General features: G+C 57.3%; 52 protein-coding genes. 26 read left to right on the forward strand and 26 right to left on the reverse strand.

Going from position 1 to position 57,671, the window contains the following annotated elements:
• Positions 1-171: 171 nt before the first annotated feature.
• The 6 genes from AC2FIZ_RS12490 to AC2FIZ_RS12515 all read right to left on the reverse strand — a co-directional run bounded on the left by AC2FIZ_RS12490 (position 172) and on the right by AC2FIZ_RS12515 (position 3,683).
• Complete coding sequence (locus tag AC2FIZ_RS12490; protein ID WP_281973861.1) at positions 172-834, reverse strand: DUF2461 domain-containing protein; 663 nt, start codon at positions 832-834, stop codon at positions 172-174.
• A 16-nt stretch (positions 835-850) separates the two neighbouring features.
• Complete coding sequence (locus tag AC2FIZ_RS12495; RefSeq protein ID WP_142638450.1) at positions 851-1,195, reverse strand: TfoX/Sxy family protein; 345 nt, start codon at positions 1,193-1,195, stop codon at positions 851-853.
• Positions 1,195-1,593, reverse strand: coding sequence for an MAPEG family protein (locus AC2FIZ_RS12500; protein ID WP_142638448.1), 399 nt, complete (start codon positions 1,591-1,593; stop codon positions 1,195-1,197). The genes AC2FIZ_RS12495 and AC2FIZ_RS12500 overlap by 1 nt, the downstream gene beginning before the upstream one ends.
• 24 nt (positions 1,594-1,617) lie before the next feature.
• Positions 1,618-2,004: a VOC family protein gene (locus AC2FIZ_RS12505; RefSeq protein ID WP_142638446.1), complete on the reverse strand. Its 387-nt coding sequence runs from the start codon at positions 2,002-2,004 to the stop codon at positions 1,618-1,620.
• A 67-nt stretch (positions 2,005-2,071) separates the two neighbouring features.
• The gene (locus AC2FIZ_RS12510; RefSeq protein ID WP_185956713.1) at positions 2,072-3,307 is read right to left on the reverse strand and encodes an RNA polymerase sigma factor; all 1,236 of its coding nucleotides are present in this window, start codon (positions 3,305-3,307) and stop codon (positions 2,072-2,074) included.
• Positions 3,308-3,311: 4 nt separating this feature from the next.
• Entirely contained in the window at positions 3,312-3,683 is a 372-nt protein-coding gene (locus tag AC2FIZ_RS12515) for a YciI family protein (protein WP_142638441.1), read from the reverse strand.
• A gap of 158 nt (positions 3,684-3,841) precedes the next feature.
• Between AC2FIZ_RS12515 and AC2FIZ_RS12520 the strand changes: the two genes are divergently transcribed.
• Genes AC2FIZ_RS12520 through AC2FIZ_RS12530 form a run of 3 tightly spaced genes read left to right on the forward strand, consistent with a single transcriptional unit; the run spans position 3,842 to position 6,953 of the window.
• Positions 3,842-5,323: a DUF4153 domain-containing protein gene (locus AC2FIZ_RS12520; RefSeq protein ID WP_281973859.1), complete on the forward strand. Its 1,482-nt coding sequence runs from the start codon at positions 3,842-3,844 to the stop codon at positions 5,321-5,323.
• Complete coding sequence (locus AC2FIZ_RS12525) at positions 5,320-5,997, forward strand: response regulator transcription factor (protein WP_142638437.1); 678 nt, start codon at positions 5,320-5,322, stop codon at positions 5,995-5,997. The genes AC2FIZ_RS12520 and AC2FIZ_RS12525 overlap by 4 nt, the downstream gene beginning before the upstream one ends.
• A complete protein-coding gene (locus tag AC2FIZ_RS12530; protein ID WP_496791094.1) occupies positions 5,994-6,953 on the forward strand; it encodes a sensor histidine kinase in 960 nt (319 codons plus the stop codon). The genes AC2FIZ_RS12525 and AC2FIZ_RS12530 overlap by 4 nt, the downstream gene beginning before the upstream one ends.
• A gap of 51 nt (positions 6,954-7,004) precedes the next feature.
• On the opposite strand, the gene AC2FIZ_RS12535 is transcribed toward AC2FIZ_RS12530, so the two are convergent.
• From AC2FIZ_RS12535 to AC2FIZ_RS12550, 4 genes are read right to left on the reverse strand one after another with little or no spacing between them, the layout of a single operon-like run.
• A complete protein-coding gene (locus AC2FIZ_RS12535; protein WP_142638434.1) occupies positions 7,005-7,298 on the reverse strand; it encodes a hypothetical protein in 294 nt (97 codons plus the stop codon).
• Positions 7,288-8,340: a hypothetical protein gene (locus AC2FIZ_RS12540; RefSeq protein ID WP_496751173.1), complete on the reverse strand. Its 1,053-nt coding sequence runs from the start codon at positions 8,338-8,340 to the stop codon at positions 7,288-7,290. Before AC2FIZ_RS12540 ends, AC2FIZ_RS12535 begins: the two co-directional genes overlap by 11 nt.
• A complete protein-coding gene (locus AC2FIZ_RS12545) occupies positions 8,337-8,747 on the reverse strand; it encodes a hypothetical protein (RefSeq protein ID WP_142638430.1) in 411 nt (136 codons plus the stop codon). Before AC2FIZ_RS12545 ends, AC2FIZ_RS12540 begins: the two co-directional genes overlap by 4 nt.
• Complete coding sequence (locus AC2FIZ_RS12550; protein ID WP_282027286.1) at positions 8,744-10,231, reverse strand: FAD-binding oxidoreductase; 1,488 nt, start codon at positions 10,229-10,231, stop codon at positions 8,744-8,746. The genes AC2FIZ_RS12545 and AC2FIZ_RS12550 overlap by 4 nt, the downstream gene beginning before the upstream one ends.
• A 567-nt stretch (positions 10,232-10,798) precedes the next feature.
• On the opposite strand from AC2FIZ_RS12550, the gene AC2FIZ_RS12555 reads away from it, so the two are divergent.
• From AC2FIZ_RS12555 to amaB, 7 genes are all read left to right on the forward strand, one after another.
• Positions 10,799-12,379, forward strand: a complete 1,581-nt coding sequence (locus tag AC2FIZ_RS12555) for an ABC transporter substrate-binding protein (protein WP_185956712.1) — start codon at positions 10,799-10,801, stop codon at positions 12,377-12,379.
• 104 nt (positions 12,380-12,483) lie between these two features.
• Entirely contained in the window at positions 12,484-14,049 is a 1,566-nt protein-coding gene (locus tag AC2FIZ_RS12560; protein ID WP_496791096.1) for an ABC transporter substrate-binding protein, read from the forward strand.
• 96 nt (positions 14,050-14,145) lie between these two features.
• Entirely contained in the window at positions 14,146-15,123 is a 978-nt protein-coding gene (locus AC2FIZ_RS12565; RefSeq protein WP_142638424.1) for an ABC transporter permease, read from the forward strand.
• Positions 15,120-16,070 carry an ABC transporter permease gene (locus AC2FIZ_RS12570; protein WP_271950952.1) on the forward strand — a complete coding sequence of 317 codons (951 nt, stop codon included), beginning with the start codon at positions 15,120-15,122 and terminating at the stop codon, positions 16,068-16,070. The genes AC2FIZ_RS12565 and AC2FIZ_RS12570 overlap by 4 nt, the downstream gene beginning before the upstream one ends.
• A 4-nt stretch (positions 16,071-16,074) precedes the next feature.
• On the forward strand, positions 16,075-17,784 hold the full coding sequence (locus tag AC2FIZ_RS12575) for an ABC transporter ATP-binding protein (RefSeq protein ID WP_271950949.1): 1,710 nt from the start codon (positions 16,075-16,077) through the stop codon (positions 17,782-17,784).
• Between the two features lie 139 nt (positions 17,785-17,923).
• Entirely contained in the window at positions 17,924-19,030 is a 1,107-nt protein-coding gene (locus AC2FIZ_RS12580; protein WP_271950947.1) for a saccharopine dehydrogenase family protein, read from the forward strand.
• A gap of 18 nt (positions 19,031-19,048) precedes the next feature.
• The gene (gene amaB / locus AC2FIZ_RS12585) at positions 19,049-20,545 is read left to right on the forward strand and encodes an L-piperidine-6-carboxylate dehydrogenase (RefSeq protein WP_142638466.1); all 1,497 of its coding nucleotides are present in this window, start codon (positions 19,049-19,051) and stop codon (positions 20,543-20,545) included.
• Between the two features lie 38 nt (positions 20,546-20,583).
• On the opposite strand, the gene AC2FIZ_RS12590 is transcribed toward amaB, so the two are convergent.
• Positions 20,584-22,161 (reverse strand): DUF5928 domain-containing protein, encoded by a 1,578-nt coding sequence (locus AC2FIZ_RS12590; protein ID WP_282027282.1) that lies wholly within the window; start codon positions 22,159-22,161, stop codon positions 20,584-20,586.
• 142 nt (positions 22,162-22,303) lie between these two features.
• On the opposite strand from AC2FIZ_RS12590, the gene AC2FIZ_RS12595 reads away from it, so the two are divergent.
• The gene (locus tag AC2FIZ_RS12595) at positions 22,304-23,122 is read left to right on the forward strand and encodes a sulfotransferase family protein (protein ID WP_142638414.1); all 819 of its coding nucleotides are present in this window, start codon (positions 22,304-22,306) and stop codon (positions 23,120-23,122) included.
• A 184-nt stretch (positions 23,123-23,306) separates the two neighbouring features.
• On the opposite strand, the gene ilvD is transcribed toward AC2FIZ_RS12595, so the two are convergent.
• On the reverse strand, positions 23,307-25,139 hold the full coding sequence (gene ilvD / locus AC2FIZ_RS12600; protein WP_271950937.1) for a dihydroxy-acid dehydratase: 1,833 nt from the start codon (positions 25,137-25,139) through the stop codon (positions 23,307-23,309).
• A gap of 107 nt (positions 25,140-25,246) precedes the next feature.
• Between ilvD and AC2FIZ_RS12605 the strand changes: the two genes are divergently transcribed.
• The 4 genes from AC2FIZ_RS12605 (at position 25,247) to AC2FIZ_RS12620 (ending at position 28,195) form a co-directional block, all read left to right on the forward strand.
• Entirely contained in the window at positions 25,247-25,804 is a 558-nt protein-coding gene (locus tag AC2FIZ_RS12605) for a helix-turn-helix domain-containing protein (protein WP_142638464.1), read from the forward strand.
• 2 nt (positions 25,805-25,806) lie between these two features.
• On the forward strand, positions 25,807-26,076 hold the full coding sequence (locus AC2FIZ_RS12610; protein WP_281995556.1) for a CBU_0592 family membrane protein: 270 nt from the start codon (positions 25,807-25,809) through the stop codon (positions 26,074-26,076).
• An 80-nt stretch (positions 26,077-26,156) separates the two neighbouring features.
• On the forward strand, positions 26,157-27,011 hold the full coding sequence (gene sseA, locus AC2FIZ_RS12615; protein ID WP_282027280.1) for a 3-mercaptopyruvate sulfurtransferase: 855 nt from the start codon (positions 26,157-26,159) through the stop codon (positions 27,009-27,011).
• A complete protein-coding gene (locus AC2FIZ_RS12620; RefSeq protein ID WP_282027279.1) occupies positions 27,011-28,195 on the forward strand; it encodes an amino acid aminotransferase in 1,185 nt (394 codons plus the stop codon). Before sseA ends, AC2FIZ_RS12620 begins: the two co-directional genes overlap by 1 nt.
• 64 nt (positions 28,196-28,259) lie before the next feature.
• Here AC2FIZ_RS12620 and AC2FIZ_RS12625 read toward each other — a convergent pair whose 3' ends face one another.
• Positions 28,260-29,582 (reverse strand): ammonium transporter, encoded by a 1,323-nt coding sequence (locus AC2FIZ_RS12625; protein WP_281973849.1) that lies wholly within the window; start codon positions 29,580-29,582, stop codon positions 28,260-28,262.
• 33 nt (positions 29,583-29,615) lie between these two features.
• Complete coding sequence (locus AC2FIZ_RS12630; RefSeq protein WP_496694078.1) at positions 29,616-29,954, reverse strand: P-II family nitrogen regulator; 339 nt, start codon at positions 29,952-29,954, stop codon at positions 29,616-29,618.
• 258 nt (positions 29,955-30,212) lie between these two features.
• Between AC2FIZ_RS12630 and AC2FIZ_RS12635 the strand changes: the two genes are divergently transcribed.
• The 8 genes from AC2FIZ_RS12635 to AC2FIZ_RS12670 all read left to right on the forward strand — a co-directional run bounded on the left by AC2FIZ_RS12635 (position 30,213) and on the right by AC2FIZ_RS12670 (position 40,718).
• A complete protein-coding gene (locus tag AC2FIZ_RS12635) occupies positions 30,213-32,396 on the forward strand; it encodes a transglycosylase domain-containing protein (RefSeq protein WP_496791097.1) in 2,184 nt (727 codons plus the stop codon).
• Between the two features lie 468 nt (positions 32,397-32,864).
• Positions 32,865-33,641, forward strand: a complete 777-nt coding sequence (locus tag AC2FIZ_RS12640; protein WP_170352659.1) for a helix-turn-helix transcriptional regulator — start codon at positions 32,865-32,867, stop codon at positions 33,639-33,641.
• A 114-nt stretch (positions 33,642-33,755) separates the two neighbouring features.
• Entirely contained in the window at positions 33,756-34,817 is a 1,062-nt protein-coding gene (locus AC2FIZ_RS12645) for an ABC transporter ATP-binding protein (RefSeq protein WP_171238371.1), read from the forward strand.
• Positions 34,817-35,773: an ABC transporter permease gene (locus AC2FIZ_RS12650; RefSeq protein WP_171238372.1), complete on the forward strand. Its 957-nt coding sequence runs from the start codon at positions 34,817-34,819 to the stop codon at positions 35,771-35,773. The genes AC2FIZ_RS12645 and AC2FIZ_RS12650 overlap by 1 nt, the downstream gene beginning before the upstream one ends.
• Positions 35,766-36,596, forward strand: coding sequence for an ABC transporter permease (locus AC2FIZ_RS12655; RefSeq protein ID WP_425595924.1), 831 nt, complete (start codon positions 35,766-35,768; stop codon positions 36,594-36,596). Before AC2FIZ_RS12650 ends, AC2FIZ_RS12655 begins: the two co-directional genes overlap by 8 nt.
• A gap of 50 nt (positions 36,597-36,646) precedes the next feature.
• A complete protein-coding gene (locus AC2FIZ_RS12660; protein WP_171238374.1) occupies positions 36,647-37,678 on the forward strand; it encodes an extracellular solute-binding protein in 1,032 nt (343 codons plus the stop codon).
• Positions 37,679-37,786: 108 nt separating this feature from the next.
• Complete coding sequence (locus AC2FIZ_RS12665) at positions 37,787-39,007, forward strand: serine hydrolase domain-containing protein (protein ID WP_171238375.1); 1,221 nt, start codon at positions 37,787-37,789, stop codon at positions 39,005-39,007.
• Between the two features lie 31 nt (positions 39,008-39,038).
• Positions 39,039-40,718, forward strand: coding sequence for an amidohydrolase (locus tag AC2FIZ_RS12670; protein ID WP_281995932.1), 1,680 nt, complete (start codon positions 39,039-39,041; stop codon positions 40,716-40,718).
• Between the two features lie 647 nt (positions 40,719-41,365).
• Here the strand turns inward: AC2FIZ_RS12670 and AC2FIZ_RS12675 are convergent.
• The 5 genes from AC2FIZ_RS12675 to AC2FIZ_RS12695 form a co-directional block, all read right to left on the reverse strand.
• Positions 41,366-41,665: a hypothetical protein gene (locus AC2FIZ_RS12675; RefSeq protein ID WP_281995174.1), complete on the reverse strand. Its 300-nt coding sequence runs from the start codon at positions 41,663-41,665 to the stop codon at positions 41,366-41,368.
• Entirely contained in the window at positions 41,662-42,075 is a 414-nt protein-coding gene (locus tag AC2FIZ_RS12680; RefSeq protein WP_281995173.1) for a hypothetical protein, read from the reverse strand. Before AC2FIZ_RS12680 ends, AC2FIZ_RS12675 begins: the two co-directional genes overlap by 4 nt.
• Positions 42,072-44,516 carry a zinc-dependent metalloprotease gene (locus tag AC2FIZ_RS12685; RefSeq protein WP_496791099.1) on the reverse strand — a complete coding sequence of 815 codons (2,445 nt, stop codon included), beginning with the start codon at positions 44,514-44,516 and terminating at the stop codon, positions 42,072-42,074. The genes AC2FIZ_RS12680 and AC2FIZ_RS12685 overlap by 4 nt, the downstream gene beginning before the upstream one ends.
• A gap of 111 nt (positions 44,517-44,627) precedes the next feature.
• A complete protein-coding gene (locus tag AC2FIZ_RS12690; RefSeq protein WP_281995171.1) occupies positions 44,628-45,665 on the reverse strand; it encodes a hypothetical protein in 1,038 nt (345 codons plus the stop codon).
• 796 nt (positions 45,666-46,461) lie between these two features.
• On the reverse strand, positions 46,462-48,024 hold the full coding sequence (locus AC2FIZ_RS12695) for an arylsulfatase (RefSeq protein WP_496791100.1): 1,563 nt from the start codon (positions 48,022-48,024) through the stop codon (positions 46,462-46,464).
• 177 nt (positions 48,025-48,201) lie between these two features.
• On the opposite strand from AC2FIZ_RS12695, the gene AC2FIZ_RS12700 reads away from it, so the two are divergent.
• Both AC2FIZ_RS12700 and AC2FIZ_RS12705 read left to right on the forward strand, forming a co-directional pair.
• Complete coding sequence (locus AC2FIZ_RS12700; RefSeq protein ID WP_142640380.1) at positions 48,202-48,585, forward strand: DUF4345 domain-containing protein; 384 nt, start codon at positions 48,202-48,204, stop codon at positions 48,583-48,585.
• Positions 48,582-49,484, forward strand: a complete 903-nt coding sequence (locus AC2FIZ_RS12705) for a DUF302 domain-containing protein (protein WP_496791102.1) — start codon at positions 48,582-48,584, stop codon at positions 49,482-49,484. Before AC2FIZ_RS12700 ends, AC2FIZ_RS12705 begins: the two co-directional genes overlap by 4 nt.
• 176 nt (positions 49,485-49,660) lie before the next feature.
• On the opposite strand, the gene leuB is transcribed toward AC2FIZ_RS12705, so the two are convergent.
• On the reverse strand, positions 49,661-50,764 hold the full coding sequence (gene leuB / locus AC2FIZ_RS12710) for a 3-isopropylmalate dehydrogenase (RefSeq protein WP_142638396.1): 1,104 nt from the start codon (positions 50,762-50,764) through the stop codon (positions 49,661-49,663).
• A 141-nt stretch (positions 50,765-50,905) separates the two neighbouring features.
• Complete coding sequence (locus AC2FIZ_RS12715) at positions 50,906-51,799, reverse strand: LysR family transcriptional regulator (protein WP_271950922.1); 894 nt, start codon at positions 51,797-51,799, stop codon at positions 50,906-50,908.
• An 86-nt stretch (positions 51,800-51,885) separates the two neighbouring features.
• On the opposite strand from AC2FIZ_RS12715, the gene AC2FIZ_RS12720 reads away from it, so the two are divergent.
• A complete protein-coding gene (locus tag AC2FIZ_RS12720; RefSeq protein ID WP_496791103.1) occupies positions 51,886-52,785 on the forward strand; it encodes a sugar nucleotide-binding protein in 900 nt (299 codons plus the stop codon).
• 6 nt (positions 52,786-52,791) lie between these two features.
• On the opposite strand, the gene AC2FIZ_RS12725 is transcribed toward AC2FIZ_RS12720, so the two are convergent.
• The 5 genes from AC2FIZ_RS12725 to leuC all read right to left on the reverse strand — a co-directional run bounded on the left by AC2FIZ_RS12725 (position 52,792) and on the right by leuC (position 57,653).
• Positions 52,792-53,820 (reverse strand): endonuclease/exonuclease/phosphatase family protein, encoded by a 1,029-nt coding sequence (locus tag AC2FIZ_RS12725; protein WP_271950918.1) that lies wholly within the window; start codon positions 53,818-53,820, stop codon positions 52,792-52,794.
• Positions 53,817-54,647 carry a hypothetical protein gene (locus tag AC2FIZ_RS12730; RefSeq protein WP_142638388.1) on the reverse strand — a complete coding sequence of 277 codons (831 nt, stop codon included), beginning with the start codon at positions 54,645-54,647 and terminating at the stop codon, positions 53,817-53,819. Before AC2FIZ_RS12730 ends, AC2FIZ_RS12725 begins: the two co-directional genes overlap by 4 nt.
• Positions 54,648-55,009: 362 nt before the next feature.
• On the reverse strand, positions 55,010-55,615 hold the full coding sequence (gene leuD / locus AC2FIZ_RS12735) for a 3-isopropylmalate dehydratase small subunit (protein ID WP_142638386.1): 606 nt from the start codon (positions 55,613-55,615) through the stop codon (positions 55,010-55,012).
• Between the two features lie 42 nt (positions 55,616-55,657).
• On the reverse strand, positions 55,658-56,212 hold the full coding sequence (locus AC2FIZ_RS12740; protein ID WP_496791104.1) for an HdeD family acid-resistance protein: 555 nt from the start codon (positions 56,210-56,212) through the stop codon (positions 55,658-55,660).
• A gap of 37 nt (positions 56,213-56,249) precedes the next feature.
• Complete coding sequence (gene leuC / locus AC2FIZ_RS12745) at positions 56,250-57,653, reverse strand: 3-isopropylmalate dehydratase large subunit (RefSeq protein WP_496713894.1); 1,404 nt, start codon at positions 57,651-57,653, stop codon at positions 56,250-56,252.
• Between the last annotated feature and the right edge of the window lie 18 nt (positions 57,654-57,671).

Consider the following 57,671-nt stretch of genomic DNA (forward strand, 5'->3'; position numbering starts at 1 on the left):
AATATCAATATATTACACACCGCGCCCGAGCGGGCTTTTGCGTTGCGCCATCACAACTGAAAGCACCGTGGAAGCAATGTTGGTGACGCACCCTCGCTGCCTGACCCGCTCAACGTGAGAACCTTGGCGTTGAAGAAGGCGAAGGGATACCATGATCCTGTGTTAGGTCGGCTAGGTGCCAAGGGATTGCAAGGCCCGAAACACCGGGTGGAAGAGCTGAAATTGATTTAGACATTCTTCCCTAAGACCTGCCTGGGTTACGATGGGTTGGGCGGTAAGATCTGTCCAAACGGTAAGCCCCTTGCGGCGCAGAAGGTCCAGATGGGGGTGGTCACTCGAATAGCCTGACGGTCCACGCTTCAACTCGGGCTCGCTGATCCTGACATTCCTGGCCGTAAGATCATTGATGATTGCCATGAGGTCATCGCCCGCTGGTCCTGCTACGCCGGTCCGGTACTTCTCTAGGGCTGCTTTTTCATATTGGAAGACGCCGCACCCAAGGGACAGGCAATCCGGGGACAGCCCGAAATGCCAAAGCGGGGGCTGATCTCCGCAATCGCCGGGTATGAAAGACATGCGCAGATGAGGATTATAGGGTGTCTTGTCGTTTGAGAACCGCACGTCTCGATGAATACGATAGATCTTGACCGAATGGGGCATGTGCGTCATCTCGGCCAGCGCCTGTGACATCTGGGCCGCAAATTGTTCTGCGGGCTGTTTGATCGCGGCCTCATAGATCTGTTTGTTGGCGTGAAACCACTCGCGTCGGTTATTGGCTCGCAGTTCAGAAAGAAACTGAAGGGCCTCGGGCGAAAAGCAGCGGAACTGGTCCATCATCTTCTCCTGATATTCAACTTTTCGGCGGCAGGCTGGCGGCGTGCGCCAGGCACAGGCTCAGCCAGTCACCCAGCGCAGCCGGATCGCAGTCGGCCTCGTCTACAACGACAAACCCACTGAGTTTTCGCTTTCCGTGGACAATCGGGTTTGCAAACGGATTAGAAAGCGCCTCGGTCTCTTTGGCCTTGCCGACACGGAACATGAACCGTCCAAACCCGTCTTTGTCGCGGCGCGCGCCGCACAACATATTGCCGTTCAGAAAAAAGCAGGTGCCACCCATCATCCGCATTTCGGAAATTCCAATATGCGCCTCGAGGGCGAGGCGCATACGTTGATTCAGGTGTTCATCATTTGGCATCAGACTGATCCCGCCAACTGCCAAAGAATTGACAGGGACAAGACGAGCATCACCAATGTTGTCAGTGCGGCACCGATCACCCGACCTTTGCCGTCGGGGGTGGAACGCAGGCTGACATAGTGTACGGCGCGGGCCACCAACAGCACAAGACCGCATCCGCCGACCAGCCAGTCTGAGGCACCGGCAATTTCCGCCCCCGCCAAAGCCAGCAGCGCCAGAGGAACATATTCAGTAAAGTTCCCATGTGCCCGAATCCGCCGCAGCAGTTCGTCGTCATCCCCGTGCAGCAGTAAAACTCCGGTCTGGGATCGTCTGATGCCTACAAGAATTCCCATCGGAATACTCATAAGCACAAAGATTGCTGTCACAAGCAGAGCGATTTGCGGTGTGTGTTCCATGGGAATTCTCCTGTCTGCCCAAGATTAAGACGCCATGCTTTCATAAGTAATCAACGCAAACCGAGCGCCTTGTGGGTCGTTCAGAGTGGCCATCCGGCCGACCCCGGGCATATCTATGGCGGGTTGCAAGACTGAGGCTCCCTGTGCAACTGCGGCTGCTAGGCTGTTATCGACATCAGCAACCGTAAAATAGATCGTCCAGTTTCCATCCGTCTCGGGCATGGGCGAGAACCCTCCGATTGGCGTTTCACCAACCACCGCGGCGGCATAGCTTGACCCGTCCTGCATCGGCATCTCGTTAATGTTCCAGCCCAGCACATTTTTGTAGAATTGCTTGGCCTTGGTCTGGTCTGGCCCGGAATGCCCGATCCAGCCCGAGTTTCCAACGGTGGTCATGTCCAGAATGCTCATCTTTATCTCCCTTTGATTGCCCGCTGCATGCGGGACTGAACAAAGGACGCGTGAGGATCGGCCTTTCCTACAACTGGTTCAAATCTTTTTCACAGGCGGCGATTTCTTTCAGGACCGCCACACGTTCCGGTCCCGTCGGGCCAAGGTTCAATACGCGGTTAAGGGACTGGATCGCGGCGGGAAGATCGCCGATCTCTCGCAACATTGCCGCGCGCAAGGCATGGAACCAGCGATAAGACGCCAGATCATTCGCCAAGGTATCTAACGCAACAAGCGTGCGGCGTGGGCCATGAACCCTGGACCCGGCGGCGATCTGGTTCAGGCGGATGACAGGTGAGGGCTGGAGGCGATAGAGCGCGGCATAATGCGCCTCGATCAGAGACCAGTCGGTATCTTTTGTCGATTGGGCATGCGCATGAACGGCGGCGATTGCGGCCTGAATACCGTAAACACCAACTTGGTTCAGCCGTTCGGCCTTTTGCATCAGGGCTGTCGCTTCGGCGATGTTGGCCTTGTCCCAAAGGGCCCTGTCCTGATCTTCCAGGGCTACAAGCTCACCTTGATCGTCTAGCCGTGCTTCACGACGGGCATGTTGCAGAAGCAACAGGGCCAGCAGTGAAATCTGCTCGGCCATCGTCGGGAACAAGGCAACCAGCAGCCGGGCCAGACGTATCGCCTCCTCGCATAGTTTGAGCCGGATTTGCACCGGGCCACCCGAGGTTGACCAGCCTTCGTTGAACATCAGGTAGATCATCAAAGACACTTCGCCCAAACGCGCAGCCCGCTCCTGTGGCGTGGGTGTTTCAAAAGCGACAGAACTTCCTGCGATCCTTTTCTTGGCGCGGGTAATTCGCTGTTCCATTGCCTTTGTACTGACAAGGAAACCACGGGCGATTTCTTCGACACGCAACCCGGCAACAATTTTTAGGGCCAGCGCAATCTGGTCTTGCCGGCTTAGGTCCGGGTGACAACAGATGAACAGCAGGCGCAGAACATCGTCGCGCAGCTCGTCCGGATCTGGTGGGTCATCAGCCATGGAATGAAATTCTTCCCTGTGGCGGGTCAGGATTGCGCTGCGGCGCTGGGATTTGCGCAAACCATCCAGCCCGGCATTACGGGCGGTGGTCAAAAGCCAAGCTAGCGGATCGCGCGGCGCGCCTTGTTTGCGCCATACGGTCAAGGCCTTTAGACAGGCTTCGGCAAATGCATCTTCGGCAAGGTCGATGTCCCGGAAATATCGCGTCAGGGCCGCGATGGCCTGCGGGCGTTGCTGCAAGAACGTGGCCTCTAGCCAATCCGACACGCGGTCAATCCAAGGTCATCGACCCGCCTGCCCAGGCGGCGGGGCGGACCTCAAGCCGGGCGACAGGTGACGAGATCATTCGCGCATGTTCAAGCGCCTCATCCAGATCGTTGAACTCGGCCAGATACAAGCCCAGAAAACTTTCTTTCGTCTCAGCGAACGGGCCGTCGACGATCATAGGTTGCAGAGTTTCGGCAGCCGCGGGTTCGACTGTGACAGCCGTAGTCGGGGGCATCAGTTTGACAGACAGGAAATCCCCGCGCTGCCTGAGGGCATTCTGTAGCACCGTATGTCCTGCCATGACATCGTCCTGACGGTCCTGTGGCAACGCTTCGAACACACCCGCCTGACCATAGATCGAGATTGCATAGATCATTTTTACCTCCGCGATGTTGGTTTCATCCTGCTAGGACGCGCGAGGCTTTGCAAATCCGACACTCATTTCACCGATCTGCACAGTTTCTGCAGATCTTCTGCACCCGAGCTTCCCGACCTTTGGGTCAAACCAGTCCCTTAAAACACAAGAGGGAAGAAATGGCGCAGCAACTTATAATTTCTGGAGTTCCGAATTCTGTGGCGCTGGACGCTTGGTGGCTGTCGGAAGAGACAGTGATTTCAGGTACCAAGGGCCCGCCGGGTTCAACCCCGGCGTTTGCCACCGATGGTCGCGCGTGGCGCTTGATCGGGTCTATCTTGCTGGTCGCGCTGGCGGATTACCTGTTCTGGGGACATCAGGCGGGTGTGTCTCTAGCGGTCTTTGCTGTGGCGGTCTTTTTGTGCGGCCTGCCCGCGGATCGGTCTGGCAAAGGGGTGCTTATGCCCGCAACGGTTTTGGTGCTGAGTGTTTTGCCGGTCGTGGATTTCGTTCAACCATTATCGGTCGCGTTTCTTTTGTCCGGGCTCGTCGTTGCGATTGTCTGGGTCAGGCACCCGAAAGGCCAGGTTCTGGAACTGCTTTTGCTGGCGCTGGGGTTTCTGACTGATCTTCCAAAGAACTGGCTTGGCCCGGTCCGCGCGATACCCGGCCTGAAAACCACGATTGTCAGCGATGCCGGAGGCGGCTGGACGCGGGTTCGGCAGTTCCTGCGCAACTGGGGTCTGCCGATTGGCGGGACGATGGTTTTTGTTACCTTGCTGGCCGAGGCGAACCCGGTATTCCAATCCCTTGTCACCCCGGATATCGCCTTTGGCCACCTGCTGCAGCGCGCCCTGTTCTGGGGAGGGATTGCGCTGATCATCTGGCCTTTTGTCGATAACCACCCGCTTCGCGGACTGAACCCGCGACCATTCGCAGGCCCTCAGACAATCCCCGGCCTCAACGGTGGTTCGGTCCTGCGGGCGCTCTGGGTGTTCAATGCACTGATTGGTGTTCAGACTGTGCTGGACCTTTCGATTCTGCTGGGCGGGGCCTCATTGCCCGAGGGGATGAGCTATGCATCCTATGCCCATCGCGGCGCATATCCGTTGCTGGTAACGGCGCTGCTGGCCGGTGCATTCGCCCTGGCAGCGCGGCCGTTTCTGGATGAAAATCGGGTGCTGAAACCGCTGATGGTGTTGTGGCTGGCACAAAATGTGGCTCTGTGCGGTGCGGCGTTGATGCGTCTGGATTTATATGTCGGCACCTATGGCCTGACCTACCTGCGTATCTATGCGCAGATCTGGATGGGTCTTGTTGCGGCAGGTCTGGCGCTGGTTGGGTGGCAAATAGCGTTCAGGAAATCCAATAGTTGGTTGATCGCGCGAACCGGCATTCTGAGCATACTGGTCCTCTATTGCGCCAGTTTTGTGAATTTTGCCCATGTGATCGCGACCCGAAACCTGAAACTGCCCGAACCGGACTATGCCTATCTGTGTTCGTTGGGGCCCATGACCGGGATGCATAACAGCTACGGGTATCCGAATTCGCTGTGCTATTTTGAAGCCGACCCGATCAACAGCTGGCAGGAATGGGGCTTTCGAAAGTGGCGCCTGTCCCGCTATGGTGCCGGTCTGAGCAGTATCGGTCCGGGTATATGAATATCTTAGTTGTCGATGATGATCCGCGGTTGCGTGAAGTTGTGCGTCTGGGGCTGGAACGCGCTGGCTACAGCGTTTCGACCGCCGCCAACGGTCAGGAAGCCGTAATCAGCACGTTTCGCGACGAACCGGACCTGATCGTTCTGGATGTTGGCCTGCCCGAACTGGATGGCTTTGCCGTATGTCAGAAAATTCGAACCCGTTCGGACGTCCCGATCCTGTTCCTGACCGCCCGCGATGATGAGGTCGACCGAATTCTGGGGCTGGAACTTGGGGCCGATGACTACGTGACCAAGCCTTTTAGCCCGCGCGAACTGGTGACGCGGGTCAAGGTGATCCTAAGGCGCACCAATCGCATTGTGGCGGCGCCGGGAAATCTGCGGCACGGCCCCTTGACCTTGGACCGGACCGCAAGACTCTGTGCTTGCCACGACACGGAAATTGCCCTGACCGGGACTGAGTTTCAGATCATGGTGATGTTGATGGAAACACCGGGCCGTCTTGTTCCCCGCACGGCCCTGATTGCCGAGATTTGGGGCGCGCGCAGCCAGGTCTCGGACAGGACCTTGGATAGCCACCTGCGGAACCTGCGGAACAAACTGGCAGAGGTTGGTTTGCCCGACGCGGTGGAAACCGTGCATGGACAGGGCATCCGGATGCGGAGGCTGGGGTGACCAGGCGCTGGCGACCTTCATTGGCATTTGTGCTGGGCGGTGCGCTGGTCGGGACATTGGGTCTGTCATTCGCGGGGCTGGTGGCCCTGCGTTATTTGGGTCCTGAATTCGGCTTTCGGAACTCTGCCCTGGTTCTGGGCGGAGTGATCTTTCTTGCAACATCTGGGCTGGGCTGGTTGCTGGTACGGTTGCTGTTGCGTCCAATCAAAGCCTTGCAGGCCTATGCCGGGGCGCAAGAGGCCGGAGCCCGCGCCGTGCCAATTCGGCATTTCGGCACCAAAGAGCTTCACCAGACCGCAACTCAGGTCGTCACCATGGCCGAGGCGCTGCGTGACCGTGAGGCGACCATCCGGTCTTATACCGATCACGTCACGCATGAGTTGAAATCGCCGGTAACCGCAATCCGCGCGGCGGTTGAGATGCTACAGGACACCCCGGATGGCAGCGATGACTCCAAAGCCCTAATCGCGCAGATCGACGGCGCGCGTCAGCAGATCGAAACCCAGCTTGCAGCACTTCGTGATGCCGCCCGCGCGCGCGAGGCCCGATATGTCGGGGCAAGCACCCTGCGCGATGCGTTGCCTGGGGCGCCTCCGCTTGAGCTAAACCTGTCCGGGGCGGATGATATCGCATTCCCGATTTCGGCCGAGGGGTTGCGGATCGTTCTGGGCCATATTCTGCAAAACGCCAAAGATCATGGGGCCAGCGCGGTGGATCTGCGCTCCGAAGAAGCTGGAAATGCGGTTATTCTGACCGTGTCCGACAATGGGGCGGGGATTTCGCCTGGTAACGTCGACCGCGTGTTCGATCCATTCTTTACCACCCGCCGGGAAAGCGGCGGGACCGGTATGGGTCTGGCTATTGTCCGTAACATCCTGTCTGCGCATCGCGGTGAAATCGAAAACCTGCCCGCCCCATGTGGCGCGTGCTTTGAATTGCGGTTTTTCAGGTTCTAATCGGGGCCATAGGCCGTTCGTGTATTGGCCCCGAATGTTTGACAGAATTGATCACTGTCGGGCAGGCAGTGGAAGGCAACCGGGCAGGCCCGCAGGCAGGACCAGCCGTGCCCCGTGCCGGTAAAGCGATTGGGCGAACCCACTGCTATCCGATGTGACCGTGACACTGACTTGCGAAGAGCCGATGACCGCTATGTCATCCGGTAGATTTCGCATCAGCCCCTCTGAGGGAAAGACCACGACATAGGCAGGGGCCTCGTCCGTTATCAACGCGACGACCGCCAGAACCGACAGCCATCCAAGCACCATAAGGGGGATGGCTGTCAGGAGTGATCTAATAGTCATGGATATGCTCAAGCGTCAGGCCGTCCCCCTGGATCTGGCGCAGACGCTGAGAGAGGTCCGGAACCTTGACCAGTATCAGATGACGATAGTCCCCGAACCCTTGTCGTTGGGCGCTGAAGATTGCATCCGGCGCAGTTGGTTGGTCCGACAGGGCGGTGAACAGAATGTCGTCATTGCCAGCGATCTCGACAATCTCGACCCCCGCGCTGGCCATTTCCGCCAGTAGGTTGGTCAGGGTGCGGTAGCGTGGCGTTTCGACCTCAAACCCGTTCGGGCCTTCAGAGATAAACTTCACGCCGGGATAGGCAGACAGGCTGTCTGCACTGGCACCGGTGATGATCATCCGCAGCGTCAACTCATCAGCGCCGACCTGCGCAACCGCCTGTTCGATCACGCCCGCATAGGCCTGTTTGGCACTGTATTCCAAACCCAGCGCAATCGCTCTCTCGCTGTCGCGCAGGGTGCCGCTGTTTTGGTCGCTTAGGCTCTGGGCGTCGTCGGCGAAGGGCCATTTATACCAGGGAACCTGTTGCAGGAACGCGGCATAGGCGGCGGCCTGCTGTGCCGACACATCATCCAGCGGCGCCCGTTGCGAGCCCCGCAAGACAGTGGCCAGCCGACCGAGGGTTTCTTCATAGGCGGCCTTCAGCGCCAGTTCAGCGGAAAAGCTGGCACCGATCACATAGACCATCTGTTTGGTGGCCCCATCAACCTGACCGAGAGCGGAGGCGGTCCGATTCAGATCGCAGAGCGACCCCCAAAACCCGGTGATACTGCTCCAGAACCCGTAATCATGGGGATCGCCGGTGCGCAGAACCTCGGCGTAATCCTCATAGGCGTGGACAATGTGCCACTCGGGATAAGTCATCAGCGTGCGGGTTTCGGCCCGGTGATGTGCCGGGTCGATCAGGGCGGTATAAGCCGGGGGCTGACCCGTACCACGGCAGCTTGTTTCCACATAGAGGATCGGAGCAGCCAGCGCGATCCCGGCAAGGATCAACACCAGAATCAGCCGTTTGGTCCACCGCAGCAGGAACCTCATGCAGTGTGTCTCCGGTCCCGCAGCCCGGCCCAGGCGGCAACGCCGCCAAGCGCCAGATGCGGCAGGTTGGCAAACAGGCGGGGCAGGGACAATTCCGGCCCGGCCGATGGGTTTGTAAAGATACCCAGATCAAGATAGCCATAACCGGTGAAAAACCCGAACACGCCGTCCCCCAGATAAGCCAGCCCGAACAGGATCAGAAAGCTACGAGCCGCGCGGTGTGACAACAGCCCGGCGATCAGCGCCCAAAGGGCCGAGGCCACGTGCAGCGCATCGTCATAGATATCCAGTGCGAAAATGCCAAAGGCCAGACCATCCTGATCCGTCAGGCCGGGAATATAGTTCAGCGATGCCGCAATCATCAGCGCGACAAAGTAAACCAGACAGAGTTTTTGAAGGTTGCTCATAGACGCCCCAGATAGCTGTCCCAAAGGTTGTTCCGCAGAACCAGTTGCGGATCAAGCTCTCGTTTTGCCTGCGCAAACCCTTCCGCATTGGGGTAGGCTGCAGTCAGTTGATCCAGTGTCGCATGTGGCCTGTACGGCAGGTAATAGGTTCCGCCAATCGCCACGATCCCGTCGATCAGCGCCCGGGTCATCCGCGCCATGTCGGCTTCGCCGCGTTCGGTCAGTTCCTGGCTGAACGACATGACAGCGGCGATCCGCGGTTCGCTTGCATAGGATAGAACGGCCTGATCGTCCTGTGCGACATAGCGCAGCGTTACGTTCAGAAACTCTTGATACGAGGCCGGAATTACCGCGCGGCACACTGATAAGAAATCGTCGAACGCATCGAACCCCACGAAATACTCGTGCAGGATGTCGGTCCGGTCCGGGTTGCGGTCGTCCAGAGTCACAACCGGTTCGTTGATCAAAGTGTTCCGCGTCGCCTCACCCGAACCCAGCGCTGGGCCCAGCCGTGTTTCATTCCACCAACGGAAGGATTTGAAGGGCTCGCTGCCCAGTTGAGCCCGGTACAGACGGCTGGCCGCATGCGACATCCACCCCGACCCGGACGCTGGTGGCAGGTCCGACTGGTCCGAGCCTTCGCGATATGTCACCAATAGCGCTTTCTCGAAAAACGTATCGCGTTCAACATTCAGGCGGCCATAGGCCATTGTGACCGCCGGGTCGTCAATCGCCGCACGAAAGGCCGAGGCAAACGCTCCTGCTTCCAGAATGTCGAAACCCGGCGTCAGGCGTGAATTTGGAACCATCTCGACCTCAAGGTCCACGATCACGCCGATCAACCCGTACCCGCCCATCGCCAGATTGAACAGCTCGGTGTTCTCGGTAGGCGAACAGGTCACCAACTCATCCGAGGGCAGGATCATGCGCAACGATCGGACCGTCGCCCCCATCGGGCCAAAGGGAACCGGCCAGCCATGTGCATTGACCGAATAAGTGGCGGCGACACCGAAATCATTATTTGACTGCATGACTTTGGGGGACCAGCCTGCGGGATCAAGCTCTGCGATGACCTGCGACCAGCGGGCTCCGGCATGGGTCAGATAGGTCCCGGCTGAACCGTCGATCTGAACCGATCCGTTGTCAAAGGTAATCGCTGTGCCGTTGCGGGGAATGGCTTGCCCACCCATGGAATGCCGCGCGGCCCCAATGTTGACCGGGCGTCCTTCTGATCTGGCCTCCGAAAGCTCTTGCCGGATGGCGGCGATCAGCGTGTCTCCGGGGTCATCGCTGAGCACCAGATGTTTGTGGATCGGTGTCGGTGACAGTCCGCTGGCGTCATTCATCACTTTGTCGCCGGTTTCCGCAAATGTCCTTCTTGTGCCTTCATAGACAGGTAGGTCCGGTCCCAGCCACCGTGACGCAACCCATCCTGCCAACCCTCCGCCGGCAAACAAGGCCGCCCTTCTGGTAAGTGTTTTCATCTTTCGATTTCTCCCGAAGTTAACTGGGACATCTGATCAAGAATGATTTTAAGCGCAGTTTGAAATTTCTGCGGGCCTCAATCCGGGGTATGTGCCTGACCCCTGCCAAGGTGTCCATTTGGGCATCGGGTCAAAGAATGTGCAAGTCCATGGCCTGCTGTACCGGCGCAAAGGTGTCCTAGTTGCCCCAGATCAGGCCGACGGGTACCTGCAGCATGGCGATCCGCCGTGGTCAGCAGATTCGGGCAAGGTCCAAGGACCAGTTTTTTGACCGCAAGTGGCTCGAAACTTGGCTTCATTCTCGGAATGTTCAACCGGAAGGCATGTTTTGCAAACTGCGGAAATCCGTACTTGTAAGACGGTCAGCGGTCACAGCTTGGCGTAAGCTTTCCGCTACGTAAGTTCATGCGCGCACGGCAGATTTGCGTCGGGGCATCCGCCAAACTGCCGTTTTTTTGCTCAATCAGGTGTTGCAACTGTAACGATGATCTGGATGATCAGGACCACCAAGGCCGTAAAAATGGTCTGTCGTCCAAAGGGCGATATTAACAAAAAGGGGAGTTACAAATGATTCTAAGAAACCTGATGATCGCTGCAAGTGCGACGGCGCTGATGGCGGCGGGCGCTTCGGCGGAAACGCTGCGCTGGGCGCGGGCCGGTGATGCGCTGACGCTGGATCCGCATTCGCAGAATGAGGGTCCGACGCACACCGTGCGACACCAGATTTACGAGCCTCTGATCATCCGCGACGTGACCGGTGCATTCGAGCCCGCGCTGGCGACCGAGTGGGGCCCCAAGGCCGATGACCCGAATGTTTGGGTCTTCAAGCTGCGCGAAGGCGTGAAATTCCATGACGGTGCGGACTTCAACGCCGAAGATGTGGTGTTCAGCTTTACCCGAGCCAAGCAACCTAATTCCGACATGAAAGAGCTGATCGGCTCGATCGTCGAAGTGCGCGCAGTTGACGATTTCACCGTCGAGATTGTCACAGATGGTCCGAACCCGATCCTGCCGTCGAACCTGACCAACCTGTTCATTCTGGACAAGGGCTGGGCCGAGTCGAATGACACCGTCAATGTTCAGGATTTCGAAGGTGGCGAAATCACCTATGCCACCACCAATGCCAACGGAACGGGTCCCTATGTTCTTCAAAGCCGCGAGCCTGACATCAAGACGGTGATGGTGCGCAACGACAACTATTGGGGCATTGACCAGTTCCCGATGGAAGTGACCGAGATCATCTATACCCCGATCCAGAACGCTGCGACCCGCGTTGCGGCGATGCTGTCGGGTGAGGTGAACTTCCTCCAGGATATGCCGGTGCAGGACATTGAACGCGTCAATGGTGTCGACGGTCTGATGGTCAAGCAAGCCCCGCAGAACCGGGTGATCTTCTTTGGTATGAACCAGGGTGCCGACGACATCGAGGCGGATAACGTGGACGGCAAGAACCCTCTGGCCGATGTGCGGGTGCGTCAAGCGATGTCGATGGCGATTAACCGTGATGCGATCAAGCAGGTCGTGATGCGCGGCCAGTCGCAGCCTGCAGGCATGATCGCACCTCCCTTCGTGAATGGCTGGACCTCTGACATGGACGGCGAATCCTCCACCGATCTGGCCAAGGCCAAGGAACTGATGGCAGAGGCAGGTTATGGCGATGGCTTCTCGCTTCGGCTGGACTGCCCGAATGATCGGTACATCAACGATGAAGCTATCTGTCAGGCGGCTGTTGGGATGCTGGGCCAGATCGGCGTGACCGTGAATCTGGACGCCAAGCCAAAGGCACAGCATTTCCCGCTGATCACCGATGGCAAGACAGATTTCTACATGCTGGGTTGGGGTGTGCCGACATATGACTCGGAATACATCTTCAACTTCCTTGTTCATGGACGCGAAGATGACATCGGCACGTGGAACGGCACCGGTTATCAGGACGATGCGCTGGACGGGAAGATCAAGTCGCTTGCCTCGAATACCGATCTTGACGCTCGGAATGCCGACATCGCCGACATCTGGCGGGTGGTGCAGGACGAAGCGCTTTACATCCCCATTCATCACCAGGTTCTGAACTGGGGTATGGCCGACGGTGTGGGCATCGAAGTGGATGCCGAAGATCAGCCTAAGGTCAAATATTTCACTCTGAACTAAGCCATTCAGATCAGTGATTTGGCAGGGCGCGGTTTCGCGCCCTGCCTTTTGCGCTATTGTTAAGCGCAACACCGCATCGCGGGGCAAAAAAGGGAGATTTCGCCATGACCCTCAGGAACAGTGCCATTGCTTTGGCCTTGCTGGCCGCCACCAGCGTTCAGGCTGCCGAATTCAAATGGGCCTCGACCACGGACCCGCAGACGATGGACCCGCACGCGGTCAACTCTGCCCCGGTTCTGGGGTTTCTGAACAATGTCTACGAAGGCCTTGTGCGCCGCGACAAGGACATGAGCGTTCAACCCGCGCTGGCCGTCAGTTGGGAGACGATTGGCGACGGCGAAGGTTGGCGCTTTAACCTGCGTGAGGGTGTGACCTTCCATGACGGCAGCAGCTTTGATGCGCAGGATGTGCTGTTCAGCTATCAGCGCGCCTCGGGCGAGGCGGCGGATACCCGCAGCTGGTTCGCGCCCATCAGCGAGGTGATCGTGGTCGACGACTATACGGTCGATTTCATGACGACTGCGCCGAACCCGTTATTCCCATCCTCAATCGCCAACTGGATGATCATGGATCAGGGCTGGGCCGAGGCCAATGACGCAGCGGTGCCCGACAAAGAGGTCGGGAATTACGCCACCCTGAACGCCAACGGCACAGGCGCCTTCAAACTTGCGGCACGAGAGCCCGGCCTGCGCACGGTTCTTGAGCCCTTTGACGGCTGGTGGGATCAGGCCGACCACAACATCACAAGTGCTGAGTTCACTCCGATCCAAAACCCGGCGACAGCGGTTGCAGCCTTGTTGTCAGGCGATGTGGACATGATCAACCCGGTGCCGATCCAGGACGTGGCACGCCTGAAGGAAAACGGGGATGTCGACGTCATTCAGGGGATCGAGGCACGGGTCATCATGTTGGGGTTCGATCATCAGGCCGAGGTGCTTAAATACACCGACGATGCGGGCAAACCGAACCCGTTCCGTGACCCGCGCGTCCGCAAGGCAGTGGCACAGGCGGTCAATGTGGATGCCATTCTTGCGACTATCATGCGGGGGAATGCCGAAGTGGCCTCGCAACTGGTCAGCCCGGCGATGAGTGGTTATTCCGAGGCGAATGCAGACCGTCCCGCCTTTGATGTCGATGCCGCAAGGGCCCTGCTGACCGAGGCCGGATTTGCAGATGGGTTTTCGTTCGGGCTGAAATGCCCCAATGACCGCTATCTGAATGATGAGGCCGTTTGCCAGGCGGTTGTCAGCATGCTGGCCCAGATCGGGATCACTGCGGAACTGGATGCCATGCCGGTCCGTAACTACTGGCCGGAACTCAGGGAAGGCAAATACGATATGTACCTGCTGGGCTGGAGCCCCGGTACATTTGATGCCGAACACCCCGTGCGCTTCCTTGTGGCTACCCCAAACGAAGAGAAAAAGCTGGGCAGCTGGAATTTCGGCGGATTTTCGAACGCGCGGGTGGATGAGCTGCTGCCGAAGATCCAGTCCGAGTTGGATGCGGGCAAACGGCAGGCGATGCTGGATGAGGTCACGCAGATCATTCAGGACGAACAGGTCTATGTGCCGATGTATGTGCAACCTCTGGTCTGGGGCACACGCAGCAATGTCGAACTGACGCAGCGCCCGGACAACTTCTTTCTGCTGCGCTGGGTAACGGTTAACTGAAACCGGGGCGGGGCCAGAAAACGCTAGCTTGCGTTAGCGGTATCTTGACCACCCCGCCCGGGCTTGCATAGACAGTCCGATCAACGAGGAAAACGAATGTTCGCTTATATTGTCCAAAGGATGTTCCAATCCGTGATCGTGCTGCTGATCGTGGGTCTGGTTGCCTTTTCGATGTTCCGCTTTGTCGGTGATCCGATCGACAACATGCTAGGGCAGGAACGTACGCAGGCCGATATCGACCGGCTGCGGTCCGATCTTGGTCTGGATCAGCCGTTTCCGGTGCAATATTTCAAGTTCCTGCAAGGCGCGGTGCAGGGCAATTTTGGCGTGTCCTACCGGCAAGGCCGACCGGTTTCGACCATCATAGCCGAACGCGCCCCCGCGACATTGGAACTGGCCTTTGTGTCGGGCTTTCTGGCCATCACCCTTGGCATCGCGCTGGGCGTTTTCACAGCGATTCGACGACAGGGGGTGGCGGCGAATATCATCATGACCGTGTCGTTGATCGGGGTTTCCCTGCCAACCTTCCTAATCGGGATATTGCTGATCTATATATTCTCGGTTGAATTGGATCTTTTACCCAGCTTTGGGAGGGGCGAGACCGTTATGATTGGCGGCTGGTCCACGGGGTTCCTGACAACCTCGGGGCTCAAGGCGCTGATCCTGCCGGCGATCACGCTGGGCCTGTATCAGATGACGCTGATCATGCGGCTGGTGCGGTCGGAAATGCTTGAGGTCCTGCGTGCCGACTATGTCCGTTTTGCACGTGCGCGTGGGCTGTCGGACCGGGTGATCAATTTTCGCCACGCGCTGAAAAATACGCTGGTGCCGGTGATCACAATCACCGGGTTGCAGCTGGGCTCGATCATCGCCTTTGCCATCATCACCGAGACGGTGTTTCAGTGGCCCGGTGTGGGCCTGCTGTTCATAAATGCGATCCAGTTTGTCGATATCCCTGTTATGGCCGCCTATCTGATGCTGATCTCGGTCATGTTCGTGTCGATCAATCTGATCGTCGATCTTTTGTACTATGCCATTGACCCGCGCCTGCGTGTCGACGCGAGGGCCACATGACCGATACTTCTGAAACTTCGAGACAAGTGCCCAAATCACGACTGGCCCAGTTCTGGGACAGCGATTTCGCATGGTCCTTCCGGCATTCACCCGTGGCGATGGTTGCCTCATTTGTTGTGGTCCTGCTGGTGCTGGCGGCAATACTGGCCCCGCTGATTGCGCCGCATAACCCGTTTGATCCGGCAACGCTGAACCTGATGAACGGATTTACACCGCCGGGCACGCCGAATGCCTTTACGCAGGACACTTTCCTGCTGGGCACCGACGATCAGGGGCGCGATGTGTTCTCGACCATCCTCTATGGGATGCGCATATCCCTGTTTGTCGGCGCTGCGGCGGTGCTGCTGGCGCTGATCATCGGAGTTGTTCTGGGGCTGGTCGCGGCCTATTTCGGCGGCTGGGTCGAGACGCTGATCATGCGGGTCGCAGATGTGCAGCTGACCTTTCCGGCCATTCTGGTCGCCATGCTGATCTTTGGCATCGCCAAAGGCGTGACCCCACCCGAATATCGTGACGAGATGGCGATCTATGTACTGATCATCGCCATTGCCCTGTCCGACTGGGTGCAGTTTGCCCGGGTCGTCCGCGGTGCTGCGTTGGTGGAAAAGAACAAGGAATATGTGCAGGCCGCCCGCCTGATCGGGCGCGGTTCTTTCCCGATTATGTTCCGCCACATCCTGCCCAATGTACTCAGCCCTGTTCTGGTCATCGCCACGATCTCACTGGCGCTGGCGATCATTGCCGAAGCAACGCTGAGCTTCCTCGGCGTAGGGGCACCACCAACCCAGCCGTCATTGGGCACGCTGATCCGTATCGGGCAGGGCTTCCTGTTCTCGGGTGAGTGGTGGATCTTGTTCTTCCCGGCCTGCACCCTGTTGGCGCTGGCCCTGTCTGTGAACCTGCTGGGCGACTGGCTGCGCGATGCACTGAACCCCAAGCTGCGGTGATTTCATGAGCCTTCTGACGATCAATGACCTGACGGTCGAATTCCCCACCCGCCGCAAATTGTTCACAGCCGTGGACCATGTGGACCTGTCGGTTGAACCCGGAGAAATCCACGGCTTGGTTGGCGAATCCGGGGCCGGTAAATCCACCATTGGCGCGGCCATCATGGGATTGTTGGATCGCCCCGGCCGTATTGCCAGCGGCACGATCCAGCTGAGCGGTGACCAGATCAGTGGTCTGGATGCCGAGGCGATGCGGGGGTTGCGCGGCAAAAAGATCTCGATGATCTTTCAGGACCCGCTGACCTCGCTGAACCCGTTATTCACCGTGCGCGAACAACTGACCGAGACCATTCAGGCCCATCTGGGCGGCACGGATGCCGAGGCGAACCAACGCGCGCGCGACCTGATTGACCGGGTTGGCATTCCTGATCCGGACACGCGGTTGGACCAGTATCCGCACCAGTTCTCGGGCGGGATGCGGCAGCGTGTGGTCATCGCACTTGCCTTGTGTACCGAACCGGATGTGATCATCGCGGATGAGCCGACCACGGCGCTGGACGTCTCGGTTCAGGCGCAGATTCTGGACCTGATCAAAGAACTGGCGCGGGAACGTCAGGTGGGCGTCATCCTGATCACCCACGACATGGGTGTGATCGCGGACACGACGGACAAGGTGACAGTGATGTATGCGGGCAAGGTTGTCGAAACCGGCCCGACCGCGCAGGTGATGGGGCAGCCCACCCATGAATACACCAAATCGCTGATCGCTGCCGTGCCGCGCCCGACCCTGAAACTGCATCGCTTTCCCCAGATCAGCTATGGTGGACGCGAGACACGCTTTGCCATCGAAGACATGGCCCGCCACTGGCCCAAGGTGGATAATGACACCAGCAAACCGGTGTTCGAGATCCGCAACCTGACCAAGAAGTTCCTGCAGCGCAAAGGCCTGCTGCCCTGGGACCGCACCTATTTCACCGCCGTTGACGAGGTAAGTTTCGACATCCGCGCAGGTGAGGTGTTTGGCGTTGTGGGTGAATCCGGCTCGGGCAAGTCGACTGTCGCACGGATGATTGCAGGGTTGTACCCTGTGGATGGCGGCACGATTACATTCGACGGGCAGGTGGTCAGCGATCTGACCAATCGGACCGCGCTGGATGCCTATCGCAAGAACATCCAGATGATCTTTCAGGACCCGTATTCCTCGCTCAATCCCCGTATGCGGGTGGATGAGATCGTGGCCGAGCCGATCCGCCATCACAGGTTGATGGAAGGTGCAGATATCAAACGCCGCGTCGATGAGTTGTTGGATCAGGTGGGACTCGGCCATGAGGCCGGGCAGAAATACCCGCATGAATTCTCGGGCGGACAGCGGCAACGTATCTCGATTGCACGTGCGCTGGCCACGCAACCGCGATTCCTGATTTGTGACGAGCCAACCAGTGCGCTGGACGTGTCCATTCAGGCGCAGATTCTGAACATCTTGAAGGACCTGCAGGAACATCTGGGCCTGACCCTGCTGTTCATCAGTCATGACCTGCCGGTGGTACGTCAGATGTGCGACCGAGTGGCAGTGATGAAACAGGGCCAAATTGTCGAGTTGCAGGAAACCAATAACTTGTTCGCCAACCCCCAGACGGATTATGCCCGCGAATTGTTGCGCCTGATGCCCAGGCTTGATGACCTGTCGACCGAGGGGTTGGACGCCGAATCCTGAGTCAGTGACGATTCCAGTATTGGCGGTATGACGGAAGGTCCGTCAATATGGCGATAGTTTTGACGTTTTCGTCAAGATTGCCTCTGCAGATTGAACAACTGTGCCTTCATACTTTCTGAAACGAAAGAGGAGGCGCGTTTTGAGCTGGAATATCTGTGTCATCGGAGCAGGCAAGATCGGTCAGATGATCGCGACTTTGCTGCAATCTTCATCCAACTATTCGGTCACAGTTGCCGACCGCGATCTGGCGGCTTTGTCCGTGCTGAATCGGCAAGGAGTTTCGACCCGCCAGATTGATGTCAGCGATGAAACGCAGCTGGCTGAGGGTCTGAACGGTTTCGATGCGGTTATCTCGGCGGCTCCGTTTTTCCTGACCCCACGGATTGCCAAAGCCGCCAAATCGGCCGGCGCGCATTATTTTGACCTGACCGAAGATGTTGCCGCCACCAACGCGGTGCGCGAGTTGGCCGCCGACAGCGAAACGGCCTTTATGCCGCAATGCGGGTTGGCACCGGGTTTTGTCGGCATCGCCGGCGCGGCCTTGGCTGCGGAGTTCGATACGCTGGACAGCCTGCATATGCGGGTCGGGGCGTTGCCGCTCTATCCCACCAACGCATTGAAGTACAATCTGACCTGGTCCACCGATGGGCTGATCAACGAATATTGCAATCCGTGCGATGCCATCGTGAATGGCGAACGGGTCAAGACCGCTCCGCTCGAGGATTACGAGCGTTTGGGTCATGACGGGGTGGAATATGAATGCTTCAATACCTCGGGCGGGTTGGGCACGTTGCCAGAAACCCTGGACGGAAAGGCGCGGGACGTGTCGTACCGATCGATCCGCTACCCGGGACACCGTGACATTCTGCGTTTGCTGCTGAATGATCTTGGATTGGAACGTCGTCGCGACCTGATGAAGGAAATCTTCGAGACCGCGCTGCCGCGGACCGATCAGGATGTGGTTCTGGTTTATTGCACCGCAAAAGGCATGATCGATGGGGCTCTGCGCGAGAAATCCCTGATCAACAAATCTTATGCCCGTACCCTCAATGGTCAGGTCTGGAGCGCCATTCAGGTCACCACTGCTGCCGGTGTTCTGGGTGTGGTTGATCTGATGCGAACGGGTGCTTTGCCCGGCAAAGGGTTCGTGCGGCAAGAGCAGGTGAACCTGTCTGACTTCTTAAACACCGAATTCGGTCAGCTTTACCGCACCGGGGACATAACCAAACAGAACAAGGCGGCCTGAGATATGAAAGACATCGCTATGACAGCCCCAACAACCCTTGCAAATCTGGACCTGACAGCCGCTGAGCTGATGGGCGGCACACTGGCTGTACGCTCGCCCATTGATGGCGGCATTCTGGCCGAGGTACATGAAACGCCTGCGTCAGGGATGGGCACGGTGTTTGCCAATGCCAAGACGGCATTCAAGGCGTGGCGCACGGTTCCGGCCCCACGCCGGGGCGAACTGATCCGCCTGCTGGGCGAGGAATTGCGCGCCGCCAAGGACGATCTGGGTGCGCTGGTCAGCTGGGAAGCTGGTAAGATTACCTCGGAAGGTCTGGGTGAAGTGCAGGAGATGATCGACATCTGCGATTTCGCCGTCGGCCTGTCGCGCCAGCTTTATGGTTTGACCATCGCATCTGAGCGCCCGGGCCACCGGATGATGGAAACGTGGCACCCGGCAGGACCGGTGGGCGTGATCTCGGCCTTCAACTTCCCGGTGGCGGTCTGGTCGTGGAATGCCGCGCTGGCGCTGGTCTGCGGTGATCCGGTGATCTGGAAGCCGTCTGAAAAGACGCCGTTGACCGCGATGGCCTGCCAGAAGATCTTTGAACGTGCACTGGCCCGATTTGGCGATGCGCCCGACCACCTGCTGCAGACCCTGATCGGAGGTGCCGCGCTGGGCGAGGCGCTGGTGGCCAGCGAGGACGTGCCGGTCATTTCGGCGACCGGGTCCACACGGATGGGCCGTGCAGTAGCCCCCATCGTGGCGCAGCGGTTCGGGAAATGTATTCTCGAGCTTGGCGGCAATAACGCGATGATCGTGGGCCCTTCGGCCGATCTGGAAATGGCCGTGCGTGCGATTGTCTTTTCTGCTGTCGGCACAGCCGGTCAACGCTGCACCACGCTGCGCCGACTGATCGTTCACAACTCGATCCGCGAGGAGCTGGTGAGCCGGTTGAAAAAAGCCTATGCCGGTCTGCCAATCGGCAATCCGCTGACCGAAGGCACATTGATCGGTCCGCTGGTGGACGAAGCCTCGGGCGCGGCCATGACCGCTGCGCTGGACGCTGCAAAGGCCGAAGGCGGCGCAGTCTTTGGTGGCGACCGCGTGACCGAAAACGTCCCCGCCGGTGTCTATATGCAGCCCGCGATTGTCGAGATGCCTGGCCAGACAGCAACCGTAAAGACCGAAACCTTTGCGCCGATCCTCTATGTCATGGGGTACGACGCGTTCGACGAAGCCATCGAATTGCAAAATGACGTACCGCAAGGTCTGTCGTCTTGCGTATTCACTCTGAACATGCGCGAGGCCGAGCAATTCCTGACCGCAGCGGGATCGGATTGTGGCATTGCCAATGTCAATATCGGGCCATCGGGGGCCGAGATCGGTGGCGCATTTGGTGGTGAGAAGGAAACCGGTGGCGGGCGCGAAAGCGGCTCGGATGCGTGGAAGGCCTATATGCGCCGCCAAACCAACACCGTAAACTACTCAGCCGAGCTTCCGCTGGCGCAAGGCGTCAAGTTCGACATCTAATCGTGCTGTCGGCGGTACCTGATGGTACCGCCGGCTCATCAATCTGCAAACAGATAATCCAGTCGCATGATGGCCTGCGCCTGTTCCTGTGAAACATTCAGAAACTGGACAATGGCGTCTTCGTTTTCTGCCCGGTCGCTGGTTTCCCGCAGGCGTGCATGTCGATCCAACGCGGTGCCCCGGATCAATTCGGATTCGTATTCCATCGCGTTGTGCAAGGTTGGGACAAGCCGTGCCACGGTTTCGGTCGGGCTGTCCTGACCGGCTAACCCCACACGGCGGGCGTGGCCGATCAGGTAATCGTCGGAATATTCACACTCGACTTCAAGCACATGGGTTTTGACCTGATCTGCACAGAAGTCCTGAATGATTTCAATATCTGAGGGATCGATGCATAGAACCAGCCGGTCGGTTTCGAAACTGTCAAACAGCATCCGCACAAGAGCACGCCGGTGGCGGGACCGTTTGAGCAAGGTCGTTTCGATGCCGCCCAGATCGGGCAGAGCCGTATCCTGTTCGTTGAACAGATACTCGACACAAGGGATATCGGTTTCGGACTTAATCTGATCGACCAGGCGCTTGGCCACATGCCATTTCTTGCACACGATCAGGAAAACATCGCGGTCCGGTCCCAGCGTATTTCCGGCCTCCCAGAACCTTTGCTTGTGGCGGCGTCCGACGCGCCCTCTTGCGGTTAAGAAACTATGGAGATTGCGACCTTCATCCGAGATGTGAAAATCCACCCCATCCGCAGAATAGAGCTGGCCCAACCGGTCTTTCAGCTCATGTGCCTCGGGGCTGATTTTGCGGGCGAACAGAAAATCCTGCCCTAGCAGCATGTCGTAATGGTCGTTATAGAATGTCACGGGCATTCCGTAGTCCGAGAACATCAGGAATGTGAGCGTTCGGTTGTCGATCTCTTCACGGGGAACAAGGTGGCGGACAAGCGTTTGAAAGAAGGTCTCATCCGGTATCCAGGTGGTCGAGAAAAAGCGGATTACATCCGGGCGCTGGGCCAGGAATTCAAAGATCATTTCAACAGTATGACGGCGCAGACACCACCACTGACTGCCGATCATGACCTGGATGTCAGCCGGAACCTCGCGGGTCAGACCAAGTTTTTTCTGTACGTCATAGGATGTATAGAATCGTCTGCTCTGGGTGCGTTCATTGAAAAAATGGCGATAGATCAGCCGGTCTTCTTTCATGCCGGTCTTGATCCAGTTACTGGCAAAAAAGTCGTGGCTTTCGACAAAATCCCTGTCGTTGTCGTTCAGGAACTGATGGGCGTATTCCGCTGTTTTGATCGCCATGCAATCCCCTGACAGCATGTAGAAATGCGTCGCGCGGGGAAAGGCCTCAAGGGCGGCTTGCACAGCGTTCAATGTGGCCTGTACCAAAGACCACTCGCCCCAACCGCATTTGATGCGTTTGGTTGCAAAAGTGACATTCGAATTGGCCTGAAGAGCGCCCTGAATGCGTGCATAGGCCTCGCGACTTGCGCGGGCGTCAAAATGTATGGCCATGCAATCGCCAGCGGCGGTTAGCTGCTCGGCCTGCGCAATGATTGCGTCAGGGTCCTTGTGGCACAACAAAATGTAGGCAATTTTTGCCATTTCAGTTCTTTGTTATCCGTTTCTGCCCGGTTCCCTCTGTGATACTGAGGATGAGCGATTGAATAAACAGATTATTTTTGGTTCTGTAGATACAAAAGCAGGCGCGAATAGTGAGTTACGACCTGTTGAGGAGGCGCAGCAAATGGGTTTTCCCGGTACATGGATGACCGAGAGCGAGAGCATGGTTTACCGTGTTGTCCCGAAATGTGCATGCTCAACCATCGGGCAAATCATGTATTTTTCGGATCATGGCCGTTTTTTTGACGGCGATATCCACGATGCCAAGGACGGGATGCATAAGTGGGCGTTCGGTCCCAGCCAGGAGCCGATTTCGACAAATGTCCGAAATCATAACTCCTTTTCTTTCACCTGCGTGCGGAACCCGTACACGCGAATTCTCAGTTCGTTCTTTGACAAGATCTGTGGAATTCAGCGCAACGGCAAACGGTATCGCGGCAATCTGGTGCCGACGCTGATCTACAATTACGGCATCGAGGTTGGCGGAGAGGACGGTCAGGGTGATTTCGACCAGGTCGCCAGTTTCCGCAGATTCCTGTTATTTGCTCGTGACACGATCAGGTGGCGCAGGCCCATGGACCCGGATATCCACTGGTCCGCCATGTCTGGCCATGTGTCGACGTTTATTGCAAATGGCGGACGATATGATCGCATCTTCTGGACCGAGAAGTTCAACGATGGGATGCAAGGTGTTCTGAGCAACTTGGACACGCCACACAAGGTGGCCCTGTCCGAAATCCCGCGGTTCAACGAATCCGAAGGCCACGGACCCAAACGAAAGCATCCTGTCGAGGACTATTTCGACGACCTGTCGATGCATCTTGTCTACGAGATCTACAAACAGGATTTCGATCTATTCAAATATGATTTTGAAGATCCGGCCAACAAGATGCCGATCGCCGAGATTGATCTGGATGAAGTCCACGCCAAGCTTGGGGATTGAGCTGGAAATCACCTTCCCCGCCCATCGGCAATGTATCTTGCGAAACATCTCCTCTGGTTGGGTCTGGCGCCGCGCTATGCGCCGCCCCAGGCCCAAGACCAAAGCGGATAGCGCCAGAAGGCGCGGGAGCGCTTTGGGAATTGATTGGGCCGGATCACTTGATTTGGTGTCCGGCCCCTATGTCTTAGACCTCCCGCACGGCCCCTTTTGCCGCGCTGGTTGTCAGTTTGGCATATGCTTTGAGCGCGGTTGAGACTTTGCGCTTGCGGGGCGCTGCCGGTATCCAGCCTTTTGCATCCTGCTCCTGGCGTCGTTCGGCAAGCACTTCATCTGAGACTGCCAGATGGATCGAGCGGTTGGGGATGTCGATCTCAATCCGGTCACCCTGGCGCACCAGTCCGATCTCGCCACCTTCGGCCGCCTCGGGTGAGACATGGCCGATCGACAGGCCGGAGGTACCACCCGAGAACCGTCCATCCGTCAGCAAAGCACAGGCTTTTCCCAGACCTTTGGATTTCAGGTAAGACGTCGGGTACAGCATTTCCTGCATCCCCGGACCGCCGCGCGGGCCTTCATAGCGGATGACCACCACGTCGCCCTCTTTGACCTTGCTAGTCAGAATGTCATTCACCGCCTGATCCTGGCTTTCGCAGACATAGGCCGACCCGGTGAAGGTCAGGCTGGCCGGATCGACACCGGCTGTTTTCACGATACAGCCGTCGCGGGCAATATTGCCGAACAGAACCGCCAGACCGCCATCCTGGCTGAAGGCGTGCTCTTTCGACCGGATCACACCGCCTTCGCGGTCCGTGTCCAGCTCTTTGTAGCGGTTCGACTGGCTGAACGCCTGCGTGGTGCGCACACCGCCCGGCGCGGCCTTGAACAAGTCTTGCGCCTTGGGGTTGTTGGCCACCTTGATGTCCCAATTGGCAATCGCCTCACCCATCGTGCCGGAATGGACCGTGCTGCAATCCTCGTGCAGCAGGCCTGCGCGGCTGAGCTCACCCAGGATCGAAAAGATGCCGCCGGCGCGGTGGACGTCTTCCATATGCACATTCTCGGTATTGGGTGCGACCTTACACAGGCAGGGCACCTGACGGCTGAGACGGTCCATGTCGGTCATGGTGAAATCCACCTCGCCCTCATGCGCGATGGCCAGCAGATGCAGCACCGTGTTGGTCGATCCGCCCATGGCGATATCCAGGCTCATTGCGTTTTCGAACGCCTCGAACGTGGCGATCTCGCGCGGGAGGAAGCCTTTCTCGTCCAGATCATAGTGCCGTTTGGTGATCTCGACGATCCGGCGACCGGCTTCAAGGAACAGCTCTTTGCGGTCCGCATGTGTGGCCAGAGTCGAGCCGTTGCCCGGCAGCGCCAGACCCAGCGCCTCGGCCAGACAGTTCATCGAGTTGGCGGTGAACATGCCCGAGCACGACCCGCAAGTCGGGCAGGCGTTTTCCTCGATATGCTGAACCTGCTCATCGGTGAACTTGTCGTCAGCGGCGGCCACCATAGCGTCCACGAGGTCGATCTTTTTGGCGTCCAGATCGGCGATGTCGATCTTGCCCGCCTCCATTGGCCCACCCGAGACGAAAATGGCGGGGATGTTCAGGCGCATCGCGGCCATCAGCATGCCGGGCGTGATCTTGTCGCAGTTCGAGATACACACCATCGCATCGGCGCAATGGGCGTTGACCATATATTCAACTGAATCCGCGATTACCTCACGTGAGGGCAGCGAATACAGCATCCCGTCATGTCCCATGGCGATACCGTCATCCACCGCGATGGTGTTGAATTCTTTGGCGACACCGCCTGCGGCTTCGACCTCGCGGGCGACCATCTGGCCCAGATCCTTCAGGTGCACGTGGCCCGGTACGAACTGGGTGAACGAGTTGACGATGGCGATGATCGGCTTGCCGAAATCGTCGTCGCCCATGCCAGTCGCGCGCCACAGGCCGCGGGCACCGGCCATGTTGCGGCCATGGGTTGAGGTTCTGGATCGGTACAATGGCATGATGCTGTTTCCCTTTTGCCTCGGGTTGCATGTCTTGGGGTTTGTGCGTTATAGCGCACGTACCACATGTGCGCTATAACGCACAAGAGGATTCGAAAGACGGCATCATGGCACCGGACGAGATCACGCTGAAATTACGGGACATGCGGGCGGCATCCGGGCTGAGCCTGTCCAAAGTCGCCGAGATGACAGGCGTCAGCAAAGCTATGCTGGGGCAGATCGAGCGTGGCGAATCCAGCCCAACCATCGCCACTTTGTGGAAGATCGCCAAGGGGTTCCAACTGCCGCTGAGCGCGCTGATTGAAACCGCGAATGGGGACCCCTCTGTTTTTCAGACCGTGACTTTTCCGGGCAGCATCGAGGTCAAGATCGTCTTTCCGTTTGATTCCGCGCTAGGGGCCGAAACCTTTCACGTCAGTCTGACCCCAAACCAATGCCACGAGTCGCCCGCGCATGCGGCGGGCGTGACCGAAGAGGTCTTTGTCCTTTCCGGTACGCTTGAAATTCTGCGTGGTGAGGCCTGGGTGCCGCTAAACGCTGGACAGGGGCTGCGTTTTGCCGCCGATCTGCCGCATGGCTATCGTGCGGGCGCGCAGGGGGCAGCGTTTTTGAACATGCACCATTATGGGCAACACAGCGAGTTTCCTGAAAACGGCAAGGGCTGATCATGACTGCGTTTCTTGACACTTTGACCATCGCGGATGGAATCGGCTCAATCGGGGCGATGATCGTGGTTGCTGCGTATTTCGCCACGCAGATGCGGATGATGAATTCCGACGACCTGGCCTTTCCGGTGGTAAACCTATTGGGGTCGATTCTGATCGTCTATTCGCTGCTTGAGAACTTCAATTTGGCCTCGATGCTGATCGAATCCTTCTGGATTTTGATCAGTCTGATCGGGATCGCTCAGTTTTTCCGCCTCAGGCGGGCCCGTTAGCGGTACAGGCCGCCATCCAGCCTTGAACAGACATGCGCGCGCGTATAGGGACAAACCAAGCGCGCATAGGGGAGGCATTGATGCAGGACGATCCCAAAACCCTCGTTTCAACCGAATGGCTTGCGGCCCATCTCAAGGATCCGGACCTGCGGGTTCTGGACGGATCATGGTATCTGCCGCAACACGGACGCGACGCCAAAGCGGAATATGACGCGACCCATATCCTCGGCGCGAGATTCTTTGACATTGATGATATTGCCGATCATCGGTCGGACCTGCCGCATATGGTGCCTCCGGTCGAGAAATTCATGTCGCGCCTGCGGGCGATGGGCGTGGGGGATGGCCATCAGGTGGTGGTCTATGACGGCTCGGGGCTGTCCTCGGCCGCGCGGGTCTGGTGGATGTTCCGCCTGATGGGGCAGGACAACATTGCCGTGCTGGACGGTGGCTTGCCGAAATGGCTTGCCGAGGGGCGAGAGGTTGAAGACCTGCCGCCTGTTATCCGCGACCGCCACATGACCGTGCGGGTTCAGAACCATCTGGTGCGTGATGTCACGCAGGTATCTGCCGCAGCCAAGCTGGGGGATCACGAGATCATCGATGCACGCGCAGCCGGTCGCTTCGCGGGTACCGATCCCGAGCCGCGCGAAGGGCTGCGGTCTGGTCGTATTCCCGGATCACGAAACGTCCCCTTCGGCACCTTGCTGAACAAGAATCACACGATGAAATCGCCCGAGGAATGCCGCGCCATTTTCGAGGCCGCTGGCGTCGACCTGTCGAAACCGGCGATTACCTCATGCGGGTCGGGTGTGACCGCCGCGATCCTCAGCCTTGCGCTCGAGCGCATGGGCAAGAAAGACCACTCGCTTTATGACGGCTCCTGGGCTGAATGGGGTGCCTTCCCGACCCTGCCCGTCGCAACCGGAGAGACCTGATGTTTGAACATCTCAAGCCGCAACCTGCCGACAAGATTCTAGCGCTGATGCAGATGTACCGCGAAGACCCGCGCGATCAGAAGATCGATTTGGGTGTTGGCGTCTACAAGAATGCCGAAGGGGTGACCCCGGTGATGCGTGCGGTGAAAGCGGCCGAAAAGCGCATTCTGGAAGAGCAGGAAAGCAAGGCCTATACCGGTCTGGCTGGTGATCCGGCCTATGCAGATGCGATGATTGGCCTGATCCTGGGCACCTCGGTTCCACGCGGCAACATCGCTGCCGTGGCGACGCCCGGCGGAACCGGTGCCTGCCGTCAGGCATTTGAGATGATCCGCATGGCCAACCCCTCGGCCCGCGTGTTCGTCTCGAACCCGACCTGGCCAAACCATCTGTCGATCCTGAATTACCTGGGGATGGAAGCGGTTCCATACCGCTATTTCGATGGCGAGACTCGTGGCGTCGATTTCGACGGCATGATTGCCGATCTGAAAACCGCCAAGTCGGGCGATGTGGTGTTGTTGCACGGCTGCTGCCACAACCCGACCGGGGCCAACCTGAACCTGGTGCAGTGGCAGGAAGTGGTGACCATCATCAACGAGCTTGGCCTCGTGGCGATGATCGACATTGCCTATCAGGGTTTTGGCGACGGTCTGGAAGAGGATGCGCAGGCGACCCGCCTTGTTGCGTCTTCAGTCAAGGAATGCCTGATTGCCGCGTCGTGTTCCAAGAATTTCGGCGTCTACCGTGAACGCACCGGCCTATTGATGGCAATCAGCGCAGATGCGGGACAGACCGCGCTGAACCAGAGCACGCTGGCCTTTCTGAACCGCCAGAACTATTCATTCCCGCCCGACCACGGCGCGCGCGTGGTCACCACGATCCTGACCGACCCCGTCCTGCGGGCCGACTGGGAGGCCGAGCTGGAAGAGATCCGCTTGTCCATGCTGGGGCTGCGCCAGCAACTGGCCGATGAGCTGCAACGCCACAGCGGCTCCGACCGGTTCGGCTTTGTCGCCCAGCATCGCGGCATGTTCTCGCGCTTGGGCGCGGCACCGGAACTGGTGGAACAACTGCGCGCTGATCACGGCATCTACATGGTCGGCGACAGCCGTCTGAACATTGCCGGGCTGAATGCCAACACGGTTCCGATTCTGGCCAAAGCGATTATCGACGTCGGAGTTTAAATCTGCGGAAAAAAAAGAAACCCGGGCGACACCGCCCGGGTTTTTTGTTGGATTGGGTTGGATATCAGCCCTTGGAGAACTCCGGGTACGCTTCCATGCCCAGTTCCGCCATGTCCAGGCCGTTGATCTCATCCTCTTCGCTGACTCGAATGCCGACGGTGGCCTTCAGGATCGACCACAGGATCAAAGCGCCGACAAAGGTGAACAGACCGTAGGCGAGGATACCCAAAAGCTGCGTACCCAGGCTGGCTTCGCCGTAAAAGATCACGGCGATGGTGCCCCAGATCCCGGCGAACAGGTGAACCGGGATGGCACCGACAACGTCGTCGATCTTGAACTTGTCCAGCATTGGAACCGCAAAGACCACGATGATACCGCCTACGGCACCGATCCACAGCGCGCCGAACAGCGTCGGGGCCAGCGGTTCCGCAGTGATCGACACCAGGCCGGCCAGCGCGCCGTTCAGCACCATGGTCAGATCAGGCTTTTTGTACAGCAGCTGTGTCAGGATCAGGGCTGCCACTGCGCCTGCCGCTGCGGCCATGTTGGTGTTAGCAAAGATCCGCGACACGTCGGATACGTCACCCACGGTTCCCATCGCCAGCTGCGAGCCGCCGTTGAAGCCGAACCATCCCAGCCACAGGATGAATGTCCCCAAAGTGGCCAGCGCCAGGTTCGAACCGGGCATCGGATGAACCTTGCCGTCTTTGTACTTGCCAATCCGCGGACCCAGGATCAGGGCACCTGCCAGAGCCGCCCAGCCGCCAACCGAATGCACGATGGTCGAGCCAGCAAAATCCGAGAAACCAGCCTCGGACAACCAGCCACCGCCCCACTGCCACGAGCCAGAGATCGGGTACATGACGCCGGTCAGAACAATCACGAAAACCAGGAAGGGCCACAGCTTGATACGTTCAGCTACAGCACCCGATACGATTGACGCAGTTGCGGCCACAAACACCAGTTGGAAGAAGAAGTCCGAACCAACCGAAGCATAATCCAATGCCGCGGCGTCAGCACCCACGCCCACCGGATCCAGGACCGTGGTTTTGAAGAACGGTCCAACCCACCCCGCGATGGTCCAGCCGTCGCCGGGGTACATCAGGTTGAAGCCGATCAGCCAGTACATGATCGCGGCAAAGGAAAACAGCGCCACGTTCTTGATCATCTGCATGGCCACGTTTTTCGACCGCACCAGCCCGCCTTCGAGCATGGCAAAGCCGGCGGCCATGAAGAAAACCAGGAACCCTGCCATCAGAAACAGCAGCGTGGTGAAGATGTATTGTGTGTGCAGCGCGGCTTCGCCGGTGGCGGCCTCCTGCGCTAGGCCAATCTGCGGCAGCGCGACGATCGCGGCGGCAGGGATGAGAGATTTCATCAGATTCATTGTCAGTCCTCGAATAGTGTTGAGTGGGGGCGCTTACAGCGCCTCTTCGTTCGTTTCCCCGGTCCGCACGCGCAGGGCCTGCTCAACGTCGAGGACGAAAATCTTGCCGTCGCCGATCTTGCCGGTCTTGGCGGATTTGGTGATGGTTTCTACGATCTGGTCGGCCATCATGGCGGGCACCACGATCTCAAGCTTGATCTTGGGTACAAAGTTCACCGCGTATTCGGCGCCGCGATAGATTTCCGTGTGCCCCGATTGCGAGCCGAAGCCCTTGATCTCGGTTACCATCATGCCGCGTATGCCCGCGTCGGTCAGTGCCTCGCGCACCTCCTCGAGCTTGAACGGTTTGATTGTTGCAATAATCAGTTTCACGCTGTTCCCCTCTGCTTCCCCGGCCTGTCCGGCGTGTTTGCACCTGCAGAAAAAGAGCGTGCCGAAGCTGTGTAAGGAACGGTTCAGTGGTCAAATTCGGGAGGAATTGGTGAATGAGTGCACAATTTTTGCACAGATTCTGCATATCGACTAAATTATAGGCGAGTTAGAGAGGGTGTATTCCGGAAATTCAGACCTCTACTTCATCGGTATAGCAGGGTATGGTGCCTCAAAACGATAACCGGGCAGAGTTTGAGCATGACTGAGTCCAGGCGCCGCAAGGCACCGCTTGTGGCGGACAAAAGATACGCGTCGAAGGGGCGAAAACCCACGGCGACCAAACGCACTGCGAAACCCGCAGGCAAAAAGGCTGCGGCGCGCAAAACGACAACCCGCAAAAGCACACGGAGAAAGACACGCCGGAAATCCGGCGGTGGTGGTGGCTTTTTTCGCCGGTTGTTTCGCTGGGTCTGGCGCCTGATCTGGGGGGTAAGCTGGCGCGTGGGCGCTGTGGCCGCTCTGTTGCTGGCGCTGGCTGTCGGGGTTGTCTATACCTCTTTGCCTGATGTCGATGCTTTGCTAGACGGGCGCGCGCGCGGGTCGGTCACGTTGTTGGATCGGGATGGCAAAGTCTTTGCCTGGCGTGGGGATCAGTTCGGCGGGGTAATCACCGCGGACACGGTTTCTCCGTATCTGAAAAACGCAGTGGTCGCCACCGAGGACAAGCGATTCTACCGCCATTTCGGCGTCAGTCCTCGGGGTGTCGCTAGCGCTGTGCGTATCAACCTGCGCGAAGGGCGCGGGCCTTTGTCTGGCCATGGCGGGTCAACGATCACCCAGCAGACGGCCAAGCTGTTGTGTCTGGGTGTGCCTTACGTGCCCAGCGAATGGGAATCCGAGGCCGCCTATGAATCCGATTGTCGTCAGGGATCCCTGTGGCGCAAGGGCAAAGAGGCTGTCTATGCGATGGCGATGGAGGTCAAATACTCCAAGGATGAAATCCTGACCATCTATCTGAACCGCGCCTTCCTGGGATCTGGCGCACGCGGATTTGAGGCCGCAAGCCAGCGCTATTTCGGAATCTCTGCAGCCGAGGTCAGCCCCTCGCAGGCGGCGATGCTGGCCGGTCTGCTGGTGGCGCCGACGCGCTATGCGCCGACAAATAACCTGCAACGCTCGCAGGATAGGGCGCAGTTGGTGATTGGGCTGATGGAGGCGCAGGGCTATCTGACCACTGCTCAGGCCAGCGGTGCCCGCAGCAGCCCGGCGCAACTGTCCGAGGCTGCGGCTGCACGCGCCGGTGGGTATTTTGCCGATTGGGTCATCACGGAACTGCCCAGCTTTTTTGGGTCCGACACCACCGATGATGTGGTGATCCGAACCACGCTGGACCAGCGCCTGCAGAAATCCGCAGAAGAGGCATTGCAATATATCTTCAAGGAAAAGGTGCGCGAAGGATCCAAGGCGCAAGCTGCCATCGTGGTGATGTCGGCAGATGGTGCCGTGCGGGCGATGGTCGGCGGGCGCAAGACCCGCGTATCGGGCGCCTTCAACCGGGCCACACAGGCGCTGAGGCAAACCGGATCATCCTTCAAACCCTTCGTCTATGCCACCGCGTTGGAACTGGGCTATTCGCCTCTGGATACTGTGATGGACGAGCCCTATTGCATAAATATCGCCGGTTCGGGGCAATGGTGCCCCAAGAACTACACCAACAAGCATTATGGGCGCGTCACGCTTGCTGATGCCCTCAAGAACTCGTTGAACATCCCGGCGGTGAAAGTGGCCGAGGTTGCCGGTCTGGAAAATGTCCGTACCGTCGCCAGTGAGTTTGGCATTGAAAGCAATCTGGCCGAGGGACCCGCGCTGGCGCTGGGCGCGTCAGAAAGCACGTTGATCGAGATGACGGGGGCCTATGCCGGTATCCTGAATGGTGGCTCAGCGGTTGAGCCCTATGGGTTGACCGAGCTGAAGCTGCTGGGGGACGACGCCCCTCTGATGGCGACGAGTACCGGCATCGGTGAGCGGGTGATCAACGATAAGGCAGCCAAGCAACTGACCTGGATGATGGAACGTGTCGTGTCCGAAGGCACGGGCGGGCGCGCGAAACTACCCGGCTGGCAGGTGGCAGGTAAGACCGGCACCACGCAGGCGGCGCGGGATGCCTGGTTCATCGGGTTCACGGCTGATTATGTGACCGGAGTCTGGATGGGGTATGACGACAACACCCCCCTGTCCGGCGTGACCGGCGGCGGGTTACCTGCGGAGATTTGGAAAGAGACGATGGTGCGCGTGACCGAGGGGATGACACCCACACCGCTGCCGATGCTGGCCCCCGATCCGCCCGTCCGGCAAGAGCAACCCAGACGTCAGCGCCGCAATCAGGGCAATGGGTTCGAAAATGCGATCAACAACCTGCTGAACAACATCTTTGGCAACTGATGTAGGCAAGGGAAAGTCGGCGCGCAGGGTCAGCCAATGACAGCATATTGTGCGGAATGCCCGATTTGCATCCGTATCAACGTGAATTCCACGTCTGAACTGCTCTGCCGCTGCCAACATTGCAACTTCCGATATGCGGGACAAAGCTGCCATCCATCGCCATTGATGCAATGTCCGCTTCCATTCGAAACACTCAGCTATTCCTTGGATCAGAGTTCCTTTGCACAGACACGAAGTTACCCAGATTTGGCAAATCATCAGGTTCAAGTGCTGAAGCGATACAAGTGACAACTCAAAGTTACCTGGCCTCTTTGATCTTAGAAGACTTGTGCTGGAGCAGATTGCGGAATTGATCCAGCGAGCCGATGCGGAAAAGCTTTTCGAGGCAGATTTCAGTGTGAAAAGGTTGCCAAGTTAATTCCGACTGTCCACATTGGCTTGGAAACGCCCTATCGCTAGGTGGGATACTTGGGTAAGTCCGCACAACCAACGTACTCGGAAGACGTAGCTGGGGCTATTCGGGCCGTAGGGACGTCCAACTTTATGCCAGAGTTGTTGAACCTCATGCGCGGAGCAGCTTCGTTCAAGGGCGCGTTTGTCAGCCTTCTGAACCCAGGAAAAGCGCCCGAACATGTCTATGACAATGTACGTGCAGAACGCCGCTCGGTCGTTGTGGACCGATGGCTTGATCGCGCTTGGTTGCTGGACCCATTTGTTGTTCGTTTCATCGGTGAACGCCACGAACCGGTGATGGTGCTGAGAGACGTGGCGCCAGACAGGTTTGCCAACTCCGACTACTTTCGCATCTACTACAAGACCCTGTTTCTAAGAGATGAGATGGGGGTTTTCGTGACAATTGCCAACGGCACCTTGTTTCTTTCCCTCGGTCCCTCGGAGGGAAGAACCCGGTTCTCCCGGCGGGATGTCGAAAGGCTAACGGATCTACATCCAATAATATCGGCGCTTTGCGAGCAGCACTTTCATCGCACCCCCTCATCAGGCCAGTTCGAAGATAGCGAGGTCGATTTCGATGGGGTGATCGACAAGGTTTGCAAGGGTTTGACACAGCGGGAGATCGAGGTGGTGCAATCCCTTTTGCGCGGGCACTCGACGCGGTCGATAGCACTTTTGCTGGACGTTTCCCCTTCGACGATCAAAGTGCATCGCAAGAACATCTACCGAAAGCTGGGAATTTCTTCTCAATCTGCCCTGTTTTCGATGTTCCTGCATTCGACCAACGACTAGGCCTACCCCTTTGGGGGTACAAGTCACCCCGCCCTTTGGAGGTATTCACAGGTTCGGTCTCATGGCTCTAAGCTGATTCTGCATACCAACAAGTGCAGGTGTCTGGATCAGACCATGATCGACGTAAAGAATGTGACAAAACGCTTTGGCGAAGGCCAAGCGGCCGTAACGGCTCTGGGAGACGTGTCGCTGACCATTCCCGAAGGAAGCTTTTTCACGCTTTTGGGCCCGTCGGGTTGTGGCAAGACGACGCTTTTACGATTGATCGCCGGGTTCGAGCTTCCGACCGAAGGCGAGATTGCACTGGATGGCGAGTCGATCGGCCATTTGGCTCCAAACAATCGCCCCGTGAATACAGTGTTCCAGAACTATGCGCTGTTTCCCCACATGAGCGTGGCCCGCAACGTTGGGTTTGGCCTTGAGATGCTGAAGAGGCCCAAGGCCGAAATCGACAGCACCATCAACGAGATGCTGGACCTGGTCCAGCTCGGAGAGTTTGCAACGCGTCGTGTAGATCAGTTGTCAGGCGGGCAGCAGCAACGCGTGGCTTTGGCGCGCGCGCTGGCGCCGCGTCCCAAGGTTCTTCTTCTTGATGAGCCACTTTCTGCGCTGGACCTGAAACTTCGAAAAGGGATGCAGAGCGAGTTGAAGCGGCTGCAGCATGAGACAGGCATTACCTTTGTCTTTGTCACCCATGACCAAGGTGAAGCGCTGGCAATGTCGGACCAGATCGCAGTGATGTCGGCAGGTGCGATACGCCAAGTTGGCACACCGGAAGAGATCTACACAGCTCCACAAAGCAGGTTCGTCGCGGACTTTATTGGCGACACCAATATCGTGCATGCGACGTTGCTTGGCTTTGACGGGGATGCGGCAAAAATCCAATTTGGCGAGGGTTCACCACTCACGGTTCATACAGCCAGCACCTCGCTCACACCCGGCCCCGTGCATGTGGCTCTACGCCCTGAAACCATCCGCGTGGTTGATGAGAGTGCAGAGACGGCGCTCTTGCGAGGTGAGGTCGTAGACAGCATCTATTTCGGGGCCGGGTCACAGATGCTCGTGCTGTTGGAAGATGGCGTCAGCGTTCATGTCCAGGTTTCCACCCCACGCCCCGTCGGATCGCGGGTTGGCCTCGAATGTGACACCTCCATGCTGCACGTGCTGGAAGACTGATGAGTGCCGCTGCACATATCTCGCGCACCGACGCCGAAACGAGATTGCGCGCGGCCCAAGAAGAACGCGCGCGTCAAAGGCGCAGAACGCGGCTCTTCCTGCTGACCCCAGCACTCGGGATCATTGGCATCTTTGGTCTGTTCCCGCTCTCGATTGCCCTGGTTTACTCGTTTCTTGAGCCCGGAACATACGGCGGCGTTGAATGGGTGTTCTCCTACGACGCCTACGTGCAGTTCCTTTTCGAGAGGGACATCTTTGATGATACGCTGAGCTTCAACAGCGCCTATCTGCAAATCTTCGGGCGCTCCTTTGGTCTCGCCATCACCACCATGATTGGCACCCTGATCCTCGGGTTTCCCGTGGCCTACTTCATTGCGGCCCGCCCTCCGGAGCAACGCAATTTCTGGCTCTTCGCCATCACGCTACCGTTCTGGACCAACCTCTTGATCCGTACCTACTCGATGCTTTTGATCGTACGGGACGAGGGCTTTGTGAACCTGATGCTGATGAAGATCGGCCTGATCAGCGAACCGCTTGAGATGTTGTACACCGACGGCGCGGTACTTGCCGGGCTGGTCTACAGCTACCTGCCATTCATGATCCTCCCGATCTATGCCTCGCTCGAGAAGTTCGATTTTTCGCTGCTTGAGGCCGGACATGACCTCTATGCGACGCGTACGCAGGTTTTCCGCCACATCATCATCCCGATTACCCGCCCGGGCATCGTCGCAGGCTGCGTGCTGGTGCTGATCCCGGCGCTCGGGGCCTACATCACGCCGGAACTGTTGGGCGGTGGCAAGAAACTGATGATCGGCAACCTGATCGCCTTGCAATTCGGGTCGGGGCGCAATTGGCCCTTTGGGGCCGCGGCAGCGCTGATCCTGATGGCAGTTGTGTTGATCGCGCTCCTTGTCAGCCTGCGGGCAGGTGCTTCGAAGGAGGGTGGACATGGATAAACTGCTGTCGATATTCCGCCCGTCGACCGGGTCTCGCGAGTTGCGCAGGCAACCCCTGTTTACTGGCATGTCCTGGCTGGTTCTGTTGTTCCTCTACGCACCAATTGCCGTACTGGTCGTGTTCTCTTTCAACGACAACCGCTCTGTTGTGCGGTGGACCGAGTTCAGCTTGCGCTGGTACGCGGCAGCCTTGGAAAACGACGACATCCGGCGTTCGGCGATGATCTCTATTCAGGTTGCGCTCACGGCGACCGTGTTTTCCACCATCATTGCCACAATGGCAGCATTGGCAACAACGCGCGGGGGCGTCTATCGCGGTCGCTCTGCGGCCATCGCGCTCATAAACCAACCCCTGATGATCCCCGAGATTGTCACGGCGATTGCCACGCTGGCCTTCTTTTCGATCCTGCGCCAGCTCACGGGGGTAACCGGGATCGGCTGGCTGATCCTCGCCCACACGGTTTTCTGCGTGCCCTTTGCTTACATGCCGATACGCGCACGTTTGTCAGATATGTCCGTGACCTATGAAGCCGCCGCTGCGGATTTGTACGCAACACCCTGGCAAACATTCCGCCATGTGACGCTGCCGGTCCTGATGCCCGGAGTCATGGCGGGCGCCATGCTAGCCTTTGTCGTATCGCTGGATGACGTGATCATCACGCTTCTGGTGGCCGGCCCGGGCGAGACCACTTTGCCTATCTACATCCTCGGCCAGATCCGTCGTGGCGTGACGCCAGAGGTCAACGCCGTCTCGACAATCCTGATCGGGCTGACCGTGGCCATGGTCACGCTCACCTTCTTTCTGCAACGCAAACGAAAATAACAAGAAGCCCGCGTCGGTGCGGGACGCTAACCACTCAACGGAGGACTAAAATGAAACACTCACTACTCAAAGCCGCCGCTGTCTCAGCCCTCGCGCTTAGCGCAGCCTCGGCCCACGCCGAAGGCAAACTGAACATCTACAACTGGGGCAACTACACCAACCCCGAGATGATCGAGAAATTCGAAGCCCAATATGGCGTCGAAGTCACGCTGGATGGCTATGACAGCAATGAAACCATGTTGGCCAAGGTCAAGGAAGGCAACACCGGCTATGACGTCGTTGTGCCCGGCGACTACATGATTGCGATCATGGTTGGCGAAGGCCTGCTGGCCGAGATCAACGCGTCCGAAATGGAGAACTTCAAGAACATGGATCCGAACTGGGTCGATGTCTACTGGGATCCGGGTCGCAAGTATTCAGTTCCCTACCAGTGGGGCACCACCAGCTTTACAGTCGACAGCGCAGTCTACAGCGGCGACATCAACACGCTTGGTCTGATCTTTGATACTCCCGAAGAACTCAAAGGTCGCATCAACATGCTCAATGACATGAACGATGTGATCAACGCCGGTCTGCGTTACCTCGGATACCCGCGTTGCAACTCGAACCCCGATCAGATGAAAGAGCTGATGGCGCTTCTCGCCAAGGCCAAGGGCGACTGGCGCACGATGGATTATGCGGTGATCGAGAAGCTGACATCGAAAGACGTAGACCTGTCGCAAAGCTGGAATGGCGCTGCCATGCGCGCTCGGGCGGATCGCCCCTCGCTGCAATACGCCTATCCAAAAGAGGGTTTCACTGGCTGGATGGACAATGTTGCCGTTCTTGCCGATGCACCCAACATGGAAAACGCAAAGCTCTTTGTGAACTTCATGATGGACCCGGAGAACGCCGCGATGACCTCGAACTTCGCGCGCTATGCCAACGGTATCAAAGGGTCGGAGGCCTTTATGGACCCCGAGATGCTCAGCGCGCCTGAGATCGTCATGCCCGCCGATGCACCGGTTCCGGACTTTGTGAAGCCCTGCGATCAGGATGTCGTTGACCTTTACAACAAGGTTTGGACCCGCCTGAAGCAATAAGGCTTGAAGTCTCCTGAATGACGGCCCGCCGTTGGCCGGGCCGTCACTTTCCGAAGTTTCTTACTCTGACTGCGACCCCTTTTTGGTCGCCCTGCGGGAGCGTGGAAAATGCACGACAGCAAATCCGGCACCAGGCCCAAGACGGCGCGTGAGATCGGCATCATGCAGGGCTTCCCGCCCCCGCCTGAGAAGCGTCCTTCGCTCGAGAACTGGGACCTTGCTCCGTTCAATCGCTGGACTTTCCAGAACATGCGAAGCCTGTTTCCTACGGTAGATGTGCGTCCAGGACCGGAGACCCGAGAATTGAAACAGGCCCACCGCGACCTGTTGGAAATCGAATTTCAAACTTTTGACGACCGCCCCCTTTCCGTCGCGGCCTGGCTCTCTGAAAGCTACACAGATGGTTTCCTGGTGCTGAAGGGTGACCAGATACTTACCGAGATTTACGCCAACGATTTCACTCCAGACGCTACGCATCTGGGCCAATCCGTCTCCAAATCCCTGATTGGATCTCTGGCCGGTGTGCTCCATGGAGAGGGCAAGCTCGACCTCACGGAACCGCTTGAAAACATCGTGCCGGAATTGGCCGCGACAGGCTATGCCGGATGCACCGTGGATCAGGCGCTTGATATGCAATCAGGGGTGCGTTTCACCGAGGATTACGGCCTTCCGGACAGCGACATGACCCGCGTCGATGTGGCGTCAGGCTGGCGCCCCGTTCGCAAGGGTGAAATCAAGCCAACCATTCGGGACGTTATTCTGACATTGCCTCAAGTCAGACCCCATGGGCAGGTGTTTTCTTACCGCTCGATCGAGACGGATGTCGTAGCCTGGGCCTTGGAACGCGTCAGCGGAGAAGACCTTGCTTCGCTCTTGTCGAGCCGTATCTGGCAAAAAATTGGCTGCGTGCATTCCGGCTTTTTCACAGTGGACGACGCCAAGACCGCGCTCGCGGACGGTGGGTTCAACGCAACGCTGCGCGATTATGCGCGGTTCGGTCGGATGATGGCCGATGGTGGCAAAGTTGGTGACCAACAAGTGGTGCCGGAAAGCTGGGTTTCGGGGATTTGTTCGGGTGCGGACCCCTCGAAACATGGTGATCCCTATGACGTGCTGTCTCCCCAAGGGGCATACCGAAGGTTCTGGTGGGTTCACGACCCCGGTCGGGGCGTGTTCATGGCGCGTGGAGTTTTTGGTCAACTGATCTTCATTGATCTGATGGCGGACGTCGTTATCGTCAAGCTGTCCAGCTGGCCCGACTATCTGATCCAGTCCTTTAGCCACGATGCCGTGCGCGCTTGCGAGGCCATCATTCGCGCGCTTGGTTAGTTCGAAACCCATCTCAGACACACGAGGCCGCATGTCGCCGACGCCTGATCTGATTATCCTCAACGGCTCTCTTCTGACCTTTGACGAGGCCACACCAAAGGCTTCGGCATTGGCCATTCGGGGCGACACAATTGTGGCTGTCGGAGACACCGACGACATTCGCGCCATGGCTGGGGCCGGAACCAAAATCATCGACGCTGCCGGTGGCACAGTTATGCCCGGCTTTATTGACAGCCACGTGCACCTTTTTGGCGGGGCGGCCGAGTTGGGAATGCTGGACCTGCGCGAAACGATGGGCGCAGATGCTCTGACCAAGGCGTTGCGAACTTTTGCGGCTGAGCACCCAGAAGAACCTTTGCTGATGGGCGTTGCGGCCGATTACGAAATTCTTGGACCAGGCGTTAAAACCACTCGGCAATATTTGGATCGCATTCTGTCTGAGCGTCCCGTTGCGCTGATGTCGGCTGACCACCACACGGTCTGGGCGAACACAATTGCCTTGGAGAAGGCAGGCATTCTTCACGGCTCAGTTGTTCCCCCCGGTTCGGAAATCGTGATGGCTGGGGACGGCACCGCACAAGGTCAGCTGAATGAAACCGGTGCTTTTGGCCCGGTTCTGCGCCTGTCGCAACTGGGAGGACGTGATCTGCTGGGCTACGTCACAGGAGCGGATCCCGAGCCACCCGCAACGCCCAAAGAACGCGCCTTTGACAAAGAGGTCATCCTACGTGGCCTGAACCACTGTGCATCCCACGGGATTACGGGGCTGCACAACATGGATGGCAACTTTTATCAACTTGAACTGCTCAGCGAACTTGAGGCCGAGGGGCGCCTTCCGATCCGTGTTCAGGTGCCCATGCATTTGAAGAACACCGACCCTCTGGATCGGTTGCAAGAGGCCGATGAAATGCGCCGCCGTTTTGCGTCCAATATGGTTTGGTCAGGGCGGGTTAAGATGTTCATGGACGGCGTGCTGGACAGCTACACGGCGCTGATGCTTGCGCCTTATCCGGGAAAACCTAAGAGCTTCGGTGATGCCGTTTTCAGTGCGGAACACTTCAACGAAGCCTGTATTCGCGCTGATGCAATGGGGTTGCAACTCAGCACGCATGCCATTGGCGACGGTGCCGTTCGGCGTACGTTGGACGGTTACGAGGCAGCGCGCAACGCCAACGGCGCCCGAGATTCCCGACACCGCATCGAACATATTGAAGTAATAGACCCCGCGGACCTGCCCCGGCTGGTTGCCCTTGACGTCGTTGCCTCTCTTCAACCCCTGCACTCACCCGCAGGAGGATTGTTTTCCCCCTATTCCGCCGGAGATATTCTGACAGCGGAGCAAATCCCTTTTGCTTTTGCATGGAACAAGATCCGTGAGAGCGGCGCCAAAGTCTGTTTCTCGACGGATTGGCCAGTCGTCCCTGTCGACACAATGATGACGGTTGCCGGGGCCGTTAACTGCACTGAGCTGCCACCTCCTTGGCTGGACAACCGTCAAAGCCTTATGGCTACGCTGTCTGCCTACACGCATGACAATGCCTGGCTAGAGTTTAACGAGGACCGAAAGGGCCGCTTGAAGCCAGGATACCTGGCCGACATCGCCATCCTCGAACAGGATCTGTTTTCAATTGATAAAAACCAGTTGGCCCATGCGCGCATTGCGCTGACAATTTGCGGGGGAAGAATCTCTTTTGGAGATCTCCAAAGCTGATTCCGCCAGAGAGGCCATGAAAAGATTGTGTCAAAGTTTCGATGCTCCTCCTTTTCATCGTCGGTTGTCAGCCTTGGGCACCGCAATGCCGACATTGGCACACGGTGCAGCGTTCCGTATTTTGGGCTCTTCGGTAGCCTTCGCTGCAACGGACAGGAGTGGCTGCTTCTGGAAATCGCGCCGTTCGCTGCGCGGTGCACGAACTGGTAAGATGCGGACGAAGCAGTCCTAATCCTTTCTCAGCGAAATTGGCTACTGCTTGGCCAACAAATTCAGGCGTCTTCGCGGTGATGCCGAGAAATTTGCCGAAAGCGGTCATTAAACTCTGCTTAAACCGGTTAAACTGGAAACTGGCTATTTGCCGAAAACGCAGGTAGTAATGGTCACTTTGAACGAACCGTATATTTTGGGGAAGCGAAACCTCCCTTTCTTATCAGCGAAGCCGTAGGTAGCCCAACGCCTAAGCTGTTTCTTTTCGATTTGTTGGCGACTGTCCAAGGCACGATCCGCTCTTGTCCAGCGCAGCTTAGTCAGCGGCTTCAGTTACACAGGGTTCCAAATACAAATTAACTGGAGAGTTTAAATTCTTGACCGCACCAAGTTGAACAGGGCCGGACAAGGCCCCAGTGTGCATTGCGAACCGAGAGTTAGTCGAACGGCTCGAAACCGATAACGCCACCAGCTTGGTATTGGCACTGTCCGGCTGCCTGTATGTCGGGGTCGGTCCAGTCGACAACCCAGTACACTTTGGTCAGGCCATCTTCCGAACTTGCTGGCCATACTGATATGGCAGCGTTTGGGAGATCCGCATACGCATCGACAGTCCACACCTCATCGTGACAGGCCTTCAGCGCCTCGGTTGTTTCACGGTCAAAGGCATATGTCGCCGACGCGCTGATTACAGTCAGGCTGCACGCAGCACCCAGTAGTTGAATTTTTCTGTTCATTGCTGCACTGCGTTCCAATCCACGCCCTCCAATCCTGAAGTATCTATCCCTTTGAGTGCATCGCGCGCATCGATACCATCTGCACCATGGCTGCTGGACATTCCGCCCGCAACTGCCGCACCTATGATGGCTGCTGTCCTCTCATTCTTTGCCTCGGTCTCGCGACAGGTCAGGAAACCATAGTCCCAGCCGGTTTTGTAGTCGCCTCCTGCGGCGTAGGCAGCATCATCGCGCGCGCCCTGCTGAAAGCTATCGCCGCCTGCGCGTTTTCCGCTGGGGCATCCATCATGGTAGCCGGCGACATAGTTTGCCGAATACCCGTGCTGCCGGAGCGTGTCTTCGCTGGACTGTTGCGTCCCACATCCCGCCAGTATCAAACCGGCAAACAGCATCGGTCCTTTTCGTATCATTCCGTTTCTTTCTCTTGTGATTTGTCGTTTTCGATCTCAATACCGATGACTTTTTCAACGTCTTTGAGCAGTTTCGTTGCAATACCATCCTCCTCCGGTGTCAAAGCTTCCGCCAGACGCGCCAGCTCAACTGTCGCCGCGTCAGCAACGCCTGTGTCTGACAGGTCTGCCTTGGCCATTTCGACAAATCCGCGCGGAAACCCGAGCAATGCAAGCAGCTCATTCGATGGATCGCCTGCATACTCCGGCAACTCTCCCAAGAGCTCGATGTAACGCTTTAGGGCTGCACTTTTTGCCGGCGTCATATCCTCAATTGCAATATCGCCGGCAAGCATTGCATCCGTGACCTCGGCTAGCATCTCTGGCACACCGAACGCGCGTTCCGGCCTCAGCGTATTTTGTGTATATACGCGGCGGATAACCACCGGATCCAGCAGACCTTCGATAATCGCAGTCGCCATGCTGTCCACGGTTTCGAGGCCTCCGATGGGCCTGATCTCGGCCAGAATTGCCGGGGCCGCAAACAGTTCCAGATCGGCAATGGCTTCAGAGGCAAGGTATGTCACCGCGGCTTTTTGATCTGCAACATCGACAAAGTCAGTGGGCAGGCCATCGTTGGACGTTGAAGTGAAACCTCCAACCATTTGCGTGACGCCCTCAACAAATCCCATAAATCGGTCCCGCCCCTGATCGTACACGCGCGATATGTCAATTGAACGTGTAGGTGTTTGCGGGACGACTGTCGGCAAACGGGAGATAGAAGATCGTAACGCAGTGACCCCTGCACGTGTCGCTTCAAGACGGTCTGCACCGATGTTTTCGGACAGAACGGTCGGATCAAATCGACCGAAAACCTCGTCGGGCTTTTCCGCAGCACCCCACACTAGTTCCTGGTTGCCTTGCGACTTCGCAGCAATTGCATCAAGGACATCCGTGCTCAGGTCGGGTGTATAGCCCCAGACAATGGCATGGGTGTCATAGGTCCCAACCAGAGGAAAGAATTGATCGACACCGTCATGCGGTCGGGCGACGTAGTTAAACCGCCCATAGGCCATGATCGATGCCGTTGACCCTTTTTCCGAGACAAATGCAGGATTGCGCAACTGCTCTGTGGTCCATGCCGTTGACGCCTGATGATTATGGCGCAGACCCAGCGTATGACCGACCTCGTGACTGACAGCATAGCGCAAAATCCGGCCTTGTAACTCTTCCGGCAAGGGTAAAGACCCAGCCAGCGGATCAAGGTCTGACATCAGCAGAAAATAATATTCCGAAAACACGTTCATCACGTCTGGCCATACCAGAATATGCGCAGAGATAATTTCGCCGGTGCGCGGATCATGGACATTCGGACCCAATGCGTTTGCCACGGGCTGAGCAATCCAACGGACGACATTATACCGAGCGTCATTGACCGACCAATCCGGATCTTCTTGAGGGGTGGGCGCGTCTTTCGCGATAATTGCATTTGTGAACCCGGCCGCTTCAAAGGCTGGTTGCCAGTCTTCGATTGCCGCGCGAACATAAGGGCGCCACCGCTGCGGAATTTCTGGTGACAGATAGTAGACCAAAGGTTCGATTGGATCAGAGGGCAAAGGCGCATCAGGGTCAGCGTGAACCAAACGGTGCCGCAAGGCAAGTTGCGTTTTTTCGGCAACTGCACCGGTTGCAGTTTCAAACTGCAGAACTTCGCTGGAAAAGTAACCTACACGCGGGTCAAACCGCCGCCGTTCCATAGGTTCTTCTGGAAGGAGCGCAATTGTATGTGCAACTTCAATTGATACCGCGCGGTCTTGCCCGGACTGATCCTGAGCCATGAAAGTCAGATGCGACTTGAGAAAAATGTTCTCGGGGAATGTGCTGGCATGCGAGATGTAGGATCGTTTAGGATCGACACCGATTGGCGTGAGGCCCGTTGAGGCGATTTGCCCCTTGGCCGACACATCTGGAATGTCGGACGAAAATGCTTCGGTTACATCGACCAACATGTATCCGTCTTCATCTTCCGCCATGATTTCAAAGGCCAGCAGAACGGGCCCGATCTGGGCGTTGGCGATGGCAATGTCTATTGGCCGTATCTTTAGATCAGGCGAAACCGCGCCTAATTGGTCCGTAATCCGCACTGATCCTGAGGACAAGGAACGGACCAATAACCGGCTGCCTTGTCGCTCTAGTTTGACCGCATGGGTCGCAATTTCTGTCCCCAGAAGCGCTACTGCATCGGCAGGATATCGCGCCACTTCCGCGCTCCAGAACAGGGTTCGGTCTAAGACTTCGGGAGGCACTGCCAAAAGATACGACCCATCTTTTCCATAAATCGTTGCCGCTCCTTCGCTGACCACAGCACCTGCGATCAAGCTTTGGAAGTCAGGCTCACCCTCGGCAACCGCACCGGTCGACAGGACATGCAATGATACTACAAGAATTACAAAGAGCCTCATGTTTGATTTCTCCAGTCACGACAACTGCATGTCGAAGCCCAAAGATTAAGGCGAACTCCTGCAAGTGCAATCAGGTATTCAGCAGCACTTGAGTTTATGTCGCCCCACGTATTATTCCGGTTCCGCAGCAAACGCCGCCCGAAGTGCAGCAGCCAAATCCAGTGGCTCCTCTTCCATTCTGGGAACCAGAACGTTGCGAACGACTTCGTTCAAAGCTCTGTCGGCCGCTCCGGCAATCGGATCTTCATGGTTGATGTATTCTTCGAGGGCCTCCACGGCACTGAGCACTGCGCTCGGGACATTGCCCACTCCTTGCAGCAGCGAACTGATCCCAAGATGCTCCACTTGGTTTGAGTTCGACGTTGTCCCGACAAATCTCGAATTGAACCCCTCAACACCCCAGACTTGACTGGGGGTTTGACCTGTTCCGGTCGCATATTGATGAATGTGCGGCACGCTGAAATGCCCTACAAATCCATGGCTCCAAAGGGGTTTGTGGGTGATCGGATTATAGCGGTGCGTGCCCGTCAAAAGCGCCTGCCATATCAGCACCGTCGCTTGACCATCTGTTTTAGCGTGAGCTTCACGTTCCGCCCGCGCATTTTCCGGCAAAGCGCGGACGTAGTCGCCCGCAAGCGGCAGCAATGCCAACGCCCCTTCCAAAGCGTTGGGCCGGTTATTTACAAACGCGCCATAGGCGTCCGTCAAAAGGTCAACGTGGATACCACCTGCTTCCGAAGCAAGTGCGGTCGTGAGTGAATAAACAGTCCAACCGGCGTCAATGAGCGCAGGCGTACTGACATCCCACAAAGTTGGAGGCAAAGCCTGGCCCCGTTCCATACTTCGGGTCGTTAGCGTCTCAATGGCATCCGCATAGACGAACAAGGTGGTAGCGCTAACCTCATTTGCTTCAAGTCGGGCTAAATGATCGTCAACACCCAAGTCACTCAACGCACCTGTGGGGTGGAGCCCGACATCCAACAAACGCTGCTCGATGCTCGCCAAGTCTACTTCCCGCCCAGTATCGAACAGTGTTTCTGACGGCGCGTCTATCGGTTCAATTGACAAAACTTTGCGGTTCACCAGCCATATTGCCAAAGACGAGATACATAGGCCCAAGCACGCCAGAGCGATGATCTGCCATTTCATTCGAGCCCTCCTTTTTATGTTTAGGGTCAAAAGCCGGGGACAATGCAGACATAGTTCATCAGTAGCTCTCGGCACTCAATGATCCATTCGAGATTACACTTCGTGTGCGGCACTAATTCCTCTTTGATCCGCATGAGTTAATTGTTCGGGCCGGACAAGTGGACATCGTCATCTCGAGGGACATCAATACAGCCGAAGTCGATTTCGAACCGGAGAAAAATGCGGTCGTCCGAGAATTTGCGCTGTACTGCAGTCTATTCCCGCGCTACATTCATTCGTAACACCAAACACCGCCGACGTTGGTAAATCTTTGCTCTTCGGAAGCAGCAATGCCACGCCCGGACTTTGATCAAATGTCAAGATTGAGCCGAAATGAACGACACAGCCCGCACAACCGAAGTCGGGAAAAGTCCCTCCCACGACATCAATGAATAAAATCGCGCTGCTCAGCGGATAAATGTCCGCTTTTCTTGCTGCGATGCAGCCGATTGCTTTGGTCGGTTTTATTGCCGGAGTTGCGAAAGCCGCGACTTCAATCCGACGGCTTTGGGCTCTTCGGTAGCCTTCGCTGCAACGGACAGGAGTGGCTGCTTCTGGAAATCGCGCCGTTCGCTGCGCGGTGCACGAACTGGTAAGATGCGGACAAAACCGCCATTTACAAAAATCAGAAAGTGTCGGCCATTTACTCAAAGTAATGACCCGTTTGGGTCGCCAAAAATGTAGTTTCACAAAGGCGAGCTTGCGGCTGTGTCCAACGAAAGCTCGCCCTGCATTTGAATAGTGGAAGTTCAGTTTTCTACTGAGACATGCCACCTTCCTTGGAAGTTTGTTCTTCTACGTGGCTCTGATTTGCTACCGGTCGTCCTCGCGGCGGGAAGTCTTGGAAGGTCGCCAAGTGCGATTGCACAATGCGTGCGGCGGGCCCGAACGCCCACATTTTTTCTCCCATCCAACGGACATACATGCCACTTTCATCAGCTGCTTTCTCATACGGGTCTCTGCGCAAGTTATAGAGCAACGGAGCTACCAACTCTTCTTTTGGGCCAGACCATCCATGGTTTTGAACTACGAAATGAGCTTTCCAATCATTATAGCGCACAGCTTGAAGGTCCGTTCCCTGGTAGTAGAGCAGTTCCCGACGGCTGCTCTCTTCCGCTTCTCCGCTCAGATAAGGAAGTTGATTGTAGCCATCGACGTGGACTTTGAAGCCTTCATAACCTTCTAACAGTTTCTCTTTGAGGTCCGCCGGACCACCCGCAGCAGCAACAAATGTTGGCATCCAGTCCAAGCCGCTGAAAATACCGTTCAACACCTGCCCTTCGGGGATCTTGCCGGGCCACCTGATGACCGCCGGGACGCGGAAACCGCCCTCCCAAGTCGTTCCTTTCTCGCCATGAAAGGGTGTCGTGCCTCCATCCGGCCACGTCAGCGTCTCCGGACCATTGTCCGCGGTGAACATGACGATAGTATTGTCGGACACTCCAAGGTCGACCAGATGAGCTAAGACTTTCCCGACGTTGTCATCCAGTTCTTTCATAATGACATCTTGCAGACCGCGACCGTCACCAAGCATCGCCTCATACTTGGGACTAAGATGTGTCCAGACATGAGCCCGTGCCGGAGCCATCCACACGAAGAATGGAGTATCTGCTTCTACCGCGCGAGAAATGAAGTCTTTGGTGTGATTTGTTACCTCATCGTCCAAGGTCGCTTGCCGTTCTGGTGGGGCGGGCCCATCACCGACAATGCGTTGTTTTCCAACTTTACCAAAACGAGGGTCGATCGTTTCGTCGTCTTCTTCGGTAGCGTACGAATGGATGATGTTACGTGGACCGAACTGCGCCACGAATTCCGGGTCATCGGGCCAGTCTGGGTCACTTGTGTATTCCATTGCGTTCAAGTGATACAACCAACCCCAATATTCGTCGAAGCCCTTGGTGGTAGGCAAAAACTCATTCAGGTCTCCAAGATGATTTTTGCCAAACTGACCCGTGGTATAGCCCAATTTCTTCAAAAACATTGGCAGCGTGGGATCATCGGGGTGCAACCCAACTGGATCGCCCGGGAGACCAACAGTGTGCATACCTGTTCGAATAGGCATTTGTCCTGTCATGAATGCCGACCGACCCGCCGTACAACTGGGTTCAGCATAGTAATCCGTCAGGCGTACACCTTCGGAAGCAAGCTGGTCGAGATTTGGGGTCTCGATACTTTTGATACCCCCATGGTAAACGCCGAGGCTTGCCCATCCTACGTCGTCAGCCATAATCACGAGTATGTTTGGGCGCTCACTTTCGTCACTCCAAACGCTAGACCCTACGATACACAGCCCAAGTGTCATTGCCGCTAATGTTTTCATTTGTCCCTCCGCCTTTTTACTTTCCGCAGCCTATCCACAGCGCGACTAGGTGACCACACTACATTTCAATAATCTATACTTCTGAATAAGATACTATCCTTTATACCGTTGGAGGGGGGTGCCATACTGAGTTAGTAGGCGACGCTCCAACAACATCGAAACCATGGGAACGGTATCATGACAGAACGCTCGTTATTGATCCTGGCTGCCTTGGGCCTTGTGCCCATAGCGTTATCTTACGGCCTCATGCCGTCGGCTTCCGTAACCTATCTGTTGGGTTTTCCCGTCGAAGGTGTAAACCAAACGCATGTCTTCCGCGCCATCATGGGCCTCTATCTGGCGAACGCACTGTTTTGGTTGGTTGCGTCGACAAAGCCGAAGTTGCAGCGGTCCGCGCTGTGGGTACTTTTTCTGTTCATGGCAGGGCTTGCTGGCGGCCGTGCTTTGAGCATCCTGTTGGATGGTCTGCCGGGGGCAATACTGGTATTTTATCTGATAGCCGAACTGGTTTTTGCTGCTCTGTCACTCATGCTCTTGCTCAAAAATGGGGAAAGCAAATGAAAGACCTGAAAAATCTAATCCATCATTGTCAATTTAGTCTCGTTGCAGCATCTCTGGTGCTGACCGGAGGGTCCGAAGCATATGCGTCCTCAGCCGAGGCGGCTGTAGATAACAGTTTTGCTGCCATTGAGCGCGCAGTGGAAGACGCCGGGTTCAACTCAGTTGTGACAATTGATCATGCGCGGTTAGCAGCAGCAGAAGGTGTTGAGATGCCGCCGTCACGGGTTCAAATATTTTCGGACCCGAGTATCAACACATCGATCCTGAGCGACAATGTCAGAGCAGGCTTAGACCTGCCGTTTCGGGTGTTGTCCTTTGCGCAGGATGGAACCGCCAAGGACATTTATACGAACGCAGAATTTTTGAAGATCCGGCATTCTTTAGACAACCAGCAATCACTCAACAACTTTGGGATCCGACTTAACGCGGTAGTGGATGGTGCAGGCGCAACACCGGCACCTACAGATGGATTGACCCCAAACTTCGGCATTATCGAACTGACCTCCCCACTTAGCGTCGCTGAAGCAGTATCAAACCTGACCAGGATTGTGACGGCACAGGACGATACGGTCTGGTTTGGTGAAATCGATTTCGCCAAGCAAGCCTACAAGCATGGCGTCACGCTACCTGACGCTGTCTTGCTTCTCTTTGGGGGGCCAGCGCCGGGCGGCGTTGCAATGGCGGATTTCCCCGCAATTGGTCTGGATGCATTTTGCCAGAAACTTCTTGTATATGCAGGCGAAAATGGAGGGTCTGTGGTGATATTTAACGACATCGCCGCGTTGGCAGAATTGCACTACGGTTCATCTGCTAAACCTCACCACGCGTTGAACGAGCGGCTTACAGCCACATTCAAAAAAGCACTCGAACAGAAGAGTTTGGCCGCAACCAAAGACTGAAAGTGGCAAGCAACGGAAGTGATTTGCATCGATTTGCAAAGGCTGCTTTGGGCTCAAAGCAGACTAACGTCGTCCGTGGCAAGGGCCCGAGCAAACTACGTGCCAGTGATCCACACCTTCGGCTATAGATGGGCGGCGCATCTGGCGCCGCCTCTATTTTCGGGTGTGACCTCTGATCAGAGGCTGTCGTCCAGCGCCGCCAGAATCGCGTCGCCCATTTCCGTGGTGGAAACCGGCGTGACGCCTTCATCCGCCAGCAGGTCGCCGGTGCGGACGCCATCAGCCAGGACTTTTTCTATCGCAGCTTCCAGTCGGTCAGCCTCGGCCCCCTGATCGAAGCTGTAGCGCAGGGCCATGGCAAAGCTCAGGATACAGGCGATGGGGTTGGCCTTGCCCTGACCGGCGATATCGGGTGCGGAACCGTGGACCGGCTCGTACATCGCCTTGGGGCGGCCATTGGCCATTGGTGAGCCCAGGGAGGCGGACGGCAGCATACCCAGTGAACCGGTCAGCATCGCGGCACAGTCCGACAGGATGTCACCAAACAGGTTGTCAGTGACGATCACATCAAACTGCTTGGGCGCACGCACCAGCTGCATCGCGCCATTGTCGGCATACATGTGGCTCAGCTCGACCTCGGGATAGTCCTGAGCGACCCGGTTTACGACTTCGCGCCATAGAATGCCGGATTCCATGACATTGGCCTTTTCCATCGAGCACAGTTTCTTGTTCCGGCGCATCGCCAGCTCAAAAGCCGAGCGTGCGGCGCGTTCGATCTCGGATTCGGTGTAGCGCTGGGTGTTGATGCCGACGCGTTCATTGCCTTCCTCGAAGATGCCTCGCGGCTCACCGAAATAGACGCCCGAGGTCAGCTCGCGCACGATCATGATATCCAGACCGGCAACGATGTCTTTCTTCAGCGACGAGAAATCCGCCAGCGCGTCAAAGCATTGTGCCGGGCGCAGGTTCGAATACAGGTCCATCTCTTTGCGCAGCCGCAGCAAGCCGCGCTCGGGCTTGAGGCTGAAATCCAGATCGTCGTATTTGGGTCCACCAACAGCACCCAGCAGAACTGCGTCCGCCTCCTGCGCCTTGGCCATGGTTTCGTCCGACAGCGGCTTGCCATGGGCGTCATAGGCGGCACCGCCGACCAGATCCTCGCTCACGTCGAATTCCAGGCCGCGCTTGGCACCGAACCAGTCGATGATGCGGCGCACTTCGGCCATGACTTCGGGGCCAATTCCGTCTCCGGGCAGGATGAGGAGCGAGGGGTTGGACATGAAGGATCTCCTTGCGTTTGACAGCAAAGGCCCTAGCGCCTGCGCCGCATCGGGTCAATGAGACGAACCGGCCTAAACGCAGGTTCTGGACGGGAAATCGGGTTTCCGTGCCCTTGCTACGTCACGGATAGTGTGAATCGGTCAGAGATCGGCCTTTATCCCTTCGGCCAACATATCCCAGACTCGTCGGATTCGTGTCGTTTGCCGCATCGCCTGCGGTGCGGCAAGCCAAACCGGCAGCGCAGGGATTTCGACGTTTATGTCCAAAACCTCTACCTCTGGGTCGGCCTCGGCAACTCTCACGGCGCTAAAACCGATACCGCAGCCCGCGCGGACCAGTTCCCAATAGGCAGTCTGAAAGTCGCAGCGTGTGGCAAAGTTGTCCCGGTTCACGGGCCAGCCCATTTCGCGCATGCCGATAATGATCTGCTCGTTCGCATCAAACCCGACAAGGTCATGACTCAACAGATCGTCGCTAGAATTGGGGCGGCCGGCACGATCCAGATAGGACCTGCTTGCGCAGAAGCACAGTCTGATTTCACCCAGATGTTTCGTGATGATGTCCATCTGTTCCGGCCGAAACATCCGCACTGCGATATCGGCCTCGCGGTAGAGCAGGTTCTCGGTGGCATCGGTGGCGACCAGTTCCAGTTGTATCGCGGGTTCTGCTGCCCGTATTTGGGCCAGAATCGGCGGCAGCAGGTGATGAGAGGCAAAGACCGACGCGGTGATGCGCACCGACCCTTCCAATTCCTGAGACTGGCCTGCGGCCGTTAGGCTGAACGCGTTCATGGCTACGTGCATCTGTTGCGCCATCGGGAAAAGCTGCGCTCCGACTTCACTTAGCTTCAAGCCCCGCGCATGCCTGTCAAACAGCGAGACGCCAAGCTCATCCTCAAGTGCGTGGATCTGGCGACCCAGCGTGGGCTGGCTGCGGTTCAACTGCCGGGCAGCGGCAGACAAAGATCCGGTTTCCGCTACGGCCAGAAAGCTCTGGATCAGAGACCAGTCAGAGTGGGTGATAGATTTGTCCATTCAAAAATGAATACACGTTCTGCGTTTGGCGGCAATTCCTGAATTGAACTGAATGGCTCATATTAGATGGACAAGAGGAGGCTTATATGACGGGAACAGTCCTTATTCTGGGTGCGACGGGTCGGTTTGGACGCAATGCCGCAATAGCTTTTCGCGAGGCGGGCTGGACCGTACACTGCTTTGATCGCAAGACGCAGGACCTGAAGCGATCTGTCGAAGGGGTGGATGTTGTCGTCAATGCCTGGAATCCGGCCTATCCGGACTGGGCGCGACAAGTCCCCGAACTGCATCGTGACGTGATCAATGCGGCAGCGGATCACGGTGCAACTGTGATCCTTCCCGGCAATGTCTATGTTTTTGGCGCGCAAACGCCGGGGCCATGGTCGGGTGCAACACCGCATGCGGCGCAAAATCCCCTGGGCAGGATCCGGGTTGAGATGGAAGAAGCCTATCGAAAATCCTCGGTAAGAACGATTCTTCTCAGGGCAGGTGATTTCATTGACACTTGCGTCTCGGGGAACTGGTTCGATCAGGTCATGATCAAGCCTTTGGCACGCGGCAAGATGGTTTATCCCGGTCGCCCGGATATCCCACACGCCTGGGCCTATCTGCCCGACCTCACCCGAGCGGCCGTTGCGTTGGCTGATATCCGCCAGGACCTTCCCCGGTTCTGCGAGGTTCCTTATGCCGGGTTTACCCTGACCGGCCGGGATATTGCGCAATCCTTGTCGCGGGTGACCGGTGCCGAAATAGCCGTCAGCCCCATGAAATGGTGGCCGATTCAGGCACTGCGGCCTTTCTGGAAGTTGGCGCCACATCTGGTTGAGATGCGCTATCTATGGGATCTGCCGCATAGTTTGGACGGCGCATTCTTTGACGACCTTATTCCTGGATTTCAGACGACCGACTTGGACGCGGCGATGGCTTCTGCGATCCCGAAAACAGCCAAGCAGAAAGCGACTTTGGTCAGAACTGCCCGGGCCTGACCAGCGTTAGCGATGTCCCAGGTCCACCCAGACAAGCCGGTGCCGGCTGGCCTGTTCGGCGATTGCGCGCAGGTCTGCGCCCGTGTCGGGCCAAAAGATGCCCGCATCCACAACGCGTAGATCTGCCGAGGGCAGAACGTAATCTACCCGCATTTCTCCGACGGCTTTCCACTCAACCGTGGCCAATGCCCCCGAGGGGGTGGCAGGCTTTGCATCCTGCAACCGCGGGTCTGCCAGCAAGCCCTGGATAGCCTCTTTCCGGCCTTCCCCGCGCGTGGGATCCAGATTTGCATCCCCAGCAATCACGAAAGGCCCGAGTGGGGCAGGGCCTAGAGCACCGTCCAGCACAGCGTTCCACAAGCGAATTTCGTCACGATTGCGCAACCCGTTCCGGTCCTCGGGTCCGTCGAAAACGGGCGGGGTCGCGTGAAATGTCATCAGGTTCAGGTGGCCGATCGGGGACTCGATTGGTACGATCCAATGTGCCACCGAGGACAATCGCTGAATGCGCTGGGCGGCTTCAGAGGGAAATGGCGTGCCATCGACCGTCGGCAGATCAGCCCCCGGCAGGTCGCGCCACAGTACTCCCGAGAAATCCTGCATGTCGTCATGGCCTATGGGAAACCGGGACAGAATGGCCAGCCCGCCCTGACCGGTGAACTCGCCATAGCCCTGGGAATCTCTTGGTCCATTGGCCTGCCCGTCCCCGTCCAGATCCAGGCTGGTTTCCATTCCTGAATTAGGCTTGGCGGTAAAGTGATAGGGATAGTCCAGTCCCTCGTTGCGCAGCGCCTCACCGAATGCGGTCAGCGTTTCGCCATTGAGATCCCAGTCGATGCCCTGCAAGGCAACGATATCGGGTTGGGTTTCCAACAACACCCGCATCACAGCGCGAACCTGTGCATCCCCGCGCCGGATATCGCGCAGCAGAATGCCCGGTCCTTTACGGCTGAGTTCGGTGTTGAAGGTGGCTATGCGTATCGTCTCTGCCTGTGCCGCGAATGGCAGCAAAAGCAGCAGAAAAATGCGAATCATGCGGTCTGTGTTGATTCAGTCGTAGAATAGGCGCGGCGTTTTTCGACAATCAGGTTTGCAATGCGCAGTGTCGCCATTCCTCGCATGATCATGCTAGCAGGCAGAAAGGCCCAAGCGCTCAACGTCCAGATCAGCGTCTGGGGGCTGTTCAGCGAGATCGGGCTCACATAATCGGTCAGGATCTTGATCAGAGCCGGGATTACAAACGGCAGCAGGACGCCGATCGAGATGTTCAACCGTCCATCACGCTGCAGACGGGTAACGACATCGCCACCCTTGGTCGGATCGAACAGCGGCAGATTGGTCCAGACGTTGAAGGCTCCGTTTCCGGTGGGCCAACCACGCATTTTCACCGCGTAGTAGAAACTGGCGATTGTGACCATAGCTGCGACATAGGCCACACTGGCAGCGATACGAACAAGTTCGATCAGCGGCGCGCTTGCGTTGACAGGCAGCATCAACACGATCAGACGCACGGGTGAATAGGGGAAATCGACCACATTGGCGACGCCCAACCCGATCACATAAAAACCTGAGGTTAATTCTGTCGGCGAATAGGCGTTTTTGCAGATCAGCGTCAGGAAAGCGACCATCGAAACCAGCCCAACAAAGCGCAGGCGGTTCACCGGTGGTGCGTCGCGAAATTCAATAAAGCTTGGGAAGGCCGAATTATATTCGGCGAAGGTCAGGAAAAACGCGAGAATGGCGAGAAAGACGACAATCTCGGTCCCATTCGTTGATGATACGGGCAAGTACAACGCGGGTGTCAGCACCAAAAGTGCAACCAATATTCCCCGAATTGCCGCCCCTGTTGTGCGCGCAATCACTATCCGAACCCTTTCAAACTGGATTAGCCGATTCTTTGCCGACTTCATTCCAACTTGTGCCTGCCACGTTACCGTTGCAGCAGATGTCATCTCTCACCAATGTTTTGCCTTGGTGGGTGCCTGTACCCGCCGACATTGGCGATAAGCGACATTTCGCTCAAGCCAGGTGGCAGAAAACACTCAATTTTGGGCAAAATGATGGCGCAACTGGTGCGGGATTGCATCATTTTTGACGCAAATCCGACGTGTGTTTCAAGTCGAGACCTATATGTAGTGGTTTCGCCGTTCAGAACCCCAAGAAGGCGAATGGGGACGCCGTGGCGTCCCCATAAAGTTGAGTATCAACAGATTCGTTCCCAGAATCACACCCAGGGGCGTGCCTGGCCCGCATGATCCTCGAACTTCTCGATGTGATGGTCTTTTTCCATCGTCAGGCCAATATCGTCCAGACCGTTCAGCAGGCAGTGCTTACGATGAGAATCCACCTCGAATTCGATCACGACACCATCGGATGTGGTGATCTGCTGATCTTCCAGATGCACGGTCATGCGGGCGTTTTCGCCTCTATGCGCGTCTTCCATCAGAACCGCATGATGTTCTTCCTCGACCACGATGGGCAGGATGCCGTTCTTGAAGCAGTTGTTGAAGAAGATGTCGGCAAAGCTGGTCGAGATCACAACCTTGATGCCGAAATCCTTGATCGCCCAGGGCGCGTGTTCGCGCGATGAGCCGCAGCCGAAATTGTCGCCAGCCACCAGAATCTCGGTTTGCCGATAGGCGGGTTTGTTCAGAATGAACTCTTCATTCTCACCGCCGTGATCGTGATAGCGCATCTCGTCAAATAGTACGACGCCAAGGCCGGATCGTTTGATCGTTTTCAGGTGCACTTTCGGAATGATCATATCGGTGTCGATATTGATCAATGGCATCGGGGCGGCCACCCCGTGGACTTTGTCAAACTTTTCCATGTCTACACTCCTGCGGGGGAGGGCCGCGCCCATGCCCCGCGTTTAAGCTTGTTTCGCTTCAGTTGTTTCGCCTTTGGGTGCGTCTTTGATGAAGAGCGCCATGAACACCAGGCCCAGACCGTTGAACACCATCTCGATCCCCAGCAGGATGCCGAGAAGTTGCAACAGCACGACAGGATCGGTTGCTGCGAACCGCCAGATGAGCAATGCCAGAACAATCGACATCACGCCCGAGATCAGTGTCGCCCAGAAATACTGCGTACCTTTCATCTGGAACGACAAAATGACCCGCGCGATGCCGCCTGCCATGAACAGGATCAGGCAGACCGTCGCCAGCGTCACGGTGCCCTGCAGCGGGTGATCCAGGAAGGACCAGCCCAGAAACAGCATCACCGCACCCATAATAAGCGACAGGATTTTGTTGCCGGTGCCCTCGACGGTGAACCCACCGACCACCTGCAATGCCCCTGAAATCAGCAGCAGTACGCCGGTCACCACCGTTACGGCAATCGACGCCACTGCAGGCGCGCCCAGCACAAAAAGGCCGAACACTATGGACAGAAGCCCCATCAGGAGCCATTTGATCCAGTCACTCATGTCTTAAATCCCTCAAATATCCAGTTACGAGGGCAGCTTACATCAACTCGCGGACGTCTGTCAGCCGTCCTGTGATTGCCGCCGCGGCAGCCATTGCGGGGCTCAGCAGGTGGGTGCGCCCGCCGCGGCCCTGACGGCCTTCGAAGTTGCGGTTCGAGGTCGCGGCGCAGCGCTCGCCCGGTTGCAACTGGTCGGGGTTCATCGCCAGGCACATGGAACATCCCGCCAGACGCCATTCGAACCCGGCCTCTTTGAAGATCTCGGCCAGACCTTCTTCCTCGGCCTGCGCGCGGACAAGGCCTGAACCAGGCACAACCATCGCCCGCATCCCGTCCTTGATCTTTTTGCCCTTCAGAATCTCGGCAGCGGCGCGCAGGTCCTCGATGCGGCCGTTGGTGCAGGACCCGATAAAGACGGTGTCGATTTCGACGTCGCTGAGCTTCTGACCGGCTTCCAGACCCATATATTCGATGGACCGGCGGGCCGCATCGACTTTGCCACCTTCGAAATCCTCGGGGTGAGGCACGGATGCAGTGATCGGCAGCACGTCCTCGGGGCTGGTGCCCCAGGTGACGACCGGCGCGATGTCTTCGCCGCGCAGGGTGATAACCTTGTCGAAATGCGCGTCTTCATCGGTGAACAGCGTTTTCCACCAGTCCATCGCCGCTTCCCACTGGGCCCCTTTCGGCGCGTGTGGGCGGCCTTTGACATATTCGAACGTGGTCTCATCCGGGGCGATCAGGCCAGCGCGGGCGCCGCCTTCGATGGCCATGTTGCAGACGGTCATGCGGCCTTCCATCGACAGATTGCGGATCGCTTCGCCGCAATATTCGATGACATAGCCGGTGCCACCAGCAGTGCCGGTCTCGCCGATCACGGCCAGAGTGATATCCTTGGCGGTCACACCCGGCTGCAATTTGCCGGTGATTTCCACCTTCATGTTTTTGGATTTCTTCTGGATCAGGGTCTGCGTGGCCAGAACGTGTTCAACCTCGGACGTGCCGATGCCATGGGCCAGCGCACCAAACGCTCCATGAGTCGCTGTGTGGCTGTCGCCGCAGACAACGGTCATGCCGGGCAGGGTCCAGCCCTGTTCGGGGCCAACGATGTGCACGATGCCCTGGCGAACGTCATTCACCGGGTAATAGTGAATGCCGAAATCCTTGGCGTTCTTGTCGAGTGCTTCGACCTGAATGCGCGACTCGGGGTTTTCAATGCCGTTCACGCGATCCGGCGTGGTGGGCACGTTGTGATCCGGTACCGCGATGGTCTTTTCCGGCGCGCGCACCTTGCGACCCGCCATGCGCAGGCCTTCGAATGCCTGCGGGCTGGTCACTTCGTGGACCAGATGGCGGTCGATATACAGCAGGCAGGTGCCATCATCGGCTTCGTGCGCGACATGGGCATCCCAGATCTTGTCATAGAGTGTTTTGGGGGACATCGGTCCTCTCCCGTATGT

This window comes from Ruegeria sp. CDSB022 (genome assembly GCF_059611145.1).

Coding starts and splice junctions, on each gene's coding strand:
- AC2FIZ_RS12495 (WP_142638450.1), bottom strand. CDS start 1,195: ATGCCAAATGATGAACACCTGAATCAACGTATGCGCCTCGCCCTCGAG.
- leuB (WP_142638396.1), bottom strand. CDS start 50,764: ATGTCCAACCCCTCGCTCCTCATCCTGCCCGGAGACGGAATTGGCCCC.
- AC2FIZ_RS12650 (WP_171238372.1), top strand. CDS start 34,817: ATGAGTGCCGCTGCACATATCTCGCGCACCGACGCCGAAACGAGATTG.
- AC2FIZ_RS12605 (WP_142638464.1), top strand. CDS start 25,247: ATGGCACCGGACGAGATCACGCTGAAATTACGGGACATGCGGGCGGCA.
- AC2FIZ_RS12575 (WP_271950949.1), top strand. CDS start 16,075: ATGAGCCTTCTGACGATCAATGACCTGACGGTCGAATTCCCCACCCGC.
- AC2FIZ_RS12610 (WP_281995556.1), top strand. CDS start 25,807: ATGACTGCGTTTCTTGACACTTTGACCATCGCGGATGGAATCGGCTCA.
- AC2FIZ_RS12570 (WP_271950952.1), top strand. CDS start 15,120: ATGACCGATACTTCTGAAACTTCGAGACAAGTGCCCAAATCACGACTG.
- AC2FIZ_RS12660 (WP_171238374.1), top strand. CDS start 36,647: ATGAAACACTCACTACTCAAAGCCGCCGCTGTCTCAGCCCTCGCGCTT.
- AC2FIZ_RS12645 (WP_171238371.1), top strand. CDS start 33,756: ATGATCGACGTAAAGAATGTGACAAAACGCTTTGGCGAAGGCCAAGCG.
- AC2FIZ_RS12720 (WP_496791103.1), top strand. CDS start 51,886: ATGACGGGAACAGTCCTTATTCTGGGTGCGACGGGTCGGTTTGGACGC.
- AC2FIZ_RS12500 (WP_142638448.1), bottom strand. CDS start 1,593: ATGGAACACACACCGCAAATCGCTCTGCTTGTGACAGCAATCTTTGTG.
- AC2FIZ_RS12540 (WP_496751173.1), bottom strand. CDS start 8,340: ATGAGGTTCCTGCTGCGGTGGACCAAACGGCTGATTCTGGTGTTGATC.
- AC2FIZ_RS12680 (WP_281995173.1), bottom strand. CDS start 42,075: ATGATACGAAAAGGACCGATGCTGTTTGCCGGTTTGATACTGGCGGGA.
- AC2FIZ_RS12670 (WP_281995932.1), top strand. CDS start 39,039: ATGTCGCCGACGCCTGATCTGATTATCCTCAACGGCTCTCTTCTGACC.
- AC2FIZ_RS12725 (WP_271950918.1), bottom strand. CDS start 53,820: ATGATTCGCATTTTTCTGCTGCTTTTGCTGCCATTCGCGGCACAGGCA.
- AC2FIZ_RS12685 (WP_496791099.1), bottom strand. CDS start 44,516: ATGAGGCTCTTTGTAATTCTTGTAGTATCATTGCATGTCCTGTCGACC.
- sseA (WP_282027280.1), top strand. CDS start 26,157: ATGCAGGACGATCCCAAAACCCTCGTTTCAACCGAATGGCTTGCGGCC.
- AC2FIZ_RS12695 (WP_496791100.1), bottom strand. CDS start 48,024: ATGAAAACATTAGCGGCAATGACACTTGGGCTGTGTATCGTAGGGTCT.
- AC2FIZ_RS12490 (WP_281973861.1), bottom strand. CDS start 834: ATGGACCAGTTCCGCTGCTTTTCGCCCGAGGCCCTTCAGTTTCTTTCT.
- AC2FIZ_RS12545 (WP_142638430.1), bottom strand. CDS start 8,747: ATGAGCAACCTTCAAAAACTCTGTCTGGTTTACTTTGTCGCGCTGATG.
- AC2FIZ_RS12635 (WP_496791097.1), top strand. CDS start 30,213: ATGACTGAGTCCAGGCGCCGCAAGGCACCGCTTGTGGCGGACAAAAGA.
- AC2FIZ_RS12590 (WP_282027282.1), bottom strand. CDS start 22,161: ATGGCAAAAATTGCCTACATTTTGTTGTGCCACAAGGACCCTGACGCA.
- AC2FIZ_RS12515 (WP_142638441.1), bottom strand. CDS start 3,683: ATGATCTATGCAATCTCGATCTATGGTCAGGCGGGTGTGTTCGAAGCG.
- leuC (WP_496713894.1), bottom strand. CDS start 57,653: ATGTCCCCCAAAACACTCTATGACAAGATCTGGGATGCCCATGTCGCG.
- AC2FIZ_RS12560 (WP_496791096.1), top strand. CDS start 12,484: ATGACCCTCAGGAACAGTGCCATTGCTTTGGCCTTGCTGGCCGCCACC.
- AC2FIZ_RS12520 (WP_281973859.1), top strand. CDS start 3,842: ATGGCGCAGCAACTTATAATTTCTGGAGTTCCGAATTCTGTGGCGCTG.
- AC2FIZ_RS12595 (WP_142638414.1), top strand. CDS start 22,304: ATGGGTTTTCCCGGTACATGGATGACCGAGAGCGAGAGCATGGTTTAC.
- AC2FIZ_RS12700 (WP_142640380.1), top strand. CDS start 48,202: ATGACAGAACGCTCGTTATTGATCCTGGCTGCCTTGGGCCTTGTGCCC.
- AC2FIZ_RS12690 (WP_281995171.1), bottom strand. CDS start 45,665: ATGAAATGGCAGATCATCGCTCTGGCGTGCTTGGGCCTATGTATCTCG.
- AC2FIZ_RS12555 (WP_185956712.1), top strand. CDS start 10,799: ATGATTCTAAGAAACCTGATGATCGCTGCAAGTGCGACGGCGCTGATG.
- AC2FIZ_RS12535 (WP_142638434.1), bottom strand. CDS start 7,298: ATGACTATTAGATCACTCCTGACAGCCATCCCCCTTATGGTGCTTGGA.
- leuD (WP_142638386.1), bottom strand. CDS start 55,615: ATGGAAAAGTTTGACAAAGTCCACGGGGTGGCCGCCCCGATGCCATTG.
- AC2FIZ_RS12715 (WP_271950922.1), bottom strand. CDS start 51,799: ATGGACAAATCTATCACCCACTCTGACTGGTCTCTGATCCAGAGCTTT.
- ilvD (WP_271950937.1), bottom strand. CDS start 25,139: ATGCCATTGTACCGATCCAGAACCTCAACCCATGGCCGCAACATGGCC.
- AC2FIZ_RS12655 (WP_425595924.1), top strand. CDS start 35,766: ATGGATAAACTGCTGTCGATATTCCGCCCGTCGACCGGGTCTCGCGAG.
- AC2FIZ_RS12525 (WP_142638437.1), top strand. CDS start 5,320: ATGAATATCTTAGTTGTCGATGATGATCCGCGGTTGCGTGAAGTTGTG.
- AC2FIZ_RS12565 (WP_142638424.1), top strand. CDS start 14,146: ATGTTCGCTTATATTGTCCAAAGGATGTTCCAATCCGTGATCGTGCTG.
- AC2FIZ_RS12675 (WP_281995174.1), bottom strand. CDS start 41,665: ATGAACAGAAAAATTCAACTACTGGGTGCTGCGTGCAGCCTGACTGTA.
- AC2FIZ_RS12625 (WP_281973849.1), bottom strand. CDS start 29,582: ATGAATCTGATGAAATCTCTCATCCCTGCCGCCGCGATCGTCGCGCTG.
- AC2FIZ_RS12505 (WP_142638446.1), bottom strand. CDS start 2,004: ATGAGCATTCTGGACATGACCACCGTTGGAAACTCGGGCTGGATCGGG.
- AC2FIZ_RS12665 (WP_171238375.1), top strand. CDS start 37,787: ATGCACGACAGCAAATCCGGCACCAGGCCCAAGACGGCGCGTGAGATC.
- AC2FIZ_RS12740 (WP_496791104.1), bottom strand. CDS start 56,212: ATGAGTGACTGGATCAAATGGCTCCTGATGGGGCTTCTGTCCATAGTG.
- AC2FIZ_RS12705 (WP_496791102.1), top strand. CDS start 48,582: ATGAAAGACCTGAAAAATCTAATCCATCATTGTCAATTTAGTCTCGTT.
- AC2FIZ_RS12550 (WP_282027286.1), bottom strand. CDS start 10,231: ATGAAAACACTTACCAGAAGGGCGGCCTTGTTTGCCGGCGGAGGGTTG.
- AC2FIZ_RS12620 (WP_282027279.1), top strand. CDS start 27,011: ATGTTTGAACATCTCAAGCCGCAACCTGCCGACAAGATTCTAGCGCTG.
- amaB (WP_142638466.1), top strand. CDS start 19,049: ATGACAGCCCCAACAACCCTTGCAAATCTGGACCTGACAGCCGCTGAG.